Origin of the sequence: Paenibacillus wenxiniae (assembly GCF_039822605.1) — a bacterium.
Taxonomy (GTDB): domain Bacteria; phylum Bacillota; class Bacilli; order Paenibacillales; family Paenibacillaceae; genus Saccharibacillus; species Saccharibacillus wenxiniae.
Window position 1 is genome coordinate 692056 of record NZ_JBCGUH010000002.1, and the last position, 57671, is coordinate 749726.

44 protein-coding genes (2 of these 44 only partly in view) are annotated in these 57671 nt (G+C 45.5%); 6 read left to right on the plus strand and 38 right to left on the minus strand.

Going from position 1 to position 57671, the window contains the following annotated elements; genetic code table 11:
• From cydC to AAHF22_RS05865, 4 genes are all read right to left on the minus strand, one after another.
• A protein-coding gene (cydC, locus tag AAHF22_RS05850) for a thiol reductant ABC exporter subunit CydC (RefSeq protein ID WP_347324018.1) crosses the window boundary here: on the minus strand, positions 1-954 show its 5' portion. The gene continues 921 nt to the left of window position 1, outside the view; 954 of the gene's 1875 nt are visible here — the first part of the coding sequence; its start codon is at positions 952-954; the stop codon falls past the left edge of the window.
• The gene (locus AAHF22_RS05855) at positions 951-2912 is read right to left on the minus strand and encodes an ABC transporter ATP-binding protein/permease (RefSeq protein ID WP_347324019.1); all 1962 of its coding nucleotides are present in this window, start codon (positions 2910-2912) and stop codon (positions 951-953) included. Before AAHF22_RS05855 ends, cydC begins: the two co-directional genes overlap by 4 nt.
• 207 nt (positions 2913-3119) lie before the next feature.
• Complete coding sequence (gene cydB, locus AAHF22_RS05860; protein ID WP_347324020.1) at positions 3120-4136, minus strand: cytochrome d ubiquinol oxidase subunit II; 1017 nt, start codon at positions 4134-4136, stop codon at positions 3120-3122.
• Positions 4123-5538, minus strand: a complete 1416-nt coding sequence (locus AAHF22_RS05865) for a cytochrome ubiquinol oxidase subunit I (protein WP_347324021.1) — start codon at positions 5536-5538, stop codon at positions 4123-4125. Before AAHF22_RS05865 ends, cydB begins: the two co-directional genes overlap by 14 nt.
• Positions 5539-6449: 911 nt before the next feature.
• Between AAHF22_RS05865 and AAHF22_RS05870 the strand changes: the two genes are divergently transcribed.
• Positions 6450-7280: a ZIP family metal transporter gene (locus AAHF22_RS05870; protein ID WP_347324022.1), complete on the plus strand. Its 831-nt coding sequence runs from the start codon at positions 6450-6452 to the stop codon at positions 7278-7280.
• A 421-nt stretch (positions 7281-7701) separates the two neighbouring features.
• Here AAHF22_RS05870 and AAHF22_RS05875 read toward each other — a convergent pair whose 3' ends face one another.
• From AAHF22_RS05875 to AAHF22_RS05890, 4 genes are all read right to left on the minus strand, one after another.
• Entirely contained in the window at positions 7702-8391 is a 690-nt protein-coding gene (locus AAHF22_RS05875; RefSeq protein WP_347324023.1) for an LrgB family protein, read from the minus strand.
• Entirely contained in the window at positions 8388-8948 is a 561-nt protein-coding gene (locus AAHF22_RS05880; protein ID WP_347324024.1) for a CidA/LrgA family holin-like protein, read from the minus strand. The genes AAHF22_RS05875 and AAHF22_RS05880 overlap by 4 nt, the downstream gene beginning before the upstream one ends.
• Positions 8949-9229: 281 nt before the next feature.
• Positions 9230-10171, minus strand: coding sequence for a membrane protein insertase YidC (gene yidC / locus AAHF22_RS05885; RefSeq protein WP_347324025.1), 942 nt, complete (start codon positions 10169-10171; stop codon positions 9230-9232).
• Positions 10111-10461, minus strand: coding sequence for a hypothetical protein (locus tag AAHF22_RS05890; protein WP_347324026.1), 351 nt, complete (start codon positions 10459-10461; stop codon positions 10111-10113). Before AAHF22_RS05890 ends, yidC begins: the two co-directional genes overlap by 61 nt.
• Positions 10462-10790: 329 nt before the next feature.
• On the opposite strand from AAHF22_RS05890, the gene AAHF22_RS05895 reads away from it, so the two are divergent.
• On the plus strand, positions 10791-12254 hold the full coding sequence (locus AAHF22_RS05895; RefSeq protein ID WP_347324027.1) for a glycoside hydrolase family 1 protein: 1464 nt from the start codon (positions 10791-10793) through the stop codon (positions 12252-12254).
• 286 nt (positions 12255-12540) lie between these two features.
• On the opposite strand, the gene AAHF22_RS05900 is transcribed toward AAHF22_RS05895, so the two are convergent.
• The 4 genes from AAHF22_RS05900 to AAHF22_RS05915 all read right to left on the minus strand — a co-directional run bounded on the left by AAHF22_RS05900 (position 12541) and on the right by AAHF22_RS05915 (position 20140).
• Positions 12541-13635, minus strand: coding sequence for a TDT family transporter (locus tag AAHF22_RS05900; protein WP_347324028.1), 1095 nt, complete (start codon positions 13633-13635; stop codon positions 12541-12543).
• Positions 13636-13825: 190 nt separating this feature from the next.
• Entirely contained in the window at positions 13826-16246 is a 2421-nt protein-coding gene (locus AAHF22_RS05905; protein WP_347324029.1) for a molybdopterin-dependent oxidoreductase, read from the minus strand.
• Positions 16243-16710 (minus strand): hypothetical protein, encoded by a 468-nt coding sequence (locus tag AAHF22_RS05910; protein ID WP_347324030.1) that lies wholly within the window; start codon positions 16708-16710, stop codon positions 16243-16245. The genes AAHF22_RS05905 and AAHF22_RS05910 overlap by 4 nt, the downstream gene beginning before the upstream one ends.
• Before the next feature lie 727 nt (positions 16711-17437).
• Positions 17438-20140, minus strand: coding sequence for a glycosyl hydrolase family 95 catalytic domain-containing protein (locus tag AAHF22_RS05915; RefSeq protein WP_347324031.1), 2703 nt, complete (start codon positions 20138-20140; stop codon positions 17438-17440).
• Between the two features lie 129 nt (positions 20141-20269).
• Here AAHF22_RS05915 and AAHF22_RS05920 point away from each other — a divergent pair, with 129 nt between their 5' ends.
• A complete protein-coding gene (locus tag AAHF22_RS05920) occupies positions 20270-21235 on the plus strand; it encodes a helix-turn-helix transcriptional regulator (RefSeq protein WP_347324032.1) in 966 nt (321 codons plus the stop codon).
• A 392-nt stretch (positions 21236-21627) separates the two neighbouring features.
• Here AAHF22_RS05920 and AAHF22_RS05925 read toward each other — a convergent pair whose 3' ends face one another.
• The 10 genes from AAHF22_RS05925 to AAHF22_RS05970 all read right to left on the minus strand — a co-directional run bounded on the left by AAHF22_RS05925 (position 21628) and on the right by AAHF22_RS05970 (position 34136).
• Positions 21628-22758: a TDT family transporter gene (locus tag AAHF22_RS05925; RefSeq protein ID WP_347324033.1), complete on the minus strand. Its 1131-nt coding sequence runs from the start codon at positions 22756-22758 to the stop codon at positions 21628-21630.
• A gap of 678 nt (positions 22759-23436) precedes the next feature.
• Complete coding sequence (rbsB, locus tag AAHF22_RS05930) at positions 23437-24366, minus strand: ribose ABC transporter substrate-binding protein RbsB (RefSeq protein WP_347324034.1); 930 nt, start codon at positions 24364-24366, stop codon at positions 23437-23439.
• Positions 24367-24591: 225 nt separating this feature from the next.
• On the minus strand, positions 24592-25557 hold the full coding sequence (gene rbsC, locus AAHF22_RS05935) for a ribose ABC transporter permease RbsC (protein WP_347324035.1): 966 nt from the start codon (positions 25555-25557) through the stop codon (positions 24592-24594).
• Between the two features lies 1 nt (position 25558).
• A complete protein-coding gene (locus AAHF22_RS05940) occupies positions 25559-27040 on the minus strand; it encodes a sugar ABC transporter ATP-binding protein (protein WP_347324036.1) in 1482 nt (493 codons plus the stop codon).
• Positions 27041-27145: 105 nt separating this feature from the next.
• Complete coding sequence (gene rbsD / locus AAHF22_RS05945; protein ID WP_347324037.1) at positions 27146-27547, minus strand: D-ribose pyranase; 402 nt, start codon at positions 27545-27547, stop codon at positions 27146-27148.
• Positions 27544-28440, minus strand: coding sequence for a ribokinase (rbsK, locus tag AAHF22_RS05950; RefSeq protein ID WP_347324038.1), 897 nt, complete (start codon positions 28438-28440; stop codon positions 27544-27546). The genes rbsD and rbsK overlap by 4 nt, the downstream gene beginning before the upstream one ends.
• A gap of 983 nt (positions 28441-29423) precedes the next feature.
• Positions 29424-30404, minus strand: coding sequence for a LacI family DNA-binding transcriptional regulator (locus AAHF22_RS05955; protein WP_347324039.1), 981 nt, complete (start codon positions 30402-30404; stop codon positions 29424-29426).
• A 218-nt stretch (positions 30405-30622) separates the two neighbouring features.
• Positions 30623-31519, minus strand: coding sequence for an aldo/keto reductase (locus AAHF22_RS05960; RefSeq protein ID WP_347324040.1), 897 nt, complete (start codon positions 31517-31519; stop codon positions 30623-30625).
• Positions 31520-31913: 394 nt separating this feature from the next.
• Positions 31914-33254: a branched-chain amino acid transport system II carrier protein gene (gene brnQ / locus AAHF22_RS05965; RefSeq protein ID WP_347324041.1), complete on the minus strand. Its 1341-nt coding sequence runs from the start codon at positions 33252-33254 to the stop codon at positions 31914-31916.
• A 420-nt stretch (positions 33255-33674) separates the two neighbouring features.
• Complete coding sequence (locus AAHF22_RS05970; RefSeq protein ID WP_347324042.1) at positions 33675-34136, minus strand: hypothetical protein; 462 nt, start codon at positions 34134-34136, stop codon at positions 33675-33677.
• Positions 34137-34813: 677 nt separating this feature from the next.
• Here AAHF22_RS05970 and AAHF22_RS05975 point away from each other — a divergent pair.
• On the plus strand, positions 34814-35182 hold the full coding sequence (locus tag AAHF22_RS05975) for an iron-sulfur cluster biosynthesis family protein (RefSeq protein ID WP_347324043.1): 369 nt from the start codon (positions 34814-34816) through the stop codon (positions 35180-35182).
• Between the two features lie 563 nt (positions 35183-35745).
• Here AAHF22_RS05975 and AAHF22_RS05980 read toward each other — a convergent pair.
• The 5 genes from AAHF22_RS05980 to AAHF22_RS06000 all read right to left on the minus strand — a co-directional run bounded on the left by AAHF22_RS05980 (position 35746) and on the right by AAHF22_RS06000 (position 42765).
• The gene (locus AAHF22_RS05980) at positions 35746-38553 is read right to left on the minus strand and encodes a transglutaminase-like domain-containing protein (protein ID WP_347324044.1); all 2808 of its coding nucleotides are present in this window, start codon (positions 38551-38553) and stop codon (positions 35746-35748) included.
• A gap of 377 nt (positions 38554-38930) precedes the next feature.
• On the minus strand, positions 38931-39596 hold the full coding sequence (locus AAHF22_RS05985; protein ID WP_347324045.1) for a hypothetical protein: 666 nt from the start codon (positions 39594-39596) through the stop codon (positions 38931-38933).
• A 750-nt stretch (positions 39597-40346) separates the two neighbouring features.
• Complete coding sequence (locus AAHF22_RS05990) at positions 40347-40781, minus strand: MarR family winged helix-turn-helix transcriptional regulator (protein ID WP_347324046.1); 435 nt, start codon at positions 40779-40781, stop codon at positions 40347-40349.
• A 532-nt stretch (positions 40782-41313) separates the two neighbouring features.
• The gene (locus tag AAHF22_RS05995; protein ID WP_347324047.1) at positions 41314-42087 is read right to left on the minus strand and encodes an SDR family NAD(P)-dependent oxidoreductase; all 774 of its coding nucleotides are present in this window, start codon (positions 42085-42087) and stop codon (positions 41314-41316) included.
• 180 nt (positions 42088-42267) lie between these two features.
• Entirely contained in the window at positions 42268-42765 is a 498-nt protein-coding gene (locus AAHF22_RS06000) for a GNAT family N-acetyltransferase (RefSeq protein ID WP_347324048.1), read from the minus strand.
• Between the two features lie 164 nt (positions 42766-42929).
• Between AAHF22_RS06000 and xerS the strand changes: the two genes are divergently transcribed.
• Positions 42930-44015 carry a tyrosine recombinase XerS gene (gene xerS, locus AAHF22_RS06005; protein WP_347324049.1) on the plus strand — a complete coding sequence of 362 codons (1086 nt, stop codon included), beginning with the start codon at positions 42930-42932 and terminating at the stop codon, positions 44013-44015.
• A 507-nt stretch (positions 44016-44522) separates the two neighbouring features.
• Here xerS and AAHF22_RS06010 read toward each other — a convergent pair.
• The 3 genes from AAHF22_RS06010 to AAHF22_RS06020 all read right to left on the minus strand — a co-directional run bounded on the left by AAHF22_RS06010 (position 44523) and on the right by AAHF22_RS06020 (position 47022).
• Positions 44523-45062: an NADPH-dependent FMN reductase gene (locus AAHF22_RS06010; protein ID WP_347324050.1), complete on the minus strand. Its 540-nt coding sequence runs from the start codon at positions 45060-45062 to the stop codon at positions 44523-44525.
• 71 nt (positions 45063-45133) lie between these two features.
• A complete protein-coding gene (gene mobB, locus AAHF22_RS06015) occupies positions 45134-45727 on the minus strand; it encodes a molybdopterin-guanine dinucleotide biosynthesis protein B (protein ID WP_347324051.1) in 594 nt (197 codons plus the stop codon).
• On the minus strand, positions 45724-47022 hold the full coding sequence (locus AAHF22_RS06020) for a molybdopterin molybdotransferase MoeA (RefSeq protein ID WP_347324052.1): 1299 nt from the start codon (positions 47020-47022) through the stop codon (positions 45724-45726). Before AAHF22_RS06020 ends, mobB begins: the two co-directional genes overlap by 4 nt.
• 125 nt (positions 47023-47147) lie before the next feature.
• Here AAHF22_RS06020 and AAHF22_RS06025 point away from each other — a divergent pair, with 125 nt between their 5' ends.
• On the plus strand, positions 47148-47285 hold the full coding sequence (locus AAHF22_RS06025) for a hypothetical protein (protein WP_347324053.1): 138 nt from the start codon (positions 47148-47150) through the stop codon (positions 47283-47285).
• Positions 47286-47939: 654 nt separating this feature from the next.
• On the opposite strand, the gene AAHF22_RS06030 is transcribed toward AAHF22_RS06025, so the two are convergent.
• The 8 genes from AAHF22_RS06030 to AAHF22_RS06065 all read right to left on the minus strand — a co-directional run.
• Positions 47940-48380 carry a hypothetical protein gene (locus tag AAHF22_RS06030; RefSeq protein WP_347324054.1) on the minus strand — a complete coding sequence of 147 codons (441 nt, stop codon included), beginning with the start codon at positions 48378-48380 and terminating at the stop codon, positions 47940-47942.
• Positions 48381-48415: 35 nt separating this feature from the next.
• Positions 48416-51178 (minus strand): beta-mannosidase, encoded by a 2763-nt coding sequence (locus AAHF22_RS06035; protein ID WP_347324055.1) that lies wholly within the window; start codon positions 51176-51178, stop codon positions 48416-48418.
• Between the two features lie 771 nt (positions 51179-51949).
• A complete protein-coding gene (locus tag AAHF22_RS06040; protein WP_347324056.1) occupies positions 51950-52711 on the minus strand; it encodes a DUF4247 domain-containing protein in 762 nt (253 codons plus the stop codon).
• A 12-nt stretch (positions 52712-52723) separates the two neighbouring features.
• Positions 52724-53239 (minus strand): DUF4178 domain-containing protein, encoded by a 516-nt coding sequence (locus AAHF22_RS06045; RefSeq protein ID WP_347324057.1) that lies wholly within the window; start codon positions 53237-53239, stop codon positions 52724-52726.
• A 43-nt stretch (positions 53240-53282) separates the two neighbouring features.
• Positions 53283-53687, minus strand: a complete 405-nt coding sequence (locus AAHF22_RS06050; protein WP_347324058.1) for a DUF350 domain-containing protein — start codon at positions 53685-53687, stop codon at positions 53283-53285.
• A gap of 205 nt (positions 53688-53892) precedes the next feature.
• Complete coding sequence (locus tag AAHF22_RS06055; protein WP_347324059.1) at positions 53893-54564, minus strand: PspA/IM30 family protein; 672 nt, start codon at positions 54562-54564, stop codon at positions 53893-53895.
• Positions 54565-55393: 829 nt separating this feature from the next.
• Entirely contained in the window at positions 55394-55981 is a 588-nt protein-coding gene (locus AAHF22_RS06060) for a hypothetical protein (protein ID WP_347324060.1), read from the minus strand.
• A 323-nt stretch (positions 55982-56304) separates the two neighbouring features.
• On the minus strand, positions 56305-57671 hold the 3' portion of the coding sequence (locus AAHF22_RS06065) for a stalk domain-containing protein (RefSeq protein ID WP_347324061.1). It continues 316 nt past the right edge of the window; 1367 of the gene's 1683 nt are visible here — the last part of the coding sequence; the start codon falls outside the window, past its right edge; it ends in the stop codon at positions 56305-56307.

Consider the following 57671-nt stretch of genomic DNA (forward strand, 5'->3'; position numbering starts at 1 on the left):
CAATTCGTTATTCAATTTATCGAGCCTTGCTACCGATTCCTCATAGGACGGAATACGCTGAATCGCATCGGTCATTGGCAAAAAAGCTTCAGTAATAGGCAACATTACGAGCACAAATGCAGCTAGCATGGTGGCATCCATACTACGATCCGTCACTTGCCCGGTTGCCCAGACGGCAGTTTGCGCAACGACCAGACCGACCACAATTTGCAGAAGAAGGGCGACATACCGCTTGTGACGACTCAGCTTGCGTTCATACTGAGCCGCTGCACGCTCTTCCTCCGCATAACTGTCTGCAAATTCATGCTGTCGTCCGCTAATGAGCAAATCGCCAAGCCCCATCACCGTATCGGTAAGCCGACTATACAGTGCAGCTTGCTGTTGTTTAAGTTGCTGTTGCCATGTACGACTTATATATAACGAGGCAAATGGTACAATCGCTACCAGTACGAGCACATAGAGTGCGATAATCCCGGCAAAGACCGGATCAAACCAGCCCAGCAACCCAACGACTACGCCGTACACAATTAAGGCAGCTACCGCCGGGAAAATTGTACGCACATACATATTTTGCAGCGATTCCAGATCGTCTGACATCACACCAAGCAGATCGCCTGTGCGATACTGACCACGTAAGCGTAAAGCATGCGGCTCCAGTTGGTCGTATAGACGCACACGCATCGCCGATAGGACGCGCAGCACAGCACTATGCGCGAGCAGCCGCTCCACATAGCGCAGTACAGAACGAGCAATACCGAATGTACGCACGCCTACAATGGGCACATACAACATCAGTATATTTTCTGGACGCAAGGAAGCTTTTGATATTAAATAGCCCGACGTAAACGTGAGCATGGCTGCGCATAATAATGTCAGTGCTGCAAGCGCAATAATGGCGGCAAAGCGCAAACTATTTTGTTTCACATAAGGCATAATCCAGCCGTTGCTGCTCATGCGCTTCCCTCCCATTGCTCGTTAATCCAGCTACAATACAACCCGTTCTGCTCCAGCAGCCCTTGATGCGTGCCCTGCTCCACAATCTGTCCTTGCTCCATCACAATAATCCAGTCCATATCTGTCATCCAGTGCAGTCGATGGGTAGCGAGCAGAACTAATTTATTGTCAAATAACGGTAGCATCGTCTGCTTCAATTCATACTCAGTCTCAATATCCAAATGCGCAGTCGGCTCGTCTAATAAAAGCACATGCCGCTGTCCAAGCAAAGCACGTGCCAGCGCAACCCGTTGCTCCTGCCCACCGCTTAGCATCCGTCCGCCTTCACCGACATGCTCGTTTAAACCTTGCGGTAATGATTGGAGCAGCTTACCAAGACCTGCACACTGCGCGGCTTCAGCAACTTCTGACTCTGTAGCATTTGGCTCATACAGTGCAATATTGTCTCGTAATGTACCGCTAAATATATAAGGATGCTGCGGAATATAGGCTGCCGCTGTACGCCAGTGTTGACCATGAAGCTGACTACTATGACCATGAGCATCGCGCCAGATCGCCTGGCCTTCATCGGGTACAAGAAAGCCAGCCAGCAGATCGATAAGTGTGGACTTGCCGGCTCCACTTGCGCCGATAATACCGATTTTACCGTAGCCTTGCCAGTTCAATGATACATTCGTTAATGCGGTATAACGATCATGCACTATAGGTGCTTGATCTGCTTGGATCGAAGTCACTTCCGATCGATTCGTAGTTTGCCAAGTAGAATGCTGTGAATCATGTCCGTAATGAATCGATACCGCTTCAATCATGAGCGTGCTTGCTTCATTCCAGGTTCTATTGTCCGATGCAGACTCATTTCGTACAATACGAGAGCGCTTGAAGATAGCATGAGACTCGTTGATTGCAGCATATGACTCATTGAACGTAGCATATGACTCATTGAACGTAGCATATGACTCATTGAACGTAGCATGAGACTCTTTGCATGCAATAGACGAATTGCTAGACTGGCCCGGTATCGGCTGCTGCATCATACGCTGAATCTCCTCACCTGCCTCCTTGCCATCCATCGTTGCATGATAATCTGCTCCCAGCGAACGAATCGGGACGAAAAACTCTGGTGCCAGCATGAGAATGGTCAACGCTGGCTCTAGCAACATTTCGCCATGTACAAGGCGTAAACCGAGACTTACCGCTACAAACGCTACCGATAACATCGTAAAGAAATCAAGCGCGAATGACGATAAAAACGCGACTCGCATCGAGCCAATCGTCGCTTTGCGATATTGCTCACTTGTGCGCCCGATTGTAACTGCATGCGCACGGCTGCGACCGAGAAAGCGCAGCGTCTCCAGCCCTCGCAATGAATCGACAAAATGATTGGATAACACGCGATACGTTGCCCATTGGCGATCCATCTGCTTTTGCGCAGCTAATCCAAGCAAGATCATAAACGCAATGAGAATAGGAAACACTAACCCTAAGATCATCGCTGATATCCAGTCCAGGCGAAGCACATAGATACCAATGAACAGCGGTGTCAGACCGTTAGATACCATACGCGGAATGATCAGCTCCAGATACGTACGATATTTCGCAATACCTTCACGTACAAGTGTGACTAGATTGCCTGTTCCTTGCCCCATCGCATAACGTGGTCCAAGTGCAAACAGTTGATCGATCAACGCCCGGCGAAATTGTTGTCCGGTACGCTCAGCGAAGTCATAAGCGAGCTTTTGTAATAACATGGACAGGAATTGACGAGCGATCAGGGCACTGACAAAACCGCCGATATGACCGAGCTGGCTCTGGAGCGTATCACCGGAAAATAGTCCACTTACCGCCTGCGCCAGCCATACCGATTGCAGCACAATTACGATCGTTTGCAGTAATGTTAGCAGAGCGGTCAGGAGCATCACCAACCTAATTCCCTGTAGCTTCCATAAATCCTTGCCCATACAGCTCCAGCTCCCTTTACGTTATTGCTTCATCTGATCGATGCTTACTTCTTGATGGCTCTATAGTTCTAGCCCTGTATTTCGTGCACATACATCGTTTCGTAGGATGACCTTCATATCGTATAAATGTCATTCACTTTTCTAATCGCTCCGTTGCTATTGTTTCGTTCTATAGCTACCATTGTTGTACAACGTACAATCGACCGTTTAATATTCCAGATGTGTTTTCTCGTTTAACCGTTTATGGAACACAAAATAACTCCAGATCTGATAACCAAGTACGAATGGCAGCAACGTTATAGCCACAATCGTCATCACTTTAAGCGAATACGGACCGGATGCAGCATTGTACACGGTCAGATCATAGGCTGCTCCAAGCGAGCTAACCATCACGCGAGGGAATAACGCTACGAAAATACCAGAAATCGCCAGCGCAATCAGTCCTCCCGTCATGCCAAATGCCCAGCCTTCACGGCGTTTAGCAATGAAATAGCCTGCGAGTATGAACAATACGATGCCTAACGCCGCCATCGCAATCAATACAGCTCCACGCACACGGAATGCATCCGTATAGACCGCGGTCAGTATCGCAGTTAATACAAACAAAACTGCCAGTGGTATCATTAACTTATGCGCCAGTGCATGAGCACGCTCACGCAATTGTCCGGTTGTACGCAGTGCCGAGAACATCAAACCGTGCAGCAGACAAAGCATCACAGTCGTCAGACCCGCAACGAGCGAATACGGATTGATCACATCGAACAACCCAGCATACATTTGCATGTCACGATCAATCGGCAATCCTTTCAACATTGTGGAAAATGCAACACCGAACAATAGCGGCGGCAGCAGACTGCCCAGGAAGATGCACCAATCCCACACGGCCGTCCATGTCCGATGACCAACTTTACCACGAAATTCAAAAGCGACACCACGCGCAATAAGCGCCAGCAGCAGCACGACAAACGGAATATAAAATCCGCTGAACAACGTAGCATACCAGTTAGGAAAAGCGGCAAACATCGCGCCACCTGCGGTGAGCAGCCATACTTCATTTCCGTCCCAGAATGGGCCGATCGAATTGATCAGCAATCGTTTCTCCCCATCTGTACGTGCCAGCAGACGGGTGGACATACCTACGCCAAAGTCAAACCCTTCCAAAAAGAAAAATCCGACAAATAATACAGCAATCAATACAAACCACAGCTCATTAAGAGACAGCATGTTTCAACGCCTCCATTTCAAACGGATCATTACCGCCATGATCGTGTTCAGTTTGTTCATCGTGTGGACCTTTTTTGATCACTTTGACGAACAGATATACCATCACGCCACCAAGCGCCGAATAGATCAACGTAAACGTAATGATCGAAAATAGCACCGAGCCAGCCGATACGTTAGGCGATATACTGTCTGCTGTCGTCATCAAGCCAAACACCGACCACGGCTGACGCCCAATTTCGGTCATTAACCAACCTGTCGTGTTCGAGATAAACGGCAGCGCAATCGCATATGTCATCGCCCATAAATACCAGCGTGGCATGCTGTCCATTTTGCGACGTAGTAGCATCCATGCTCCGTAGAGGGATAGCAAAACTAACAATCCACCACCCGCCACCATAAAGCGGAAGCTCCAGAACGTTGTTTTTACCGGAGGAATATAATCGCCTGCTCCATATTTCTGCTCATATTGTGCCTGCAACTCATTCATCCCAGTGACAGAACCGGTGAATTTACCATAAGATAGATAGCTTAATAGTCCGTTCAGTGGAAAATTCACTTCATAGCTATTGCTACGACTGTCTGTATCGATTCCACCAAATAACATCCACGGTGCCTGTTCTGATGTCGTTTGCCAGATCCCTTCGGCTGCTGCCATTTTCATCGGCTGTGTTTGCACTAAATATTGCGCCTGATCATGACCGCTAAAAGCGACGATAAGCGAAGAAAAGAGTCCAACGATGATGCTGATTTTGAATGATTTGCGGAATAAATGGGTGTCTTTGCGGCGCAGCAGCTTGTACGCACTCACGCCTGCCATCAGGAAAGCACCCGTTACATACGCACCAAACACGGTATGCGGAAATTCCACTAACAATTGTCCATTCGTTAATAGCGCCAGAAAATCATTCATTTCCGCGCGTCCATTGTTCATCTGGAAGCCAACCGGATGCTGCATAAATGAATTGGCAGCTAAAATCCACAGCGCTGATAGCATCGTACCGAGCGCAACGAGCCAGATACAGACCAGATGTACCTTTTTCGATAGACGTTCCCAGCCAAAAATCCATAGTCCGATAAAGGTCGATTCCATAAAGAAAGCAAGCAATGCTTCTACCGCCAGCGGAGCGCCGAATACGTCTCCGACAAAGCGCGAATAATTCGACCAGTTCATGCCAAACTGGAATTCCTGTAAAATACCCGTTACGACCCCAACAGCAAAATTAATTAAAAATAGCTTCCCCCAAAACTTCGTTAATACTTTGTAGTCTTCATTTTTCGTGACCACATACATCGTTTCCAGCAGCGCTACGAGCAATACAAGCCCGATCGATACCGGAACGAAGAAAAAGTGGAACACCGTTGTGAGCGCATATTGAATACGCGACAACATAATAACGTCCATGCGAATACGTCCTTTCTCCCCTAAATTGTTAGATAAGCGATCTGATTTGCGGTTGGCATACGGTCTGTTTGTGTGAAAATACAGTCAGGCTTGTATCGATGAGTCGTCCTATTCTCCATTCATTATGTGTTGACCGTGCTACCTGTAAAATATGATGTATCACCACAAAGATAAGTTTGTGTTGTCATACCGATTCGATCTGTATCAGATCCAATACATCATACGTCAAATAGAATGCGGTCAACAGACTAATGGGTGCTGCTTCTCTCATGCTGTTCAAACATAACAGGTCGAATAGACTGTATACATTGCTCTGCTAACTTGTGAACAAGACTGACTGCGGTATGTAGGATGCCGCCCTCCAAAATCTATTCCTAGTTTCGCAAAAATGTTACTCGCCGATTGTGATTTTTATCACTAAATATATCTAAAAATCAAACAAAAAGTGACAAAAAGTGATTGAAATCACAAAATCATTGCCTGATAACGCTTACGAGTAAATTAGCATTAGTTCAGGATCGTAATGGAGTACAATTTAAGCACAAAAAGTACAATTAGAGTACAAAATGAACACTGCTATTTCTTCATCTGCTAACCGGTGATCCAGCATTGTTTTCAGAGTAGGATGAGTGGTGTAATGGTAGGAAGGTTTTATTTTACCAAACATACATAACATGCAGTAAACGTACAAAATAAAATCTTGTTGCTTGTGCACAATGTCATTACAGAGGAAGCAGAGGAGCAGGCAATACTGGATGAATACGACTCGCTTCTAAATACAGATACGTTGTAGATCATATTTTATATTTTGAAATAAGGGATCGAACTTGCCTGGCTATACTACATTTCTAAACCAATCAGTCTCGTAACAAGCAATCCATTTCAGCCAAAATAGGGGTGTGATGATCCGTATGATCGAATTTTTCACAGGCATGTCACCGATGCTGCAAGCTTTTTTCGCCACCCTGTTCACATGGGGTATGACCGCGCTTGGTGCTGCACTTGTATTCACTTCCAAAAAACTGAACCAGAAAGTGTTTGATGGGATGCTCGGCTTTGCCGGAGGGGTGATGATCGCTGCTAGCTTTTGGTCGCTCATTGCACCGGCACTGGAAATGGCAGAGCAAAACAGTTCCTTACCTGGCTGGATTCCAGCTGCCATCGGTTTTATGCTTGGTGGATTGTTTCTATGGGCAGCCGATAAAGTTATTCCCCACCTCCATCCTTCCCTGAATCCGACAACAGATGGGCATGCACCGGAAGGCATGGGTACACGTAATAAACGGCGCAGTACACTGCTCGTATTTGCAATCACGCTCCATAATATACCGGAAGGATTATCGGTCGGCGTCGCTTTTGGTGCTGTTGCCAATGGCACTTCCGGTCAATCTCTGGCCGCAGCGATTGCACTGGCGATCGGCATCGGTATTCAAAACTTCCCGGAAGGACTCGCTGTATCGATGCCACTGCGCGGCGAAGGCATGAGTCGCCGTAAAGCCTTTTTCTACGGTCAACTATCTGGCATGGTCGAACCGATCGCCGCTGTAGTCGGTGTGCTCGCCGTCACACTCGTCACTCCATTATTGCCCTACGCCCTCTGCTTCGCCGCGGGTGCTATGATTTTCGTCGTCGCTGAAGAAGTCATCCCCGGCTCTCAGGAAAATGGCAATAAAGACCTCGCTTCGATGAGTCTAATGATTGGCTTTACGGTGATGATGGTGCTGGATGTAGCGTTGGGATAGGACATGGATGCAGTATGATAAGTTAGATAGGATCACGATGCCCATGTATTCGTATTCGTATTCGTATTCGTATTCGTATTCGTATTCGTATTCGTATTCGTATTCGTATTCGTATTCGTATTCGTATTCGTATTCGTATTCGTATTCGTATCAAATTATGTATATTTCATCGTTGCTTTCAACAATAATTAATCAAATCCGATATCCCGTCAACGCTACTCCATTAGTATATCTCTTAACTACATGATGAATTTACATACATTTTGTTGAACTAGCCATTATGAATGCTATGTATTACTTCATCCCGTTAAACATCTAAAACAAATAAATAGCCTTCGATGTTGTAGATTCGTTTCACAACATCAAAGGCTATTATTACATAGTGTATAGAAATAAGTTCAAGCCTGTATTTAAACTTCTGTCAATGAAACACCAACCATACGACCAGCGGAGCAATCACCGAGGCCACAATCGCACTAATCGTCATCGCAATCGAGCTGAGCGACGAAGCGCGTTCTCCGATTTCCAGCGCCTTTGCCGTTCCTAGCGCATGACTCGCACTACCGAGTGCGATACCGCTACCAATCACATGATGAATCCGAAACCATTTCAATATTGATAATCCTACAACCGCACCTGTAAACCCTGCAATCATGACAAACACTGATGTCAGCGACGAATCGCCACCCAGATGATTCACAATTTGAATCGCTACCGGCGTCGTGACCGACTTGGGCACAACAGATAAAATAAACGCGCGGCTAAATCCAAGCATAAGCGCAAGCAACATACCACTTAACATACCGGCAAATACACCAGCTAACGAGCCGCCAACGATCGGTATCCAGTTGCGCAGGAGCTGTTCACGCTGCTTATACAGTGGATAAGCAAGCGCTACAACCGCAGGTCCGAGCAGCTCATTAATCCACTGGCCGCCGACCATATACGTCGAATACGGAATATGCAAAAGCAGCAACAGGATCACAATTGCCGCCGTACCTGTTAAAGCCGGCATCAGAAAAGGCAACCGATAGCGCTTATATACGATCGCCATCAAGGCATAAATAAGCACTGTGCCTACGACCATACTTAACGCAAGTGCTATCGTCATAGCTGTGTCCCCTTCTTTCCATAGAGCTTAGCTTGAGCCGTATCATTTGTAGGGGATGGAGCAGCATGGGGCACTTTTTTATCGCTTCGTGCGGCTCGCTCATTCTGTTCGACTTGCCCCCCAACACGGACATGTCCGTTCTCGTGCATATCTGATACTATTCCCTCCACCGTATCGTTCGACTCATTCGCCCCACGTCTACGTTCTGTTAAAATAGCCAACCACTGGCTGGCATGACCGGCTGCGATTATCGTAATGATCGTACTGGCGATAACAATCGCTACCAGCAATAGCCCTTTGCCTGCAAACAGATCCAGATGGTTGATCACCCCAACCGTCGCCGGAACAAAAAATAAAGGCAAATAAAACAAAATCGTCGTACTGCCTGCCTCAATCCATGATACCGGAATGATCCGGCAGAGCAGCAGTACAAACAGCAGTAATAGTCCGATAATGCTGCCTGGAATCGCCAGATGCAGCCATGCTTGAATCTGCCCACCGAGCCAGGCAAAGGCATATAATAGCGCGATCTGGATAATGATTTTGAGAAGTTTCATTGTCTCCTATCCTTTCCTATCCATTTCTTACTCTCTCTCTGTAACTCTGTACATATCTTCATATCCTTCTAGCTTACCAGATTTTAAAGAAGATACCTATAGATGCAAACGATTGATAACGCTTACCTTTTACAAAATGATAACTATTTTATGCAGATTTCCCTATCCTCGTTTTCGTATTATTGGTTGCTAAATGATGCGGTTACGCCTATGTATGTCGGTTTATTCATCATAAAAGCCACTTTGCTTCAGATGGAAGCAAAGTGGCTTGAAAAGGATAATTATTTAGAAGCAGCAGGGTTATTATGTTTGCGCTTTTTGGATGAATGCTTTTTGGATGATTGGCTTGACGTTTGTTTCGTAGCGTCTGCCTCTACAGCTGCAATAGCTTCCGCTTCAATTGCAGCTGCTTCTTCAATAACCGGAGCCGCATCGACCGGATACATACGCTGGAACAGCAATGTTTGCAGGATGAGGAATGTACCGCTCACCATCCAGTACAGCGGCATCGCCGCAGGTGCACTGAACGAGAAAAATGCCATCATAATCGGCGAAATATACGCCATTAATGCCATCTGCTTTTGCTGTTCAGGTGTCATCGTTTTTTGCGATAACTTCGCTTGCACAAGATACAGGGCAGCTACAATAATCGCCATGATCCAGTCGGGATGCCCCAGCTTGAACCAGAGAAAGGAATGCGTAGACAGCTCTGGTGTCAGGCGAATCGCTGTGTACATACCGGACAGAATCGGCAATTGAATAAGAATCGGCAGACAGCCGATATTGAGCGGATTGAAATTATGCTTTTTGTACAGCTCCATCATTTCCTGCTGCATTTTTTGCTGTTCTTCGCGTTCCTTTTTGTTCTCATATCGCTTTTTCAAATCATCCAGCTCAGGCTGCATGCGGCTCATGACTCGTTTCATCGCCTGCTGTGATTTGGCCTGTCGCATCATGAGCGGCAACAGGGCAAAGCGCACGATCAATGTCAGCACGATAATGGCCATACCATAACTACCGCCAAACCAACCTGCAATATGCTGCATACTGTACGACAGCGGGTACACAACATAATGATTAAAAAAGCCCGGTGTCCCTGAATCGATCTCGGTTACGTTGTTACCACAACCGGCCAGTAGCACCATCAATAACATGACTAATGTTAGACCGTAAAAGCGGCCCCTTTTACTTGAAACTCCAGTGAATCCCTTGAATACGTCCATATTGTTCCTCCTCGTTGATGTGTAAAATTAGATGCAATCAACGGGGAGCAGCAGTCCGAGCCATCATCATCGGGCGCTTCCTTCCTACGTATTGTTCGGGATAAACGGAGCGGCGCCGGATGACTCGTAATCGCTAAAATGAGTGGGAATACGATATGTTCCTTCACTCGATTGCCAATCAGCCAGAAGTGTGCCACATCACAGTACAATCGCAAAATCAATGAGCATGTGAGCACAATGATCAGCATGATCGATAAAAGATAAGGCAGCCAGTCCTGAATATCCTGCAAGAGATTCACCTCCTTTTCCGTATCGTGATTAGATTCCTATGTAGTATAACATTTTATACACATATAGGTGTAGACAATCTTCGACAGCAGTGACGGCAATCTTGTGAACAAACGACATTTTGTGCATAAAACTTGAAAACGTTTTTGCAATCGTATACAATGAACGTGAAAAGACAACAACATAACACAGGATTGTTACTGGTGATGCAGGCAAAACCTAAATTGGCAACGAAACCGGCATGAAAATGCTGCTTTTGTTCCGGTTTAGGTTTTTTTTCGTTTCATCGGTTATATCCTTAATCGATCTTACACAGAAAGAGGTTATGCAAATGGCAGCACCAAAAGGATTTCCGACAGACTTTCTATGGGGTGGCGCTACGGCAGCCAACCAGCTGGAAGGTGGCTATAACGAAGGCGGCAAAGGTTTGTCCAGTGCAGACATGATCGCTTATATTCCGAAAGATCAGCGCAGTAAAGAGCTTTCTCATGCGATGGAGATTACATCCGAGCGCATCGACGGCATTCTAAACGGCGACATTCAGGCACGCTTTCCTAAACGTGACGGTATCGATTTCTACCATCGTTACAAAGAAGATATCGCTCTGTTCGCCGAGCTTGGTTTTAAAGTATTCCGCCTGTCCATCCACTGGTCACGTATTTTCCCGAACGGTTATGATGAGCAGCCGAACGAGGAAGGTTTGCAATTTTATGACAATGTATTCGATGAGCTGCTCAAGCATGGCATTCAGCCGCTTGTAACGTTATCTCACTACGAAACACCGCTCGGTCTGACGCAAAAATACAACGGCTGGGTCGATCGCGAAGTCGTTGGACATTTTGCCCGTTATGCGGAGACGGTATTCAAGCGTTACAGGGACAAAGTGAAATACTGGCTGACGTTTAACGAGATCAATGTGATCACGATCAGTGCTTTCACAGGCGGTGGCGTTGTCGTCGATCGTCTGGACAACAAGCTGCAAGGCATGTATCAGGCGCTGCATCATCAATTCGTAGCTAGCTCGATCGCCACCAAGCTTTGCCACGAGATTATTCCCGATGCACAGATTGGCTGTATGCTAGCACGAATGGAAACGTATCCGAACAGCTGTAATCCTGAAGATATCCGTAAAGCACAGCTCGCTAACCAGATGAACCTGTTCTTCACCGATGTGCATGCACGCGGCGAATATCCGAAATTCATGGAGCGCTATTTTGAAGAAAACAATATCGTCTTGCAAAAAGAAGCTGGCGACGATGAGCTGCTGAAGCAGTACACCGTAGACTATATCTCCTTTAGCTATTATATGACTATTACAGTATCCGAAAATCCGACAGGTGAAGAAGGCGTCGGCAACCTTGTAGCTGGCAGCGTAGTGAACCCGTATCTGGAATCGTCCGACTGGGGCTGGCAGATCGATCCAATCGGCTTGCGTGTGACGCTGAATGCCATGTATGATCGTTATCAAAAACCACTATTCATTGTGGAAAATGGTCTCGGTGCGTATGACAAAGTAGAAGAAGACGGTTCGATCCACGATCCATATCGTATCGAATACCTGCGTAAGCATATCGAGCAAATGAAAGAAGCGGTTCGCGATGGCGTTGACCTGATGGGTTATACGGCATGGGGTCCTATCGACCTTGTCAGCATGTCCACTTCCGAAATGTCCAAACGTTACGGCTTCATCTATGTCGATCAAGACGACGATGGCAACGGTACACTGGCTCGTTCGAAAAAGGATTCATTCCACTGGTACAAACAGGTGATTGCTTCTAACGGTGAACAACTGTAAGTGATTAGCAACTGGTCTGCAACTGATTTGTAATTGATTTGCAAGTGATCCATACGTATCGATTGTAACAATCATGCCTACCTCTACTGGATCTATGCAATATACAAATTTACGTAACTTTAACTTTAAGTATGTTGTAATCGGTACAAACGAATTATGCTTTGGCGCTGACTGCTCTGGAATTGGGGTGAAGGAGTAGTCCAGCTTCAAATATTTCATCAACCATCCGAAACAGGCGACAGCTCCGGTTCATCCGGTTCTGTCGCCTGTTCTCGTTATAGTTTCGTCAATTATCGTCCTTACTTGCGACCGGAATCGCAAGCTGTACTACCGATTTACGAATCCAAATCATAAGCTCCACCACCAGTAATACCGTAATGACCCATGCACCTACATCTAATACAAAATGATGCATGAATCGTGCAATCGGTATAGCCGCAGCAATTTGAACCGTATGCAAGGTGAGAAAATAAAACATCCCCAGCGTAAATAATCGTGTCCACTGTGCGGTATGATAACGTCCTACTCCATGACGCCAACCGTGCTGACGAATACGTTTGATCCCATACATCGTTTCTATGCTTTCGATTATAAGGACTAAAATCGCTACTACCCACCATAATCCGTAAGCTATCCACTCATTCCATGCTCCGGTTAGGCTAATCGCTGCACCGCTAATCGCCAATCCACCATATACAATACAATTGGTTATTTTCCATGCGTCCACATTCCATGTAGAAGCATGCAGATAACGCCAGATCATAATAACAATCCCAATCATATAACATACTAATCCGAGAAAAATAAAACTACGTGTGAACCAGACTCCCAGTGAAAGTGCAAACACGTGATGACAGAGCAACAAAACCGATTGAGTAGCAACCGCAGGTAACAACACCGTACCATCGACTCGTGATGAGGATGAATCCATAATGAGTCGATACCAGCCCAGTCCTGTATAACACATATAAAATAGCCACAGTCCAATATTGAGCGTCGCCATAATATACACGCTCTCCCGTAACCAATCAGTATGAAAGCTGGCATATAAATTAATCAATAATGTAGATGTTCCAGCTACCCAGGTCCCAACAGCAAAGCGCTGAACTGGATCAGCCAAATGATCCCGATAAAAGGTAGACCGGCGAATCGATGTTACATAACTGGCTAACAAATATAACCAGACAAATACAATTCCAATGATCAACACTCTTGATATGAAGCTTTGCGGAGATTGCCCTGACCAATAAGTCCAGACACCTTGCATATAAATGCCAAGTGCCATGACCATACTGCCTGCTGCTGTGGGTGCAGCAGGCAATTTTTTGCCAAGCGCAATCAAAGCAATGATGATGCAGCTAAGCAATAAAATAATGAGCACCGTTATGATCTCCTTTTCGTTCGGTACGTATCGAGCTTTACATCATGCTTTTGTATTGCTGTCCGCTATCCCTACTATAGCTTTGCTTTAATTTGATTGAGCTTGATTGGGCTTTGCTTTAACTTTAATCCGGCGGTACTTTAGCTGTGCTCTATCTAACTCATCACCTGATTCGCTCTCCTCATATTGATCAACTCCGCTGTGGAATATAAGGTGGAATCGGAGTATTCATAACCGAGATCGGGATTTCTAGCTCCTGTCCCATTTGAATATCATACGGGGTAATCAATCGATTCGCCTCTAGCAGATGCTCTACCGATAAATGATACTGACTGGCGATATACGCTGCCGATTCCTCACCAACGACAATATGCTGTTTCCGCAGCTTTTCAATGCGACAGGCTGCCTGCTTGAAGGTAGGTTGCTTAGATAATGGGTCAGTAAAGTCTGCGGTCAGCTCATTCGCCGCTTGGTTGCCTTCCCAGCTGCCATAATGAAATGGGACAAATACCAGTCCTCGCTGTACTGCATCGCCTACTCGGGCAGGCACCTCAATCCAACCGCGCGGTGATACAATCCGTACAACTTCTCCCTGTACAATCGATAACTTTGCCGCATCCTCTGTATGAATCTCCACATAGCCATGCGGAGCTGCCATTTGCAGATGCGGGGCACGTGCCGTTTTCGTGCGCGTATGCCAGTGCCATACGAGACGCCCTGTCGTGAGCCACATCGGATAATCATCATTCGGCTGCTCAGTTGGCGCTAAATAACGAGTGGGATGAAGTAGCGCGCGTCCGTTCGCCCCCTTAGCAGCAAACTCACCATGACTCAGTGGACGACCGCTAAACTGATCCTTCGTATAGCTCTGTGCTTCGTCAACACCTGTCATAAAGCGAAGATCACTATACAATCGCGGCGTTCCATGCGGATGCTGCTCATTTACAGGCCAGCGTAATCCATTATGTTGCTCCAACCGCTCATACGTAATGCCTGTCATATCACAAGGTCGTCCACGCGAAACGGTTTTCCATTCCTCAAAGCATTGTTCTGGCGTTGAGTAACCGATCAGCGGTTGTCCATCTTTATCTTTCAGTTCCATACGATGGGCAAACTCAATTAGCACCTCCAGATCGGTTTTTACACCAGCTGGCGGCTCAATCGCTTTGCGCAACACATTGATCGTTCGATCTGCATTTTCCATCGTGCCTTCCTTTTCGCCCCATAATGCCACCGGCAAGATAACATCAGCAATCGTTGCGGTTTCAGTCAAAAAGGGATCCTGTACAACGACAAAAATCTTTTCCAATGCTTTACGTGCACGCTGGCGATTGGGCAAAGATACCATCGGATTTGTGCCGATATTCCAGAAAAACGTCACTTTGCCTTGCTCAATCAGATCGATCTGCTCCTCGATTCCTTTTTCCGGCCCAACGGGTAGATCATCCGCTTCCACATTCCACAAATCAGCCATTTCCTGAATATGTTGCGGATTCATCGGGTTACGCTGTGCTGGATACGTACCCACACCGCCGGCAGTACGATTAGCAGATGAGCTTGGCTGTCCTGCCATATGCAGCGGACCACAGCCCGGACGACCGATCAAACCACGCAGCAGGTGCAAATTGTTAATCGCTACACATGCGGTCGTGGCATCGGCACTTTGGAACGTTCCCTGTAATGTTGTCGTTACGAGCGAAGCGGTCTCGCTCAATATATCGGCTGCCTGCTCTAGCGTTTCAACTGGGATACCTGTTATCTCTGCGGTACGCTCCGGTGTCCAGTCCTGCACTGATGATTGCATCGCTTCATAACCAATCGTATATTGCTCTACAAACTTTTGATCTACCGCACCGCGCTCTATCATCATACGAATAAGTCCATTCAGCAGCGCTACATTCGTACCCGGACGAAGCGCCAGATGCAAATCCGCATGACGTGCGGTCAAAGTCTGACGCGGATCGACGACAATGATGTACGGTTTACCTTCACGCTGCTTGCGCTGCATTATGCGCTCATGTAACACGGTGCCCGTCTCCGCTATATTATGACCGAACAGCATCAATGTATCGGCAACATCCACATCGTCATACGATGCTGGTGTACCATCTACGCCAAAAGATTGCAGCAGACAAAATTCAGTTGTCGCTGTACATAACCGTGTATTGGCGTCCAGCAAATGGGTATGCAAGCCAGCGCGTCCAATTTTAGCAATCGTATAATAATCTTCCAGATAGCCCTGTCCTGTCGAATAAATTGCGATGCTATTACTGCCCTGCTCCTTTAGCGACTGTTTCGCTTTGGACACAATGAGCTGCATCGCTTCTTCCCAGCTCGCTGGTTGCAATTGACCGTGCTCATTACGAATTAATGGGGTAAGCAGACGATCCGGGCTATGGTTAGCGTACCACTGATTTTCCCCTTTTGGTCCTAAACGTCCCCGGTTGATCGGATGATCACCGTTTCCTTTAATCCCAACAATTTTGTCGTCTTTTACAGCAATATGACATCCACATCCGACAGAGCAAATATTGCAGGTGCTGTATACCCAGCGATCGACTTCACCTTGACTGTATACATTCATATCGATGCGCTCATTTTGCCAGCTCATGCTTTCACCTCCGTTTCAGTATAAGCAGCGGGGATGACAAACTTGAGCGCTTTCGCTCCAAATTGTTCAGCAAGTCCTGCACCTGCCATTTCCAACCGATGATGCATATCGTTAAAACGCCCTTGAATATCTTCGCTGGCGGCTGTCTCAAATGAAGGCATCCATTGTACTGCCCGTACCCACGCGCGTACCGTCGGCTCACTCGTTTCCTGATTTTGATACAGCAGTGAAAGGTAGGGCTTCATCTCATCAAGCGATAAAAAATGATCTGCTGCTCCATCAGATTCCTGTTCAGGCGATGAAGCTGTGGCAAGTAAAGGTAATAATCGGCTCAATGCTTCCTGTTGCTCATGCAAGCTGTACCGGATCAGTTCGATCAACGGATGCTTCATCGATTCGGTTTCCTGTAGCGTATGTTGTACGTCCTGTTCCATCTGACTAAACGTATGATGTAAATCCGTCATGATGTTCCTCCTTTGGATGATGTTCATATGCATCGCCGTAATGGATGAGTTGTTATGCGGCGATTTTTAACGATTTTAGCGATTCTAGCGATTCCAGAAATTTTTAGCGGTCTTTAATGGTAGTTAGCGATGTTTAAAGATGTTCGTTTGTTCAAAGATGTTCGTTCATGCTGACGAATACATTGCATAAACGGATATTCGTATTTGCGCAAAATAAGGTGCACTGTATTACGTATACAAGCTATTACCCGGTTTTCATGTTATGTATCCTTAAACATAAAAACCCATCCGCTTATCGTTCAAGCAGATGGGTTGAATAATGGGTGGCTGACAGATTAGATACAGTCGCTCATGTACACAGTTAGTCGTATGTTGCTAAAAAATTTTCACGATCAAAGTATGTTCAAATTATAGTTAGTTCAATTACTATTAGTTCAATTATGCTCAGTCAAAGTATTCCAGGCACGAGATTGGCACTTCAAAAATAGTTTGAATGAGAACCAACATATAAGATCATAGTTCAGCAACAAGATTCAATCTCGATTAACTATACACATACATGATCATCACAGAACAAGTTAATATACAGCAGGTGAGTATAAAAGGATTAGCTTATATACAACGAATATAGCTTTAAATAATCAAAAGTAGTTAAACTATCAGTATTACTCTATTTCTAATTCTATTTGTATTTCTATTTTTATGTCTGCTTTCACTTCTACCACACCTATTTCAAAATAACCGTCACTTCTCGCTCTGTTGGCACGTTTAAACTTACATATGGAGTCGTACCATCATACTGTACCGTTGCCTCTACACCATCAATCTGCGCTGTCGTCCACGGTATTCCCAAACTCAACTTCACATTCTGATCCGTAACGAGCGCAGACAAGCTTACCTTCACCCAACCAGCAGCCCTATCCCATAATAGTCGATCAACTCTAACCTGCGAACGTGCCATTAATCCATCCATACGCCCCGCTGCCCAGTCGGCAGGAAGTGCAGGCAATAGCTCAATCTCGCCTGTATTGGAATAAAGAAGTGCTTCGTGAATCGTAGCCACAACACCAAAGGCAGTATCGGTGCAGTAACAATGATTGCGGCGATTCGTATCATGATCGGTCATAAGTGACGTATAATAGCCATCTTCTACCATCATCGGCAGCAGGGCTTGCTGTACCCCTTCACCATTTTTCAGCCTTGCATGAACAAGCGCTTTGTGCATCCAGCCATGACCTGCTGTAGCATCTTCTGTGTTGAATTGATCCCGATTAGCCAGTGCGATACTGGAAGCCGCCGCTAGTGCAGCATTCGTCTGTGTTTCATAGCCAGGCCATGCTGGATATAGATGACTCAGATGACGGTGATTGTTGTTCTCGATATAATCTTTCATTGCCCACTCGCATAGTGCGCCATCCGTATCATAGCGATAGTCTGGGAGCTGAATAAGCAAGCTTTCCCAGCGTGCTATAGCAGCTTCATAACCAGGACGCTGGAGTGCTCGTTCCACCTGAATCGTCATATTCAACCCATCTCGCGCCGCAGCAATATCCATCGTTGCATTGGCTGTAATCGTACTGTTATAGCCGATCGGATGATTTTCAGGCGAATAGGCAGGTAAAATAATATACCGCTCACCTGGAAGCAACGCCGTCTTGCCCTGTTCATAACATGCCTGTCCAGCTTGATCTGTAAAATATTCCGGTGTACACATCTGCTCCCAGAAATTCGCCTGCTTGGTAAGCAGCGGTAACAGAATATGTTGAAGCAACTTTAGCGTACCGCGCTTTTTTAATGCTTGGAATGCTTCATCCGATAGCCCACCGTCATGTACCGACAGCAGCGATTGCAGACGATCGATATTCATCTCTGCTACAATCGGAAGCTCCATCTCACCAAAACATTGCCAGTATTCAAAAATCGGCAACAGACACCAGCTTGCTCCTGCATTCCAATATTCGAACGGATAATCATTATCGTATTCCACATGCATCGCACGATCCCCATCGGAATTCACACTAATCTGAATCGCATCACGCATACCGTAAGCCATAAACGCATTCAGCTGAAAATCAGGCGCATTACGTAGAAAAAAGGTAATATAGCCGTGCTGTGCTGCGGTTAGTGCTCCAGTATTCATGGCCGCCACCTGCAAATTCACATTGGCATCCAGCGTATAAATGCCTCGCCAGCCCGGATTCCATTCCCCTGTCCACATCCCGCATAGACGCGGTGCACTCGCTCCGCTACAACAGATCATCGCATAACGTCCTTGATTGTATACCTGCTCCAAAAAGGCAGAATCTATATGATGCGTAGCCGCTTTTTGCCGCTCGATCAAGGTGAGATTGTCTGTATGTTTGGTGCTCTCATCTCCACCTAGCGTGAATTGCACAGCGTTGAATTCAGCACGATGCCATGCAGCATGAGCAGCCAGCGCTGCTTCATAATGAAATTCATTTTCAGCTGTCGTATACTTCTGCACCACCTTATCGGTATGGTGCAATAACTGATCCAGTACATCATACTGTGAACTTTCCGCAAATAATTCTATATCTCCAAGCGTATGCGTTCGTCCGGAAACGGTAATAAGATACACGGCATCTGCATGTTCAATGCGAATAGCAGGATTCGGCTCTGCGCCTACATTCATCTCTTCATTCGTCGTGTCCAGCACAACTCTTTCCTGTGTACCATTTATAACAACGACTCTGGTCACCCCTGCATAACCGCCATCACGTAGTTCACTGTCTGCATATGCTGGATAATGCACGATCTGTGCAATATAACGGGCTTCTGTGTCGACAAGCTTCTTATATTGAAGCGCCTTCACCGCAGACATTCCATGATGTGCTCCACTCATATGAGAAATATCATCGATAGATACGATCAGATTGAGCTTACTGCCCTGGTCGGAATGCTGCAATCTCGTAATGGAAACGTCATCTGTTCGCGATGTAAACGAAGTCCTTATCCAACTTCCTGCCGCATTGCGATACCTCACCCCCGTCTCTGCTGTCTCGTAGTTCGTCCAACGCTTGTAGTCTGTAACTTCGGGCTGATCTTTCATATGAAGCCTTAGCTGATGTCCCGGGTGATAGCTGTAATAAAACGTTCTCTGACGCGTTTGACCGTTATCATGCTTGATCGTCCACTGATCATTTTGCTGAAAAACATGTTGCCGTGCTTCTTCCAATTGCCCGGTTAACTCAGCCGGAATATGCCGTGGATCGGCGGAAGGAAAGTTAAACCACATATGTTGAAAAATAAAGCTATCTCTATACGGCGAACCAGACGTAATATAGCCATTCGTTCCATTTCCACTGACCATGCCTTCTCGCCACGCATATCCCGGATCATCACTAGAGATCTCCGTGTATTGCAGCGCATAATTACCCCTTCGATATAGAGACGTTTCTGTAGGATTCATGCGGCATTCCTCCATTTGCTCAGCTTTCATTCCTAGCTATAATTATAATAACAATACACTGTAGACGTTATAGTAAGAACTGACTCGATGACGGTCAGAATGTCGCATGATGACAGAGGAGAGATAGGGATGAACTTGCCACCGATTCATATTGAAGATATGAATATTAAGCTCAAGCTAGACGAACTGATATTGAATGTATTGTATGTAAAATTCGGCTATTTCCATCACTCGATGCCAAAACACAGTCATAGTCATAGCAGCTATGAGTTGCATTACATCCCAAGTGGTAAAGGTCATTTAATTGCAGATGGACGGCATTATGCACTGACACCAGGCACATTGTTTATGACGGGTCCAGAGATTGAGCATGAGCAGGTGCCTGATATGACCGATCCGATGGCGGAATACTGTATCTTTTTTGAGATTGTATCCGGGCAAACGTCAGCTCAACGTGATCCATATTATGGCGGCAACAACACGCTGCTGTCACAATGGTTAATAGAGCGACCTTTTTGGATGGGCACCGATACGGCAAATAAGATGATGTCGTTATTTGACATGCTCGCTCACGAAGCTTCACTCCAGCAGATCGGGTTTCATCGTATGATTATTAATATTTTGGAACTCATTCTCACTCAGACGTTGCGCTACTACGATGAGGATCATTTCCAGCCACCTCATGTCCCTGTAAAAACGCTCGATGATCGCAGACTGGTGACGATTGAAAATAGCTTTTTGTATGACTACCATTCGATTACACTGAAGCAACTCGCCCATCAGCTCGGATTGAGTACGAGACAAACCGAACGAACGGTACACAGGCAATATGGGATGTCATTTGCAAATAAAAAGTTGCAGGCTCGTATGGAAGCAGCGGTACAATTACTGCTGACGACAGACCAGACGATTCGCGAAGTCGCGCGTGCGCTCGGCTTCACTACACCCGAGCGATTCAGTCATGCGTTTAAGCAATATTTTCACTGTTCTCCTTCCGCCTATCGGCTTGAACATCAGGAGGCGGATGGAGAACAGGGCGAAAGCGTAATTAACGTGAACATAACTAAACCGAACACGCATACAAACACAAACTGAACGTCGACTATACTGCGGTATTCGTATACAGACCGATTTAAATGTCAACTTTATAGGTGTACTACTATCTTTATAAATAAAAGCTTCATTCAGCTTTAAAACTCAAGTTATTCTCGGTCAAATCACCAGTACCTTAACGAAGATTAGTTTCAACTTTAAATTCGCTTCAAATTCTGAACGATACACATTCTGGAATACGATCGAAGTGAATATTGAATAGGGTCAAGGTACTAGGTTCACCCACTTCTTTAACTCTTTAACTTCCAGCGTACTTTTTATGTAGAACAATCTCTTTGTAAAATAAAAAAAGCGCCCAGAAATGAACCTGAGCGCAAGCCTATCACTTAAAACCATTACAATTAGAACCATGATAACGACCAGAACGACCGCTTTTAATGATGACGAACCCTCATTCCCGTACTGCTCGGTGTCTCACTCTCAGATAAAGGCTGTCCCGAATGACGAATAAGCGCAACCAACCAGAAGGTAAGCTCCAGCAAAAGCAGTATACTGATTAGCCATCCTCCAGCTTTTAATACCCCGCGATGAAGCAGCAGTGATAAAGAACCTTCTTGCAGGAGCGGCAACGTATACCATGTGAGTACATAAAACATACCGAGCGTGAACAGTCTTGTCCATTGTGCGGTATGATAGCGACCAATGCCTGTTCGCCAGCCGGTATGACGGATACGGCTAATCGCCTGGATTGCTTCGCGTCCTTCAATTAGTAACAGCAGCGCCAGAATGACCCACCACGCATCTGTAATATGCTCCGCACTCCATGCATGTGTCGCGCTTGCGGTTACAGCCGCGATAGCAGGAGCACCGTATACCATCACATAAGTAGCATTCCAGCGACCGTACGTCTGCTTCGTCCGTGGACGTCTGGCATACTGTCGCCATAATTGCCAGGCTCCAATGAGATACAAAACCATGCCGATCGCAATCAGAATTCGGCTTATCCACAGCCCATCTGCCAGATCGAATACTTCATGGATCATCCAGGCAATCGATTGTGTCGCTGTCGCAGGTAGCCATACACTTCCATCCAGCTGTCCGCGATACGATTGACCTGCCAGTTGACGCCAGCCATTCAATACGGACCACAGGTAAAATAACCACAGTACGACATTTAATACGGCCATAATATGAACTGTTTCATTAATCCAGCCTGCTCCAAACGCATAATACACATTGATAAGCAGCACCGATGTTCCAGTCGCCCAGCTTCCAATCGCCAGACGACGCATCGGATCAGCCAGATGATCCCGATAAAACGTAGACCGACGAATCGACGTCAAATAGCTCGCCAGTAAGTATAACCATATCAGTATCGTTCCGAGCACAAGCAGTCTGGAAGATAGACTATTTACGCTCTGACCGGACATATATGGCCATACGCCTGATACAAAAATGCTCAGTGCCATCACCATGCTTCCGGCAGCCGTTGGCGCAGCAGGCCAATTTTTGCCAAAGCTAATCAAGCCGATGATCAGACAGCAAAGCAATAAAATAATAAACATGAATCCTTCTCCTTTGATCATGCATCCGGCAGGTTTGCATATGCATCACAAGTTTGTCGTAACCCCATCTATACAATCAAGTGATATGCCATCAACCCTGTTCGTCCGGTCAGCATGTTCCACTCGCAATAAGGCGAGATGTCTGCTGTTATCTGCTTTATATTCCATTTATGATGTAGAATTTCCTGCTTTTGGACATATCTAACAAAAAACTCAACAGGCGCAGGTGTACCTGCACTATTGCAAGTATACCATTGCTGGCTGTTGAGTTTAAGTAAATCATTGGGTGAATGAGATAAATTTCGCTGAGAAGTTGGCTTGTGGGCTTTTATACTGCTAGTAAGGCTAGTGATTGCTGATAAACGGAAACTGCATGCGAACTTTGGGTAATCGCGCATCCATCACTTACGGCAAGCAATACGGGGACAGGCTCCCGTCTCGCACAGGAATCTACGGAGTAGGAGTACAATGTAGATTCCCGTGCTCGGAAGCAGTAAAATATTTTATTAAGCGAAATTCCCCTTCTCATCGCACACCGTGGTTTCTGTTCCGAATCAGTGTATATGCTTGTACGGCTGTGTACATACACTAACTCTTTTCTTTTACGCTTTAAATGATTGCTAGTGAATCATCCACACAAATTCAGCAACATTCGTCCACTCTTGCTTGAGTTCTCCCTTACTCCGCACGATCCTTCGTTACGATCTTAAGCGGCGCTGGCATCGATGATGCTACCGATTTGCCTTGCAGGACGTCGCGGGCAGCGTCTACTGCCATTTGGCCGATCAATTTCGGTTGTTGAGCAACGGTAGCGGTTAGTTGGCCTTGTTTGATAGAGTTGATGGCATCTTCGTTGCCGTCAAAGCCTACGACTGGAATGTCTTTGCCTGCACTTTCGATCGCTTCGATAGCGCCGAGTGCCATTTCATCGTTGTGAGCGAATACGCCCTGTACGTCCGGGTTCGCTTGCAGCAAATTTTCCATTACGGTCAAGCCTTTCGTGCGGTCAAAATCAGCAGCCTGGCTAGCGATCACATCGAGTTGTTTATCGGCAACTTCGTGGAAGCCTTTCCCGCGTTCACGAGTTGCAGATGCGCCGGGTACGCCTTGCAGTTCGATCACTTTGGCTCCTTTGCCAAGCTTCTTCACAAGGTATTCGGCTGCCATGCGTCCGCCTTTGGCATTGTCGGAAGCGACGAGTGTTTTCACATCGCCTTTATCGGCAGAACGATCAAGCGTAATGACCGGGATGTCGAGATTGTTCGCTGATTGTACGGCAGCAGAGATCGCTGCGGAATCGGTCGGGTTGATCAGTAGTGCGTCTACCCCTTGTTGCAGCAGATCGTCAACGTCATTGCTCTGTTTGGCAGAATCGTTTTGCGCGTCAACGACGATCACTTTCATGCCCAGCTTCTGTGCTTCAGCAGCTACGCCATCTTTTAACGATACGAAAAATGGATTGTTTAACGTGGAGATCGACAGTCCAATGGTCATTTCTCCGGTGGTGGCTGCCTTTTTCGGCTTCGCCCATTCCGGCGGTTGCATGGAGCAGCCTGCCAGCAACAGTAAGGTCAGCGCGAGCGTTAGTAGCATGTTAATTTTTTTCATCGGGTTCCCTTCTTTCTTTAAGCCATTTGTTCTATTGGATGAGTATGCTTTGTAAACGCAAAGTGCAGGAGGAGATTGGCACTGTGATTGGGCGTTATTCGTTCTATTGGCTGGACATGCTGTGTAAACGATTCAGTGATGCCATCTTTATCTCGATGTCTGGCTATATATAAATAGCGGTTTACAGCAGGACTATATACTTCACGTTACAATAAATCCTTAGTGTCACGCCGAACGCTTCCGGTCAATTAAGACAGCAATAACGATCACGACACCTTTAACGACCATCTGGTAAAAGGACGATACGCCGAGCAAGTTCAAACCGTTGTTCAACGTCGCGATGATGAGCGCGCCGATCAATGTGCCGATAATCCGACCACGTCCACCGGACAGGCTCGTACCCCCAAGTACAACCGCTGCGATCGCATCCAGCTCGTAGGATGTTCCTGCTGTAGGTTGAGCGGAGTTCAGACGAGACGTCAGAATTGCGCCTGCCAGCGCAGCCAGCATCCCTGCGAGCGAATAAATCATAATTTTGACACGGGTTACTTTAATACCGGATACGATCGATGCTTTCTCGTTACCACCAATCGCATACGTTCTACGCCCAAATGCCGTTTTATGCAAGATCACCCACAAAATCGCGAAGGCGATCATCATCGTAATCGCCGGAACTGGAATACCGAGGAAGTACCCGCGTCCGAACAATTGAAATGCCATACTGTCACCAAGTCCGGTGATCGGGTTACCGCCCGTGTACACAAGCGTCAAGCCGCGGAATACCGTCATCGTTGCCAGTGTAGCGATAAATGGAGCCATTTTCCCCTTCGTGATCATAAGGCCGTTAACCATGCCCATCACTGCACCAGCCAGACAGCCTATTATGATCGCCAGAATCGGGTCCATGCCGGATAGCATCAGATTGGCGACAAAAGCGCTCGATAACGCCAAAATCGAACCGACCGACAAATCAATACCGCCCGTCAAAATAACAAATGTCATACCGAATGCGATCAACGCATTAATCGCGACCTGACGCAGCAAGTTCAAAATATTAAGCGGTTCCAAAAAAGCTGGATTCAAAATCGATACAATAATAACGAGAATAATAAATCCGAGCAGTGGACCGAGCTTCTGTGTCACCTCAGAAATGTTGCGTCCGGCGGATTTAGGTTGTGATGCAGTTTGCATATTATTGGCCTCCTGTAGCTAAAGTCATAATCTGTTCCTGTGTCGCCTGCTCGCGTGGAAGCTCTCCACTAAGCTTGCCTTCATGTACAACGATAATGCGATCGCTCATGCCCAAAATTTCCGGCAACTCGGACGATACCATAATGATCGCCACACCACGATCAGTCAGCTCATTCATCAATTGATAAATTTCCCGCTTCGCGCCCACATCAACACCGCGTGTTGGCTCATCCAGAATGAGCAAGCTTGGACCGATACCGATCCATTTGGCAATCACGACTTTTTGCTGATTACCGCCAGACAGACTACGTGCAGGCGTTTCCGCTGATTGTGTTTTCACCTGTAAACGCTTGATCAGTGTATCGACAAATTCCAGTTCCTTTTTGCTGGAAATGAATCCGTTGGATGTGAAGCTAAACAGATTCGGCAGCGCCATATTATCGCGAATGGAAAAGTCGAGAATAAGTCCTTCATCTTTACGATCCTCGGTAATAAAGCCAATTCCGTGCCGAACTGCATCATCCGGACGGCGAATATGAACCGGCTTGCCATGAATCCGAATCTCTCCACGATCCAATGATTCCAGTCCGAATAGCGCTCGCATAATCTCGGTACGTCCCGCACCCATTAGACCGGAGAAGCCGACAATTTCGCCTGCTCTAACGCTAAAACTCACATCGCTGAATTGTCCCTGTTTCGTAGCACCTTTCACTTCCAGCACCACTTCGCCAGGCTTCGATGTACGTAACGGATAACGTTCGGTCAGCTCACGTCCAACCATTTTACGTACCACTTCATCAAAATTAGTCGCTGCAATGTCCTTCGTATCGACGGTACGTCCATCACGCATAACGGTAATCCGGTCACATAAAGCGAATATTTCCTCCATCCGGTGCGAGATGTAGACGATTGAAACACCTTCCTTTTTTAAAGCGCGAATCACATCAAACAGCTTTTGAATCTCGCGTTCGGTTAACGCTGCGGTCGGCTCATCCATAATGATCACTCTGGCATCAGTCATAAGCGCTTTGGCGATCTCAATCATCTGCTGCTGACCGACAGAGCATAGCCCTGCTTCCTGCTGTAATGGCAGATCAACAGCGAGACGGGCAAACTGCTCTTTTGCTAACGCTTTCATCTTGCGGCTATTCAACCAGCCTACCGACGAAGTGACCTCTTTGCCGATAAACAGATTTTCAAGCACCGTCATTTCAGGCCATATATTCAGCTCCTGATGGATAAAAGCAATTCCCGCTTCTTCCGCCTGCTTCGGACTAGTAAAATATAATTCCTGCCCATCGATGACAATCGTGCCTTCATCGCGCTGGTGCAGCCCGACGAGAATATTCATCATCGTCGACTTGCCCGCACCATTCTCACCCATCAGCGCATGCACTTCACCGGCTCGCAGCTCGAAATCAACGCCGCTGAGCACCTGATTCGTGCCAAAAGCTTTGTGGATATTGTTCATTTGAATGTGCATCCTCGCTCCTCCTCATTCGTTTATGTGTCAATTTTTTCATTCGCTCATCCGTTTATTCGTTTATTCGTTCATTCGTTCATTCGTTTATTCGTTGTTAGCCGATTATTATTCACCAAAATAAACACCAGCTTGCAAAATACAATTCGCATACGGCTTGGCTTCGCCTGTACGAATGACTACTTTCGCGCCGCCTGTTAGCTGCTTAAACTGTTCATGTGTACATCGCTGCTGCTCTGCCTCTGCAAAACGACTGCTCATATATTGAAAGGCTTCTGGATTGTGCTCGACCATTTCCGCAGCGATGACCACCTTTTCCACTTCCATATCGGCTGCAATCGCTTCAACGACCTGCTCGAAGCTGGGCACGCCATACGTAAGCGCCAGATCGATCTTCGCCACGCCTTCCGGCACGGGCAGACCGATATCGCCAATGACGATATAATCGGTATGCCCGAGGTCTGCCAGAACTTTACTAATGTGACTGTTCAATATCCCATGCTTTTTCATGAGAGCGCCGCCTCCACTTCTGCCCGGGTCGGCATCCCGCCCTGTGCACCAAACTTGGTCACCGATAGCGAAGCCGCACGATTAGCAAAACGAATGCTATCTGCAAGGGACTGTCCCTCAGCCAGAGCAACTGCCAATGCGGCGTTAAATGTGTCCCCTGCACCCGTGGTGTCCACCGCATCTACTTTGAATGTAGGAACAACGCATTCTTCTTCACCGTTGTAGTAGCGTACTCCATTGCTGCCCTCCGTTACGAGCAAACGATTTGGATGGTTGCGTAGCGCTTCCGACAAGCTGATGCCTTCAAAGATAACCGATGCTTCATGCTCATTAGGTGTAATATAGGCTGCATGTTGCAGCACTTCGGCATCGATCTTGCGTGCTGGAGCCGGATTGAGCAGTAAGGGCACACCTGCTTCGACACAGATGCGGCTTACAACAGCGACCGTCTCCGCTGGAATCTCCTGCTGAATGAGTACGATATCCGAACTACGGATGATTTCCGCGGCCTGCTCTACATAATCTGACGTCACTTCATTATTGGCTGCCGGTACAACGATAATGCTATTATCGCCTTCTGCCAGTGTAATATGAGCGGTGCCACTTTCCATATCTGTAACCGGTTTCACATGTGTTACAGAAACGTGATTTTCTTTAAAATTGTTTAAAATCGTTTCGCCCAGATGATCATCACCCACGCGACCGATCATAACGACTTCGGCTCCGAGTCTAGCAGCGGCTACTGCTTGATTGGCACCTTTGCCACCGGGAACCGTTTTAAAACTATCGCCCATGACCGTTTCTCCAGCGCCGGGACGACGAGGCGACGTTACGACTAGATCCATTGAGCAACTTCCAACCACGCATACTTTGGCTTGTTTTGCATTTGTCATTTTATACAGCTCCTTAATTGTGTGATGTTGATCGATGTGGTGATGTTAATCGATATGGTGATGTTAATCGATGTGTAAGTATATCTGTATGTTGGAGTTCATAGTGACTGCGTATGGTTAGCTTTATACACAAATATGATGTGTGGATAGACGTAGTATGTGCGAGATTATGATCGGGTGGGTATGCAAACCTCGTTGATGAAGCAGCAACCACTCCGGCAAGGAATAAGGGGACAGACTCCGGTTTCACACAGGAATCTACCGGATAAGGAGAGAATGGAGATTCCCGTGTTCAAAGTAGTAAGATATTTTGCTATGCAAAAATCCTTTTCTCATTGAACCCCGTGTTAGGAAATCGCTAACACTGTAAGTCGTCTTTTCCCCTTATTTCCTTGCCGCAGTGAAGTGCAGCTCACATCATACTACATACGATTTTGTATATACTTGTGGTACGTTAATCGTGAATGATTAGAGTTTTGCAACAGATCTAAATCTTTCACTATCAGGGATATTAATACCCATTAACAACTAATATTTAAAGCGATCAACTATTTAAAATCATCAACGGATTATTTGCAAACACTATTACTTACATACAGTCATAGAGCTATAGTCAGCATGTGCTGACAAATAGAAATGCCCCTAACAGCTACAGCTACAGCTACAGCTACAGCTACAGCTACAGCTACAGCTACAGCTACAGCTACAGCTACAGCTACAGCTACACAATTATAATTTAGTGCTTGATAAGTCAATACGTCTATATGAGTCAATACGCCGATTATGGTGTTAATTCTAGCTTTTTATACCGTGTATCGTAAATTCTCAAGCTAATAGTTGAATACACATTTGCGTCATTCGTTTTTTATCTATCACGATCTCATCCATTCCCACTCCTTGCTCGTCTACATTGATGTTTTCCTATAAACGAGTAAACGAGCGGCGGACAAGCGTTCGATTCATTCAAAGTTATTCAAATTCATTTAAAGCATCTTCCGCGTCGTATCTCGCTCCACAAACGCAACCGGCATTTGGATCGTGCGATTTACGACAGGGGTGCCTTCGACGAAAGCGATTAGCAGCTCAGCTGCTGCGCGTCCCATATCGTAAGCGGGCTGGCGAATCGTCGATAATGCTGGCGATAGCAAGCTGCTCAGCGGGATATCGTCAAAGCCGACAATTTGCACGTCATGCGGTACTTTTTTCCCGAGGCGCAGCGCTTCATGCAGTACAGCGGTAGCCACAATATCGTTGCTCGCTATAACGCCGTCTGTGTCTGGATGCTGCTTGAATAACTGGCGTGCCCATTTCTCTGCATCGGCAAAAGCGAATGATGCTGTATGCACAATATGATAATCGATCGCTTTTCCTTCGAGTAGTTCGGCGGCTCCGCGAAAGCGATCCTGTGCTGTCCGGATATGCTCTGGTCCTTGCAAAATGGTAATGCGTTTACTGCCGCGTTCCACCAGTGCCTCAGCAGCAAGGCGTCCGCCTTCGCGTCCATCTGCATAGACGGATGGGCGATCACTGGCAATTCGGTCTAAAAATACGACCGGCAAGTTCAAACTTGCATAGGCGGAGCTATCCGGATCATTCGTTGAACTGATCAAGCCTACGACATTGTTCTGGATAAAAGTCTGGATATAATCCTTTTCCTTCTCTTTGCTTTCATCGCTATTGCCGAAAATGAGCCGAAATCCGCTCTCCTGCATTCGATCTTCTACACCGCGTGCGAGTTGCGGAAAATATGGATTCGTAATGTCTGGCAGCAATAGTCCGATCAAACGCGATTTGCGCTTGTATAGGGAGCGTGCCACTTCATTGGGCGTATAATTCAATTCACGCACCGCATCTTCTACTTTGCGGCGTGTATCTTCATGTACATATCCTATTGCGTTAATGACGCGGGATACGGTCGCAACCGATACTCCAGCATGCTTTGCTACATCTTTTATCGTTGTCAATAGTTTTTCACCTCAATGTGTAACCGGTTACAGACATACAGTAACATATTGATTTTCATTTAGCAATACTTTTTTGCGCGTAAAACTTTACGAAAATGTTGTGATGAATAACAAATCACGACTACAAAAAACAAACCACAGACAATGATCACACCATTATCTGCGGCTTGTAAGCGATATACGCATTGGTATAGCCTATGAACTTGTATAATCAAGGATTACACCTGTCCCACCCAACCCGCTTCTGCAATCTGGAACCAGCGCTGACGAATACGATCGAACTCCTCTTTCGACAATTCTCCATCTTCCAGCAGTGCAGCATTTTCCGCCCAGCGTGTTGGACGCGTTGTACCAACGATCATCGTATCTACCCCGGGAATGCTAAGTGTAAAACGCAGCGCTTGTTGGATACTCGTCTGCACATCTTGCTCTTCCAGGAATGGATAGTTCAGATCACGTAAGCGGTTCCAATATACATATTCATAATCTTCTGGTTTCACTTCTTCCTTCGTCCATGCTGCATTGGCAAGTGGGCGTTTCGCTACAATCCCCATTCCGCGCTCAAGTGCCTTCGGTAGCGTGAGCGAGATCGCTTCCTGATCCGCAATATTAACTGACGTTTCCAAACTATCAAATACACCAGTTTCGATTGCATATAGCGCATCTGTACTATCACCGCTATAACCAATATAACGTGTTTTGCCCTGCTGCTTGGCACGTTGCAGTACTTCGATCACATCTCCGCGGCGTAGCACTTCTTCTGAGCAGCTGTGCAGGTGAATCACGTCCACATGATCGGTTTGCAAACGACGCAAGCTACGATCGATACTCTGTTCCAGCATCGTTTTATCCCAGTCTGGAGCTTCGAAACCAGCAGCATGACCGCATTTGGTAAACAAATAATAATCGTCACGTCGATCTGCTAGTGCGTTGCCAATTAGCTCCTCACTATCTCCATAACATTCTGCCGTATCAATCACATTCAAGCCTGCATCCAGTGCACTATGTAGCAACTGGTTCACTTCTTCCTGCGAAACCCCACTGCCAATCTCTGAACCGCCAAAACCAAGAATGCTAACTTTCATGTCGGTATTGCCGTATTTACGCTGTTCCATAAGGGCCTCCGTGGATAGATGGATTTGAGCCAAATCACAGACTCAGAGCTATCACGCTGTATATGTATTACCCTATTTACAGCCATTTGCGGCACATCTGTTTATGACTTGTTACTACTTTTCTATTTTACGCACAAATAACGTATCTATAAATGCATCTAACACTTGCATCGGAACGATATCCGTCGGTAAAATAAGCGAAAAGTGACGCTTCTGCTGAATGCCCTGCACCACCACTTCGACCAGCTCGCCATAGGCAAGCTCTCTTACATCTACATCTACATCTACAAATGAGCCTACATCAAAAAGACGGGTTCCCTAAAGAACCCGTTTTTTACACCCATATTCATTTAGAACATCTTACATGTTCTCAATCAATGACACACGTTCTTAATCAATGACGCTGATCAGCTGCACTTGCATGACTGCGCGCCATACTGATCACATAACCGCCCACAGCACCAATCACAGCAGGCAATACCCAGCCTAGACCGATACTATACATCGGAATATATCCCGTCATAAATGTATCCAGCCAGCTCAGATGCAGCTTCGTTTCGCGCAACCCATCCGGAATGCTAACGAGAAATACGAGTAACATGCTGCCCTGATATACGAGACGATTGCCTTTGAATAGATGATGACAAAATGTAAGGATCATCAGCACAATTGCCAGCGGATAAATAATTTTCAGTACCGGTACAGAAATCTGAATTAATTCATTCAGACCGATATTTGCGATAATCGCACTGAATATACACATGCTCACAACGAGCTTTTTGTACGACAGACGCGGCAGCAGCTTGTGGAAATAGCTGGCGCATGATGTGATCAGACCGATGCTCGTTGTTAGGCAGGCGATCGTGATCATCAGTCCGAGGAATACACCGCCGGATGTGCCAAAATAGTAACTCGACATACGCGCCAGAATCTGACCGCCATTTTCCAAATAACCAAATGCGGTTACACTGGATGCGCTAATGTATGAGAGCGATACGTAGAGCACGGACAGGATAATCGCTGCAATACCAGCCGCTTTGATCGATACGGTAACGACCTGCTTACGACTCGTTGCCCCACGCGAACGAATCGCTTGAATGACGATAATACCGAACACAAATGATGCCAGTGCATCCATCGTCAGATAGCCTTCCTGAAAACCCTGGAACAGCGCATGACTTGCATACTTCGCTGTCGGCGGCTGCAAAGCACCGATTGGATACAATAGACCCGCGATAATCAGAATGCTAATAAAGCTCAGTTTAATCGGCGTTAACACTTTGCCGACCAGATCGACAATACGTGCTGGATTAAGCGAGAAAAAGCAAGTGATCGAAAAGAACACAATCGAAAATAGAATCGATATCAACAGATGCGAACCGCCATCGAGAAATGGCTTCACGCCTATTTCAAACGATACATTGCCTGTTCTCGGAATCGCAAATAGCGGTCCAATTGCCAGATAAAGCACCGTTGTGAACACAACGCCGAATACCGGGTGCACCCGGCTGGAAAGCGACTGTAGATCTTCTTTGCCCGATACACCAAGCGCAATAACGCCAAGTGTTGGCAAGCCGACACCGGTAATAAGAAAGCCGATGTTCGCCGCCCAGAAGTTCGTGCCTGATGATTGTCCAAGCAATGTTGGGAAGATCAGATTCCCTGCTCCAAAAAAGAGCGCAAACAGCATTAATCCAATAACGATAATGAATGAAAAAGGTACTTTTTTCTCCAAAAAACAAACCTCCGATAAATCCTGCTTCTGCATGATTGATAATAAAATGTCCCTTTACCGCGAAGACGCAGCAACGTGCAAAGCTACAAAAAAGCATAGCGATTATCCTGATCTGTTTCCCTCCACTTGGATACAGACAAAATAGGTTACGCACAGTGATATATATTTTAGCTCAATTTGTCCAATGTCACAACGATTATGATCAACAATCTTTTGAACGATTATGAATAGGGATGTCAATTATGTGACAAAGCAATTGCTCATTCGGTAGTATACACCATACAATCTCCTATCCATACAATCTACTATTGGTTCAATTTCCATACAAATAGGCATACCCGCATCGTAACCGGATATGCCTGTTCCATTTCATTGTATTGTATTACATATTAAATTTTATATGCCAAAAGTCGAACCCCTCTAATCACTCCGACCAAAATGCAAAAAGTACAGCTTACCATTTGTAAAAAATAAAAAGTCGTCCCATTCCAATTCATAAAACGAATCCGGCTTACTATCGACACGAAAAGCTGTCGTCATACTGCCTTCTCGACTCAGCCATTCTTTCAATATATGTATAAACTGACGACTTGCCTGCTCCTGATCATAGCCGATCATGCTACGATCTACCTGGTGTTGACGTTCATCGTATAACTGATAAAAAAACCAGCGCGGTAGCAGCTCCAGTAATGTCTCTTCCCAGGTCGTCAAACGATCCAGACTCACCTGTGTCGGACTCAGTTGCATATACGTACATACGCTTTCCACCAGTGTCCCTGTAGCCGGAATTTCATCCAGATCATAATCAAGCGAGCAATTCGCCTGCATATTCATCTGAGCAATGCCCTGTAAATAACCTTTAATATAATCCTGTGTCAACATATCTCTTTTCCTCCTGCCGCCGCTTTTACACATCAGCAGACCTGCTGATCCATGCCCTTACCGTATTGGAAGAGCGTTTATCCATAGTCAGCTAGTTCTGTCAGTATCATGGTGCTTATGTTATCTAATGCATATTGTAGCATGCGGGCGATTGTAGCGTCTGTTTTATTTCGTTGTACTGGTCATATGATAGGCGCTTAGGTAGAGAACAGCATAAGCGCGATTACTTCTGCCACTCCAAGCAGAGAACATAAGGAGCGCGGTCGCTTCTACCACTTCAGGCAGAGAACATAGAAACGTGGTTGCTTATGCTACTCCAGACAGAGAACATAGGAACGTGGTCGCTTCTGCCACTCCAGGCATGGGAACGACTGTAAACTTGAACAGCTGAATATAGCTGTATGATTGATCACTTTATAACTGTATCAACACTGGCATGATAAACACCGGCATGTGTACATTTGTAAATGTACACAAATATAAATATACACAAACCAATCACACTGCAAACATAAATATTGTATACAACTTAATTTTGTGATATGATAAATACATAAGATGAATATAGGCGTAAGGTAGACGATATAAATTAAGGTAAATGCTACGATTCGTTTCTTACACCCACATCAATTGGTTAATAAGATTGTATACTATTTTATAAAGGACAGGTGAGATCGATGAGAATTCAAGTGACTGAGCTGGCTGACCGTAAATTGAGAGACAATCTGGCAGGTAAAGAAGGCATGTACAAGCTGCTGTATGATACCGGTGAAGGTTGTGGTTGTGATGGTATTCCGGTATTACTTATCGTCGATCGTCAGGATGCTAATGATGAAGTGATTGAAACTAACTCTGTACCGATCTTGATTGATCGTCAGCATCAGATTTATTTTGAAGATTCGATGTCACTGGATGCAGAAGTGAATTTCACCTCGTTTAAACTGCGTAGTGATTCGATGACGTACAGCAATAATGTGAAAATTCGCGATTTGCGCGGGCTTGAAGTTCCTGCCAGCCAGGCTTCCAACTCGTGTGCATTACGTTAATGGAAAGATAGGAAATCGATTAGTATTGCCTTTCTATGTGTAAAATGAGCAGCGGCGTCAGATGAATATATGATCACAGACGTAGCGTCTGTTTATTTTATGTAGACGGTTTTATTAGCGACTTGATCGAGCGCATTATCAACAAAGCCAACGTCAAACGCATACTCAGCACTAAACTGCCACAAGACGTAACCGCAACCTTATATCATTCCTTCAACTTTACTTCTTAGCCTTATACTTCCTAACCCTATATTTCAGCATCCTATATATCATAACAAAGCGAGAGTCCGTCCTACCGGCTCTCGCTTTGTTTATGTTTGACTCCTCGCTTATTTTGCATGTTGTCTGTTGTCTGTTGTCTGTTGTCTGTTGTCTGTTGTCTGTTGTCTGTTGTCTGTTGTCTCACTCATTTTAGCGCGTCCATAAGATTGACGTATACAGGCTAGACTTATCGTCTACGTTTATTGTACATTTTATCCTACTCATTTTAGTGCATGTATCGAGTAGACTTGTAAAGGATATACCTATCGCGGTTGATAAATATTGTATGGATTCCATCCATCCTATCGTTCTAGCAGCAATTGATCCAGCACCTGAAGCAGATCAGTGGCTGTTCCGGGCTTATAGCCCTGCACGGCAAAGCGAATGCGTCCCTGTGTATCGATTACGAGCACAACAGGTCGCTGGTCACCGAGCACGTGCTCCAGTGTCCCATCCAGCTCATGTAATGCGCTCAATTGATCGTCATAACTAATAACTGCCTGCGGCGGCAAAATGTTTTGCTCCAGCATCTGTTGCTCCGCTTGCTCTTGAAGCAACAATAGTATACGTTCATGACGTTCGCTAAATTGCTGCTCTAATTCGGCAAATTCCCGTAATACATGTTTCGTCGGCTCGCGTTCTGGCTCCAACCATGCGATAACGGTAGCATAGGCAGATTGTGCGGAATCGACATCATGATTCCCTTTATAATCACGCTCATTTTCCAACAATTTCGCTTGCATGGCGGCTGGCAACGTATGTGCCAGTACGGGGACATTCTCCTTCGCCTGTCGCCGTTCCAGCTTAACCGATACTTTCTGTCCCGACTCTACCTGGAAAAAAGTAAAGCGGCCCAGCACACTACCATCGCGCAATCTCGTTCCGGTGGTCAGACGATAGCTGCCTGGCAATACTTCATGCAGATGTCCAGTAATCGTCGAATCTCCATACGAAAACTGCAATGTTTCATATACTCCATTGTTCAGCAGTGCGATCGTAAAATCCTGATAATAGGCAGGCGGCGACACAGTACGTTCACTTTCCATTTGCTCTACTTGTTGATCCACTTCGATTTCGATATAACCTCTATTACTGGCTACCGCCTCATGCGCTGTGATTGTCAGTGGATGATCAGTTTTCTGCCGGGCAGCTTCGATATCAACCGGTAATTCATTGGCTGCATCTTCCCCCACACCACGGCTAGAATGTCGGGATAGCTCATCTGTAAAACAAGCATCGTGCCAGCTATCTTCCTGCCAGTACTGTGGTAATAAATGCAGCGGCTCCAATCTCGCAGCTATACCGAGCGTACGCGCCGCTGCAACAAATACAATCGCTCGGCTTAACGAGTCGGCAACACCCAGTCGATGTGCACCAGCAGGTGTCGCCATACCGCTATACCGATCCACATCATTTACTAAGTTGACTTCGCGCTGGATTTGCGCAGCTAACTGTTGTGGATCGTTACGGAATTGCTGCTGTAAGGCTTCATCCCAGCGACTGGATAAATACTGTCGATACGGTGCGATCATTTCGATATGAATACGCGGACAAAGTACATACCGCTGAAACCATGTATGCTGCTGCGCTGACTCGGCTCTCTGTTGCGATATATAAGGCAGCACACCTTGCAAATGATCCGCCAGTGTCACACGATCCGTATCCTGCCAATCCTTTTGACGCATCGATTCCAGCAATTGTAGCGCGAGTTCACGCTGCCCGGATTCGGTCTGCTCGAAAAAAGCAACGAGTTCTCGCCCATTCCCACGTGCCGTATGAAACACCGTCGATAGACGCTCGCTAGGTAACGACCAGTGTATCGCATACTGCTCTATTTCCTCGGCAGTTAGAAACGTATGCTCATACGCTGTGCGAAGCGCTGTCCCTTCATGTACACGCTGCTCCTGCAATTGACGATCGGCTTCACTCACTTCCGGACCAGGCTCAGGAACCGGTGCAGGCGGCGGCTGTACGTTCCAATCGATTGTATACGTATGATCCCCTGATTGCAGCGCTGGTGTACGTTCGTCCATTTCTACAGGTGCAGCAGCATGTATGTCCACGATCGGCTTTAATCGTAGCGTAGCTGACGTTTGCTGTGACGTAACAAAGCTCTCGCCAACGAGTTCACCATCCAGTGTACGTGCATGAATGAGTAGATCGCCATAGCCTGTAGTTAATGCCACAGTTCCATCATCGTCTGTTTGCAGTATCGCCAGCGGGTAAAACTCCGCCGCATTATATTGCTGAAATTGTACCTCTGCCACACAGGGCTGTCCTGCTTCATCGACCGTTTGAATATGAAGCGGCTTGGTAGCTGCATAATGATCCAGCACATTAATTTCGGTATACCACGGATGAATAGAACAGATTTCTTCGGAACCGATATAGTCGGCAGGTACGCGAGTATGGACAAGCATTGCTCGTTTGGCAGGCAAGCGGAACCAGCCTTCATTCAGTACAGGCTCCGGCTCACACGCACCGAGGTAATGCCATTGCCCCTCTGCCCACGCTTCGACCCAGGCATGATTGGAATCGCAATGCGCCCAGCGCGGTGTATAGCATTGACGCGCTGGAATACCGATACTGCGCAGTGCAGTCACTGTAAAGGTCGATTGCTCCCCGCAGCGACCTAATGCGGTGCGCATGATCGTCAGTGGCGATACCGTGCGAATATCAGTACCGGTATATGTAGCATGCTCATGACACCAGTAATTCGTTTCAATGATCGCTTCCACCATCGATAGTGTATGTACACGATCCACGAGCAGATCATGAATGACACGTCTGCTGTCATCGATATTTTCATTATTTACCCGATAAGGCAATACATACTGAAGAAATAATTCATTCGGAATCTTCTCTCCCCAGGGCATCTGCTTGCGGGTGGCTAACACATGACGCACATGAGCGGCAAAATATTCGCCATCATAATCGGCCAGATCATGCAGCGGCATATACGCATATAAATATTCCAGCAGTTCACGTTCCGCTACATTTGAGCTTTGATCCAGTACCGTGAACAATTGCTGTTCTCGCTGTGCCGCCTGCTTACGCTTCCATTCTAATCGCTCTATAATACGGTTCCTATCCAAACCATATGTCGTCATGTTATTCATCCCCTACGCCCCCACCTTATTATGGTTGTGCATGCTCTACACCTGCTTCCTATTGTACCCATAGTCACAAGTCCGCGTAAATATGGCATATCCAGCGCAACGAATATGTCAAATATGCAGTTTACCAGCTACAAAATACGCAATATTCCCACTAAATAACAAAAGGCCATAGCCTACAGGCTATGACCACGTACCTATTAAACAGTCTCCATTCACATTGAACAGCTACTTGAACAGCTAAATTAAACTTCCGCATCAACGTCCTACTTAAATAGTATATACCTTAGTGAGTTAGTATATTTTTTTTTATTCTGGTTATGATCCTGTATACAACGCTATCCTGCTTCCATTCATGCTACATACGACGATTAAAGATTGCCTTCCAGCGTCAACCTATACCCATGCCGAATCAGCATACGATCCGCTTCTTCCCACATCCGAAGCTGACTGAGACAGGAATTCACCGTATATTCCAGCGCTGCGACAACAGCTTCCCATTCTAGTATTTCCAGCGGTGCAGGTTCACTATCCTGTGGAATCGAGGCAATGTCATTCTTAAGCTCTTCTACCAATTGAGGCAATAAAGCAAGATCTGCTTCAGGCATGAGCATCACTTCATGTTCCAGATCCGTATATTGCAAATGGTAATACTTCATCAGCCTTCCGCCCAGTTTGCTCAGATCACGCTGGTAACGTTCCTTTGCCTCCAGACGTTCATCTTGCGGTAGGTGATGAATGGTAGGAATATAGATGCGCTTAATCCACAGATCATCCGATAACAGATGAAAATAATAACCGATATGAAATAATGAACGCTGCTCTCGTAAATAACGCGCAGCAAAGCGCTCCAAATCAAAAAAACCTTCACCTGCCGAATCGAGACGTATAAAGTGTGATTGTCGTTTGTTCTGATCACGAACTCCATATTCTGCAACATCCGGCGCGAGATTACCCAGCATAAATTCTGGACTATGCCAGCCCAGCCGACTTTCGATTAATGCAGCAATACAGTAATGCATCAGGCGCGAACCCATATGAATCCCTCCTTCGTTATGTATACGCTACTTTCGCCATATCTCTCTAAACTTGCTTGTAACTGTAAAATATCATACCACGTAATATGGATCTGTACACGTACACATCGATACCGTTTTTATGTACAAAAGCGCCTATTCCCTGGAGGAATAAGCGCTTTTCCATATAAAACATCATATAGAAAGGCAAATCTGAACGATTCACCAGAACAAAATTAAAGGTCGAATACGCCTGTGTACGTGTATATAGCATCATAGCAACAGCATAGCAATTGATGTACAGGCATCTGTCGAACGATATCAGTTCGCAATCCGACCGGACACAACCGTCAAGCAACAGCATTGCATCTATATGAAAGGCAGCATGCTTGCCAGAGCATACCTACCTGAACACACATCCAATCTAGGACAAGCAAATGCAAATATAAAATACGACTTGATAGGAGCAAAGGTACAGTCACAGTTGTAATGAACATAATGATCATTAGTATACTATGGTCACTAGCCTGCTTTTGAAAGCCGATGTATTACATATAGTATCGAAGATAGTTTTCTAAAATTTATTGCCCTCATTTAGAGATGGAATGATAAACTTGCATACAAAATTCATGAGGGGAAGTAAGGTTACAGGAACTTTTCCTGTAACCTTACTTTATACAATATATCGTTATCCTATCTACATAAAGATCATACATACTACTAGTAGGCAAATGAACCATTTTCCATGTTAAACGCATTTTGAACGTATAATTAACTTTTAATTTTGCTAATGATTTGACGAATTTGGCGATTAAGCTGTTCTAGTTCTTCATGGCTCAACCCGGTTGACTGCAATAGCGATTGCGGAATACAAGCTGATTGCTCTTGCAGAGATAGACCTTGCTCCGTAATACGGATCTTAACGACACGTTCATCCTCAAGTGAGCGCTGGCGTTTGATCAAGCCGGATTCCTCCATCCGTTTGAGCATCGAAGTCATCGTACCTGAATCCAGATAAATTTCTTTACCCAGTTCTTTAATTGTGCATTCTTTCTTATCCCATAATACAACTAGTGCCAAATATTGAGGATACGTAATCCCCATTTCCTCCAGCATCGGCCAGTACATGCGTGTAATTGCACGCGAGCCTGCATATAAAGAGAAACAGAGATGTTCTTCCAATGCCAGTGTTTTCTTTTCTTCCACTATTCTCACCCTTTGCTTGGTGCAATTCATAGTTTGCATACGTAATATTTGTTTGCATTAATCATATCATACTCAGATATATTGTCAACAATTAATTAGTAAAAAACTATTATAGTGTCTATATAATATAAATCGTAGCGATTTTGCTAATCGTACCTATCTTTACTTCTTGTTTCTACATTTTTTTTCTATATTCTCTGCATCAAATGAATTGAGCGTTACAAAAGCACTCCTTATACATAAAAACGCAACTTTGTTAAAAATAGTTCATACTTTTAGGTGGCATGTGTACGAAAACGAAAACCTTTTGCTAGACTGGGGCAGAAACTACTCCGGCTAATATGTATACGAGTTTGCCTACAAACTCTTATTCGATGCAGAAAACGTACCAAAAAAGCACAGTTCTCCTTACAAGAACTGTACTTTCGTTGATTTATATTGGGTTACGAATGTTTAGTTACAAATGTTGGGTTACGCCTATTTACTTGTTGATACGATCTTATCTAGCTTTCGTATCATTGTAATTGCTCATTTAAAATCCAAAAATCGACATGCCACCATCAACCATCAGCGTTTGCCCGGTCATATAACCTGCGGCATCAGAGGATAGGAATACGACAGGGCCAACTAATTCCTCCATCGCGCCGATCCGTTTGAGTGGGGTACGGTTTAAAATATCTTGCATATATTGTTCATCTGCAAGTACAGATTCAGTCAGCGGTGTGCGGAAATACCACGGGCCAACACCGTTCACCTGAATACCATAATCTGCCCACTCCAATGCCAAAATTTTGGTCATTTGAATCAATGCCGCTTTCGTTGCACCGTAAGCTACACCTGTACGCATCGCTAGATGTCCGGCAACCGAAGCGATGTTGATAATCCGACCGCCGCCATTATTTTTCATGCCTTCGGCGGCTAACTGAGAGGCGATCAGTGCGGAATGCAGGTTCGTTTTGACGATCATGTCCCATTCCATATCCGTCACATCCAGTGCGCGGCTGCGAATGTTCATACCTGCATTGTTGACCAGAATATCCGGTATGCCAAAAGATAGCTCAAACCGTTCAAATGCTTCTTTCATCTGCTGTCGATCGGTCACATCTGCTACGAGGCAGATCGCCTGACGACTGCTATGCTTTTCAATGAGCTGTTTGGTCAATTCCAGATCCGAGCCTGTACGCGAGATTAAGCCTACATCAGCACCTGCCTGCGCAAGCCCGATCGCCAGTGCTTGCCCGATCCCTTTGCCGGCACCTGTAATAATTGCTTTTTTATTGGATAACGAAAACGTTGGTAAGTACATAATGTGTAAGTCTCCTTTGCAGGTTATGTCCTGTTTGCGGTTTCAATCATGATGTTATTTACACAGCAAGCCCTACGTGTTAAGCAGGCGACTTTATTTTCCTCTATTCATCCATCCTATTCATACGAATATGAACTCGCGACAGCATATTTCCGTATCCATACATCACACCAATTGGCCTTATACTAGCTGCCGAAACGAATTAAAATACTGGCTTGGTCCACCATGATCTGGCTCTAGCTTTTCCACATATTGCTCTTCGGTATACTCGCCGATAATACGACGCCAGAATGTCTGTGCTGCCAGATTGTTACTCACCTGTGTTACTTTCCAGCGGCCTGGATAACGTCTGAATAGCTCGCATGCTGCCCATGTGCCAACACCCGACCGCCTGTATTTATGCAGGATAAAAAACTCGGTCATATAATAATCCGCTTCCCCATTATCCAGCCGATCGACCAGTGCAAAGCCGGCAATATGGAAACCCGAATAGATCAAGTAAGGGAATTTACGCCCTGGTCGACTCCAAAACTCGTCCAGATCCGGATATTCGGGAAAACGTCCCTTATCGGTTAACTCGATATTCAAATAATATGTAAAATCATACAAGTAAAATTGCATCATTTCGCGAATGATCCGCTTTTTACTACGCGGAACTAACTCTAACGCCAGCGCCATACCTGTCCCTCCGATGTCGAAAAATACATTACCTGTAAATGGAGCAGACGGCAGTATCCAGAATGGATGTTCTGCCTTCCTATCACTATATACCCTATTTACAGAGCGACGCAAATCATATGCGTATTTTATGATACAATCGGAGCACGAGGTGAGTTCACGACATGACGATACAGAAAATACAGGATCGACGTAAGCTGGATGACAAGCTGCCCTCCATGCCCTGGTATGTAGAGCAATTTATTAACTATAAACTACCTGATTTATCGCCGTCCACGTTGCTGGAATACATACGGGATTATGAATCATTTTTCAGCTGGATGATCGCTGAAGGTTTATCGACTGCTGATCAGATCGGGGATATTGCACTACTGGAGCTGGAAACGCTACGGATGGAAGATGTCACCGCCTATCGGCTTTATTTAACGACACGTGCGGAAGGCGCCAATACCCGTGTTACGGTATCACGCAAGCTATCCTCACTCCGTTCCTTGTTCCACTATTTAAGCCAGATTGCTGAAGACGATGATTTCTACCCACTACTCAAACGTAATATTATGGCGAAGATCGAAGTGAAACGACTGCACAAACCGAAGGATACCGCCGCCAAGCTCAAGGGCAAAATTTTGGAGGATGAGGAGCTGCTGGAGTTTGTCGGTTATATTTTGGAAGGTCATCGCGAGACGATTGCCGGCAATAAGCAAGCGTTATATTCGTATGAGCTTAACCGTGAACGCGATGCATGTATTGCCAGTCTGATTCTAAATTCAGGGCTGCGTGTATCCGAGGTCGTTAATCTGAACTTGAATGATCTGGATATCAATCAGAAAATGCTCTACGTTTCCCGGAAAGGCAATAACGATGAAACGTTCAAAACCCCCGTTTACTTCCGCGAACAGGCACGTGATGAACTGATCGTCTATTTGCAGCTACGCGACACGCGTTATCGTACACCGCGTAATGAATCAGCACTGTTCGTCGCCAAACCGAACGGACAATCATCAGGCAAACGTATGACCAAACGTGCTATTCAAGCGATGATTATCAAATATGCCAAGTCGTTCGGTAAACCGTATTTGACCGTGCACAAACTTAGACATTCTTTTGCGACCGACTATTATTTGCAAAATGATATTTATAAAACAAAAGAACAGCTTGGACACGCTTCAACGGAAACGACCGAGATTTATGCGCATCTGACGGATAAAACGATGTCTGAGGCGATTGAACGCCGTAAGGACGAACTATAAAGGGCACTGGAATAATCGAGCGTGTGGCACGAAAGCACGAAGGAGATACACATGCTTTTAGTGCTTTTAGTGCTTTTAGTGCTTTTAGTGCTTTTAGTGCTTTTAGATCAGTTATAGCAAAATAAACGTCCAGCATAAGTATGAGACAATCAATGGTAGCATACTTACCACACACACATCGAGCAAAACTATAGCAGGACACGATGTATCAACTTCTATACTATGTATGCTCGCTATATCCCAGTTGCTATCCTCCTCTAATGCAGGATGTACATGGAGGTAGATATGATACGCAATTGTATCTAACCAGTTACTCCTGTTATAAAAAGGAATTGTTGTTCCTAAGAAAAGTTAAAAACCGCCGCTTTCGGAATCAAAGCGGCGGTTTTTTTATCGTTGCTATTCTATTCAACCCTGTTCAAGACCAATCCTATTCCTATTCCCAATTCATCTTGTTCCAGAAGTGTGACTAACACATCTACACTTGTTCAAGCATCATGCAATTTTTTAAAATACTTTGTTCAGCTTTTCCGCCAGATCAGCGAAGGAAGCGACTGCTGTACGAATGCGCAGTTCTGCGCCTTCATCCACCGGAGCGCCCTCTGCATCAAATTCACGCTGAGTGCCACCGATCGAAATCCATTCCGGGCAATTGATACCGTGCAAGTTGCGCACAATCGTTTGCAAATGCAGTAAGGAAGCTGTACCTACTACACCGCCAGCCGAGTTGGCAGACAGTACTGCTTTATTGTTGAAGTAGTCGCTGTTCAGGAAATCGAGTGCATTTTTCAGTACGCCAGATAGTGAGCCATGATATTCAGGAGTCGCCAGTACAAGTGCATCTGCACTTTTGGCAGCTGCGGATAGCTTTTGTACTTCTTCATGACCATACGCTTCCCCTGGACCATATAGTGGCAAAATATGCTCCTGCAAGTTGAACACTTCGGTTTCGTGTCCTTTTTCATTCAGCAGGCGGGCAATATATTGGCATAGCTTCGTTGTCGATGCATCAGGACGTGTACTTCCAGCAATTAAGGTTACCTTCATTCGTTCTCTCTCCTTTTTCTATAAGTGGAATGGACATTGCTGCTTGTAAACCGCATTGGAATACGGCTTATTCATGACGTAGAGGACTGTATGTAAGCATGTAATGCAATGAACATATCCATAATACCATCTTTTCCGGCTGGAATAATAGGTATGTCTTTCAAATTTAAATGATCTTTCTGTTCAACATATTTTGTAACGTGTGCTGAAGCAAGACGCGTGTACATCCAGTGAATAGAAGTTAGTTCACTTAAAAGCTCCAGTCCCTTTTCATCTGCTATCAGCGCTACCTTAGGATAGTTCTCACGTTTAAATCCTTCGACAAGAATCAGATCATAACGATCCAGTGTGCTCTCCACCAGCTCATCGATCAGCTGTTCCAATGAAGCAGACTGTTCGCGAATAATCGCTGTTCGACGAGGTGATGTGATCGCGATTGCAGCCGCACCCGCTTCCGTATGAGCATACGTGTCTGTACCCGGATGATCCATTTGAAATTGATGCGCATCATGCTTGATCACTGCTACTCGCAGCCCATGCTGTACAAGTAAACGCAGCAAAGATGTAACGAGCGTCGTTTTGCCGGAATTTTTGTAACCTACGATCTGTATGATGGGAGGTCTGTGATCGTTTGGCATCGGAGTCTGTCCCGTATGATCATTCATCGATCCATCAACCTCAGTATCTGCACGATCGTTCCGGCTGCAAGCGGCTCACTTGTTGGCGGAATAACGATCAAGCAATCGCTATCTTTAATCGTTACCATCACATTCGATTCGTCCAATAAGGCAGGATAAGCTATCAGGCGACCATTTTCCATCTCCAAACGACCACGTACATAGCGAGTAAAGCTATTGATTTTTACATATTCGCGTCCAAGCTCTGCCTGCCACTGTGGTAAATAATCATGCTGCGAACCCATCATCTGCCGAATCGTTGGACGCACAAGCAATTCACAGCCAACAAAGCAGGCACCCGGATTACCGGATAACGCAAATAGCAGCTTACCATCCTTTACCGCTCCCGTCGTTACACTGCCTGGACGCATCGAAATTTTGTTAAACAGCATCTCCACTTCACCACTGCGTACAAGATCACCCATAATATCATAGTCGCCAACCGATACACCGCCGCTGGATACGACCAGATCATAATGCTCCAGCGCATTCATCATCATCGTTCGTGCTAGCTCCAGCTTGTCTTCAATCGCTCCAAGCAGTATCGGCTCGCCACCGGCTGCTGCAATCTGCTGGGCGAGCATCAGCGAGTTGCTATTGCGAATTTTACCCGGTGCAATCGGCTCTTCGACACCAAGCAGCTCCGTCCCTGTTGAAAATATTGCCACACGCGGTTTGCGATACACTGGCACCGTATGTACACCAAATGTAGCCAGCACACTGATTTCGCCCGCTCCAATCTGTGCTCCCTGTTGCAATAGCAGATCGCCTTCCTGTACCTCAAGTCCGATCGGTGTAATATTTTTCCCCTGCTCTACCTGACGCTTGATACCGACCCATGTGCGCCCATGTTCTGTACGCAGCTCCGTCATTTCCAGCATCACGACAACATCCGCACCATCGGGCACCATCGCGCCCGTCATAATTCGAGCCGCATAGCCTGATGTAATTTCATGTGATGGTGTATAGCCACAGGGAATATTATCGATCACTTCCAGCCAGACGATATGGTCACTGGACGCTTGCGCCAGATCAGCCGCTTGCAGCGCATACCCATCCATACCTGACCGCCGAAAATGCGGATACGGATGTGGCGCGGTAACCGACTGTGCTAGAAATCGCCCTCCTGCCTCATGTAGCTTCACTTCTTCTAGTGTAGCAGGCTGTACATAAGCAGCAATTTTCTGCTGCGCAGCCGCTGGTGTGATTGGTCTACGATTGAATTTCCCGTTATCGTGCTGTGATGATGCCGCTGAGGATTCTGAACCCTGTTGTGATGTCATGAATCTATACTCCCTTCCATGTAAATCAATTGTTCTTTTGTCATTGTACATGATTGGCGTGAGGTTTGCAGGTATGGAGGGATTTTGCTTTTGGAGTGGACGCTAGAACGTTGGGGTTAAGGGGAATGGTGGTTTTGGTGGTTTTGGTGGTTTTGGTGGTTTTGGTGGTTTTGGTGGTTTTGGTGGTTTTGGTGGTTTTGGTGGTTTTGGTGGTTTTGGTGGTTTTGGTGGTTTTGGTGGTTTTACGTTACTACGGGGTATAGTTGGATCGATGGACTATTCTCAATCAATTGCAGATAGGTAGGAAGCGAGTGCTATTTTTTTATTATGAATTTTTCATATAATGAAATTATAAGTTAGATTTTAAACTACATGAAATTATCGGATATCTTTATTGCCACTTCGTATTAAAAAATCCCAGCTATTTCAGCGTTCAAATTCAGCATTCAAAAAACAGCCTGCAATCATAACTCTAACTTCTTTTTGAATAAAATATGTAAGTAACCCCCGCTGAATATAAATTTCATAACACGCAGGCAAGCAAATAGGGGAACGAACCATTTATCAGGTTAGTCGTTTTCTAACAAGAAGTTCGATGAAAAGTAATGTTTACAACAGCAAAATATCTTTTCTATTGTTAGCGATCTCCTAACCGAGGTTTAGTAAAAAGTGATTTTTGTAGAGCACAATATCTTCCCTTTTCCAGTGTTAGCATTCTCCCAACATGAAGTTTAATAAGACGCAATTTTGTAAAACAAATAACTCGCTGCCTCCAAGCACAGGAATCTACATGATGATGCTACTCCGTAGATTCCTATGTGAGACTTAAGCCCCTCCCCTTATTCCTTTCCAATAAGGTAAATGTTGTGATTTCCAATTCTTATTGCACAGCATCATACACCATTCACTGTGTACCCCTACCTATTTTCAGGTGCAAAAACGCCTGCTGTAGCAAAATAAAGTGATCTCATTGTATCCTCTTGATTTTCTACAGGCATTTCCTGAAACCACGGCTGCTCCATGTCCTCTTCTGTCAAATTCAAATCTCTCCACAGCACCAGACCCAATTGAGGAAAACGATACATACACCCATCTGACTGTAAACGATCATAGGGCGAGATGACATCCAATTGTTCTACCAGTTGCGCCGCTTTTATTTGAAATACATCGATATCTTCATATTTACAGCTCAATCCTGCTTCAGCATTGATTTCGACAAAGCTCACCTTATCTTGTTCGTACTCTACTTGAAAGCGATACACGGCATGTGAAAGATAGCGCTCTGCATCCTTTCGCAACATGCCAATATGGATATCGCCTACGGAATGGCCAGGTTGTACTTGCATAACAGCAGCCATTTGCTAATCAACCTCCTGCTGCATTTTATTTATTGCTATACCGATTGCTGTTCATCCCCACTACTATCGTTCAACGCACCCATACGCAACGTATCCCAGCGAACCGCCTCGCCTCCAGCATGACGAATATGAATCGTCCGCTGCTCACCAGGCAATAGATCAAAATAATTATCATCCATTCGCAACCGCCCTTGAGCGATATCTATACGCACCATACGTGCCAGCACATCGCCATTGACGATCGTCACCGTCTGCTGCTGTTCATCCACGGTGCTCGTCCACGTCGCTACCGGCAGTTGAAGCTCCAAAGGCGAACGTAAATAATACAGATTACGCTGAATGTCTGCGTGATCGCAGCTTAGCACGACAACAACTTGATTCGGCTCGGCTTTGCCCTGTAGCAGCTCTGCTTCACTCCATGTTGCAACCAGGCCTGCTTGATTGGCTCCCATTTCTATTCCTATCTGATGACTGCTAATTACGCTACCTTGCCAGTCGATGACTTCTACATGGATCTCCGTATGCAGCTCCTCTAACCGATCGTTCACCATCCATACATGGAACGGCTGACCCGGATCATGATCGGCACATAACAATAATGGATGATAGAAACGACGCGCGTAGAAATACGCTGCTTTGGGCAAAAGCTCATAATCGATCATCGACCAGCTTGTACCCGGCCAACTATCATTTAACTGCCAGATCAGACTACCGCCATTACGATGCTTATGGCGACGATAGTGCTCAATGCCGTATTTTAAACCCTCTGCCTGCGTTAACATCGAATAGTTGATATACTGGTCTACATTTTGCGGAATCCCTGTATATCCTTCCATCAGTAAAATACCTTTACGATGATTTGTATCTTTATTGCGATACGCCATTTCCGGACTGCCCCAGTAAAAGGACTCCGCTGGAATGTATTTGGATAATGTATGGTAATTCGCCGCTGCATGCATACCAAATTCACTGCTAAACAGCGCCAGATCCGACTTGTAATGCTGGAAACTAACGCCCTCTATACTGTAATCAAGCAACGGCGCATCACCATAATTGCGCGGATATACGGAACCGTGCCAGACTTGCCAGTTATGGCGATCTCCAACATCTGGATCATTGGCGTCATTGCCTCCATAAGGTGAAGACGGCCAGTACGGACGCTGCGAATCAAGCTGCTCTAACACATCTGGAATCAGCTCATGATAGATCACTTCTCCATAAAATGGACTGCGGATATCCCCTGATGCTGTTTTCATATCATACAGCCAATCAATCTCATTGTTGCCGCACCAGAGCGCAAGGGACGCATGATTACGCAGTCGACGCACTTGATCTTCTATTTCATGACGCACATTGCTCATATAATCATGATTAAAATCAGGAAATAGCGCATTCGCAAATGCAAAATCCTGCCAGACGAGAATACCCAGCTCATCACATAGCTCATAAAATAAATCTTTTTCATAAATGCCACCTGCCCACACACGCAGCATATTCATATGTGCTTCAGCAGACAATTCAATCAGCTCCCGATAACGTTCATTCGGAATCGCGCCGATGCGATTATCAGCAGGAATCCAGTTCGCGCCACGAGCATACAAACGAACCCCATTCAGCACAAAAACAAAGCTTCTTTCCCCCTGTTCATTTTGCTGCTGCAACTCGATCGTTCGCAATCCGACCGACTGCTCCGAGCGATCGACAATGTCATCGCCAGCATAGAGCGTTACAACCAGTGTATACAAATAAGGCTCACCCAGATCATGTGTCCACCACAGCTGTGGCTTCATAATCGGTAATTCAATATGTACGTGATCAGCAAGCGTTCCACCAAGCCCATGTAGTAAAGCGGATTGTGTAATCGTTGTACGCTGACTGGCTACTTCTTGTCCTTGCCGATCATATAACACCACAGCGATTTCTAACGGCATAGAATGACGGCGTGTTTGATTCGGATCATGCGTACCGCTCGCCGATAAAGCTGGTGTTTCTGCTGAAAGCGCACCGGGCACATCCGCTAATGAATGAGTGGCTGACGCATCGCGTGATGCAGAGCGATACGTATTAAAATCCGTGTAGCGAAGCGGCGCTACACGCTGGCAAGCTACGTTGACATGCAGCATCGCCTGCTCTGCATTTGCCGCATCGGTATACGCATATATATCACTTAGCTGCGCCACACGGCGGCGACGAATCTCTACACTTTCCCAGATCCCAACCGTAATCAACCTCGGTCCCCAATCCCAGCCAAAATTCATAGCCGCCTTACGGAGCCACGGACGTTCTTTCGTATAAGAGGACCAATCAAACTTTTCTTTATTTTGGTGGTGCATAGATAACGGATCAAAACGAATGGCAATACTATTCCAGCCATTGCGTAATAGACGTGTCACCTCAAGCACATATTGACGATGCATATTTGCAGTACGTGCCAATTCATGCCCATTGATATATACAGTTGCAAACGTATCCAGTCCGTGCAGCACCAGTTCATGGCGTTCATACCGATCATCGGTCAGCTCATAATCAAACGTTGTGCGATACCACCATTCCTCCTGCTCTACCCAGCGGCATAGCTGATCCTGATGTCCATAATATGGGTCAGGAATGAGACGATGTGTAATTAGCGCTTCATGCACATCTCCTGGCACCTCAGCCGTAATCCAGTACCGATCATCCAATCCCGCGGCTGCTACTTCAAGCGGATTCACTTCCCCCGGATGATAATGTTGTATCCGCCATGTCCCATCCAGACGAAGCACTTCTGGTAAATGGGAGCGTCCTTGCCCTGCTGACATGTGCAATCCCTCCACGCTATTCGTAATAGAAAACGCATACATGTACACCTTAGCATAAACGCCTTCTACATCCAAACAGTGATTAGCAAGCAACCATTCCGGTGCGTTAACCAGCTTGAATTGAAAGTCTGATCTACTCCAGCAAACATAGTTTGCGGATACACCCTAGTACGATTTATATAGACGTTAACGCTGTACATAAAAGAGATGGAAGAGACTTCGTACACTTGCGTATATCGAAAGTGTGGAAAGGGAATTCATTTCAATTTTGATATCATAACTGCACTGGATTCCGGTTGGAGAAATCATACGAAGTATACAGATACGATTTGTATAGCATATACACACTTATACGCTGGCACACCTGCCTTCCTACATATTCGTTTGCTTATACTATCCTATTGGAAGCACGACTATTCTAAAATCTAAATAAAAAAGTCTCCCTCATCTGTGCAAACGCAAGTTCGTTTGCCAGATCAGAGAGACTATGACTGTTAACTACTATTTCGTACTAACATTTCGTACTAACCTGCTATTGGGTACTAATTTTGCTTATATGTTAATTCGTAAAGCAATCACTCAGAACGTGTCTGACTACCAGACTTATTCAAAGCGCCATCCCATCCATATTGAAACTCCAGCACATTCAGATCGCAGCCTGGTCATACCTGTACCGCAGCTGCCAGCTTTTATCTGCCATCCATCTTCCTATCATAGTTAACCTTCTCATCATGGTCAGCCTTCATATCATTACAGCCATGATCACAAATATCATCGTCGCCCACGCTTGCGGATTTTACCGGAACCGAAGCTGGACTTGGGTGCACTGTTGCCGGGTGAAAAGAAACCGCCGGAGTTGTTGGATGAACTTCCTCCACGATTAATCGAGCCGCTGGATGGCGAGCCGCGATTGGACACGTCACTGCCGTAGCCAGAACGCTTCGATGAAGAAGAGCTACCACGTTTGAAAATCGAACCAGACTTATCGACCGTTAAAGGCGGTGCCTGCTTCATATCCTGCGCTGACGGCTTATTATATTGTGTTTTGGGTGGATACGTATTTTGCGATGCATAACCGCGATATGTACCTCCGCCGTAGCTACCATATCCACCATAACTTCCGCCTGATCCGAACAAACTTTGTAAAATCGAAGCGGTCAAATATCCTTGCAAAAAGCTAGAGCTATAATTTTGCCGTACATATTGTTGCGAATCGACTTCAATCAGTGCATCCTGAGGCTTCGCAGGATCGCGCTGCACCTGAATCAGTTCATCATTATACACGAGAAACATACGATCAGGATCTTGCACCGATGTTTGCTCTGGTCTGCGCTGATCGGCTAATTGCTCCGCAACAGCCGGAACCGTCTGATTTGCCGCACGATATACATACGAAGTGGAATTGCCATTACGACTGACCGATTCCAGCGGATACGTAATTTTGTTGCTGCCAAAGCCGCAGCCAGACAACAAGGAAACGACCAGACTGAGTGCCAGTATAATCTTTGTCCATCTGGACATCCGCTCTTTCATCCGCCATCGCTCCTAACTGGCACGAATCACGCGTACATCTGCGTTCAGTACCCATTCGCCTTCATATAGTGTAAAGCGTCCACCCTGCCATTCAATGCGCAGCAGTTTACGATCATCTGACTGATGCTGCCATACATACTGCTCGCCATTCGCAGCACCCGGTAATACCGGTGTACGTCCCGTCGATAAAACCGTGCCGCTATATTGCTCATCCAAATAATAATCGGTACCGTCCATCTCGATATGAGTCGGTACTTCATTCGGATTGTCCAGACCGCCATCAATCGGCTGATACAGCGCATACCGTAGCTTTTCCTGCATCTCTACATGCAGATAGCTAATGCTTGCTCCATCCTGCAATGTAAGCATCACCGTATTGCGTGCACGATTGCGCGCTGTACCTACAATTTCATACGTCACGAGCGATACTTCGCAAATATCACCTACTTGCAGATCAAGCGGACTTTTCTCCGGCTTCGGTGGTTCCGGCTTGGACATCAAATTCGTAATCCGTTTCCATAATCCCATAGCAAGTCTTCCTTTCACTTCATCTGTTTCTATGTCTGTTTATTTACAACGATGCCGAAATAATAAATGCACCGACCAATTGCAAACCGCCGCCCAGCATACCATGACCGATCAGTCCCTGGCGTGTGCCTTCATCCAGATCAAGTCCAGCAATCCCTTTGAATAGCAGACGTGCAACCTGTTCCAAAATAAGCAAGATGACAAAGGCGACGATCGATACGAGTACCGCCTCCCATAAGCTCCATGACGTATTGATCGATACCGATAAAATATATCCTTGTGCAAATAGCTTCATCACTAATCGAATCGCTACCGCTGTATTGCCTGCCTTAATCTCAGCGATATCTTTATACTTTGTAAACAACGAATCCAGATACATGAGCACCGCTAACAGCACAGCACCCACACCAGTCCAGACTAAAATTTGCAGCAAAATATCCCAGCTCATCCGTCTCAGCCTCCACATCATTCATCAAATGCATTATGTTGTATGGCAAAAGCCACAAAAAGACGAAGGAAGAACCGAATGCGCGTGACTGCTAATGCTCATGACATGCTCATTCCGCTTCCTTCGTCCGTTATGTTACACGGGTATTCCCATTCGGTATGTGTAAAATCCTATCACATCATCGGTACGTTTACCTGTCGTATCGTTAGGATTTCTTCTCATATTGTTTCATTAGTGCGGATAGCTCGTCTTCTACTTCTTTGTTTGTGCCAAGCGCTTGAATTTCATCGTCCAGCGACTTGCCGTTTGTATTCATCTCATTGCTTGCTTCAGCATGAGCTTCCATTTGCAGCATTTTGTCTTCCATACGCTTCATACCGGCTGTTGCGGAATCTGCGCTGAAACCGTTCATCGCTTTGTTGATCTCGGTTTGCGCTTTAGCCGCGTTATAACGTGCGACCAGTGTTTCACGTTTATTTTTCAGTTCATTGAGCTGCTTGCGCATCTCGTCCAGTTTGGAACGAAGATTATCCGCTGCGGCTTTGTTTTGATCAAAGTTTGCTTTGTATTCATCGCGTTTCGCTTCTGCATTTTTCTTTTCTTCCAATGCGCGGCGAGCCAGATCGATATTTTGTGCCTGTGCAGCGATATGCGCCTGTTCTTCACGCTTTTTCACCAATGCATCTTGCTCTTCATACAGCTGCTTAAAGCGCTTCTCAATCGCAATTTGCGATGCTACTGCTTTTTCTGCATCTTCCAGATCAGCCGCCATATCGCGGATGTACTGATCCGTCATTTTAATTGGGTCCTCTGCCTTTTCGATCAGAGCGTAGACATTGGACAGAGTAAGATCACGCAAACGTTTGAAAATAGACATAGATTTGTTCCCTCCACTTGAATAATAAGATGCAAAACATAAAGCAACCTACGGATAGATGTAAAAGCAGTATTGCTTACTTATAGAGGTAATACGGACAAATATACATAAGGTTCCATGTAAGCTAGTATACTACGTACATGTCCACCAATCTACATTCGGTCCGCTAGTCGTACAAACAGGAAAAAAACTGATTATGTCCTACGGAGATTTTTCCGAATAGAACGAGTACAACAGGCTTTTCTAACTTTTCTAAATCCAACAAGGACTACAAATAACCTAATCAAAATAACCTAATCAAAATATCCTAAGTAAAACAAGCTTAAGAGGTAACTGATTTTACTGCGCAAAATTGTTTTGGATTAATTTTTAAAATAATTTTTGGATTGAGCATCTTCATCAGAACATAGATACCACAGCAAAACATCGCTCGTACCATAAATAGTATTCAAAGTACTATACATTTACCCAATATCTTATCTATTTAATTCTGGTTACATTCATTTTAAGCGATATTAGGACTTTAGTCTATATATAACGATGTAAATCAGCACTTTTTTCGTGTATGCGAAAAATAAAGCTCTTATTTTCAGTTTAGTTTATCTTTTGTTTGCTTTTTTGCTTTATTCTACTTACTTTTTTGCATTATGCTGCATAGCCTCCCTCTCTTATATGGTTTGTACTAATCGCTTTTTCTAAATCATTTTTGCTAATCTGTCGCGTAATATAATCCTTTGATACTTGACTCTGGATGTATAAAGTTCACTTATGTACATATAAGTCTCATGTTTACTATAATTGCAGCTAGTTGCGTATATGGATGTCATGCTTACCATAATGCAGCTAGCTGCTTATATTGAAAATCTGGAATCTGTTTTAAAGTATTCCTATTCATTCCACTATAATCTGCGCTGTCGTCTGTCACATTCCATATGTTCATGATCCGTTGCTCATAGACGCTGCCATCTTCCATCGTATGCCGTCCATTGATGATGATCTGCCCATACTGAAGTGGCAATAGTTCAAAAGCCTGCTCATCCAGCAACTCACTTTGACCATTCGTTCGTACTGGTTTGCCAAATGAGCGATCATACCGCGCATGCACAAGCAACTTATTTTCGATTCGCCTCCACCTCATTCCAGGCAGTTCGCCTTTCATCTCTATATGATTTCCCGATACAGGTAGCCATTTGTACTGCTCCTGTAGCCATTCGATGCCCTGCTTTGTTTGCTCAAATGACAGTTGATGCCATAAAAACGGCTTACCTGGCTCATTAATCACACTATTTTCACGCGGCGGTATAGGTATAATGTTAGTCGATAATGGAAAACAAGTAGGATGCCGGCTGCGCAGCGATGCATAGGGTTCACCACGCGTTTCTTTTGTCCAGCGTATGAGAATAGATTGTACGATCATAACACTTACCTCCTTTCTTCTTTATCATATATCGAAATCGGTACCAATATCCATTTTGCCAACTCTATACACAAAAAAAGGGAAACGGCTGGGGGACCGTTTCCCTAATGGTTGGCTTCATGGGAAAGCCATATATTTGGATAGTTGGATGGTCGTTACTCACTGCCTGCTCTGGACATGGAGCAGGCAGAGATCATGCATCGTACAATCTGCAATCGATCTTGGGGAATGGAGTTGCAGAATCAAACTGGACGGCCAGAATTCGATTGATTGGTTAAACGTTAGTCGTTTTACTTTAATTTATGCGATCGCTAAAGCTAGACTTACATCGATTTGGTCAGTGTGATGGAACCGTCAGCTGTATTCCATTTTACATCCCAGCCCAGCAGTTCAGTGATCGAGCGCAGAGGTACGACCGTTCTGCCATCTTTGTTGATCATTGCTTTTGCGGACAGTTTCATGTTTTTGCCATTTACAACTACAGTGTCTTTGCCGATCCAGAATTTCATTGTATCGGAACCAGCCATAACAGTAACTTCGTTAGATGCTTTGTTCCATGCTACTTTCGCGCCGATACCTTCACCCAGATAACGCAGTGGGATATACGTTGTTTTACCAACGACCATTGGCATCGTATCCATCATCGTTGTTTTACCATCAATTTTCAGCGTTTTGCTGTTCAGCTTCATCCATACCATCATCATATTATCATTCATTGGTTTGGATGGTGCTGGTGTAGATGTTGTTGGCTGTTTTGCTGGTGTTGTTGGTTGTGGTGCTGGCGTAGCGGTAGCCATTTTGAATTTGTCAGGATATTGCTTTACGATAGCTCCGCCCAGCGCTTCACCGATACCGAACATTGTTTTGTAACCTTCACGGTCAGCTGTGTAAGCTGCTGCATAGTTTTTCGCTGCATAGTCGTTAATGACGGCTTGTACTTGACCTTCGTGAGTCATAAGCGCTTGCTCAGCAGCAGATGCTGGCAGGTTGTTCGCTGTTGCTGTACCTAGGAATGTTGCGAATTCTTTCGTGAACTGCTCGATACGGTTTTTCACAGCAGTCAGAGCAGATTGATCGCCTTTTTTCAGTGCATCCACATAATCGCTTTGTGCTTTAATGTGGTTGGTTACCCAGATTTGTTCAAACTGGTTCGCGCCTGCTTGACCATAGATCGAAGCAATTGCTGCTTTAAAGTCAGCTGTGTTGCCTGCTTCGGCATTGATCCATGCATCAGACGCTTGTGTTTTACCATCATATTGCTGCTGCATTTGCATGACAGACAGTGCAAAATGCTCAGCTGCCAGATGGTTCAGTGCAGAACGTAAGTCTGCTGCCGGTGTATCTACTGTACCGTTATCAAATTTAGAAGGATTTTGTGCAACGATCGCGCCGGAGAGCGCTTTACTTACGGTAAACATCGTATTCAAACCTTCACGATATTCTTTTGCTGCGCCAGCATAATCGCCAGCGATATATTTTTCAAATACATCTTGTACTTCATCTTCATGTAAACGCAGTGCTTTTTCCGCGGCTGCTTCTGGCAATTTGTTGCCTGTTGCTTTTGCCAGGAAAGCGGCGAATTCATCGACGAAACCTTGTACTTTCGCTTCAGCTTGTTTGACAGCTGCTTGGTTGTTCATTTTAGTCGCTTTTACAAGTTCATCTGTGTATTGGTTGTGTGCACGGAAGA

What these genes read in the sequence shown, in the direction of transcription:
- AAHF22_RS05855 (WP_347324019.1), bottom strand. Translation starts at nt 2,912, where the DNA reads ATGGGCAAGGATTTATGGAAGCTACAGGGAATTAGGTTGGTGATGCTC.
- cydB (WP_347324020.1), bottom strand. Translation starts at nt 4,136, where the DNA reads ATGCTGTCTCTTAATGAGCTGTGGTTTGTATTGATTGCTGTATTATTT.
- AAHF22_RS05865 (WP_347324021.1), bottom strand. Translation starts at nt 5,538, where the DNA reads ATGGACGTTATTATGTTGTCGCGTATTCAATATGCGCTCACAACGGTG.
- AAHF22_RS05870 (WP_347324022.1), top strand. Translation starts at nt 6,450, where the DNA reads ATGATCGAATTTTTCACAGGCATGTCACCGATGCTGCAAGCTTTTTTC.
- AAHF22_RS05875 (WP_347324023.1), bottom strand. Translation starts at nt 8,391, where the DNA reads ATGACGATAGCACTTGCGTTAAGTATGGTCGTAGGCACAGTGCTTATT.
- AAHF22_RS05880 (WP_347324024.1), bottom strand. Translation starts at nt 8,948, where the DNA reads ATGAAACTTCTCAAAATCATTATCCAGATCGCGCTATTATATGCCTTT.
- yidC (WP_347324025.1), bottom strand. Translation starts at nt 10,171, where the DNA reads ATGGACGTATTCAAGGGATTCACTGGAGTTTCAAGTAAAAGGGGCCGC.
- AAHF22_RS05895 (WP_347324027.1), top strand. Translation starts at nt 10,791, where the DNA reads ATGGCAGCACCAAAAGGATTTCCGACAGACTTTCTATGGGGTGGCGCT.
- AAHF22_RS05905 (WP_347324029.1), bottom strand. Translation starts at nt 16,246, where the DNA reads ATGAGCTGGCAAAATGAGCGCATCGATATGAATGTATACAGTCAAGGT.
- AAHF22_RS05910 (WP_347324030.1), bottom strand. Translation starts at nt 16,710, where the DNA reads ATGACGGATTTACATCATACGTTTAGTCAGATGGAACAGGACGTACAA.
- AAHF22_RS05915 (WP_347324031.1), bottom strand. Translation starts at nt 20,140, where the DNA reads ATGAATCCTACAGAAACGTCTCTATATCGAAGGGGTAATTATGCGCTG.
- AAHF22_RS05920 (WP_347324032.1), top strand. Translation starts at nt 20,270, where the DNA reads ATGAACTTGCCACCGATTCATATTGAAGATATGAATATTAAGCTCAAG.
- AAHF22_RS05925 (WP_347324033.1), bottom strand. Translation starts at nt 22,758, where the DNA reads ATGTTTATTATTTTATTGCTTTGCTGTCTGATCATCGGCTTGATTAGC.
- rbsB (WP_347324034.1), bottom strand. Translation starts at nt 24,366, where the DNA reads ATGAAAAAAATTAACATGCTACTAACGCTCGCGCTGACCTTACTGTTG.
- rbsC (WP_347324035.1), bottom strand. Translation starts at nt 25,557, where the DNA reads ATGCAAACTGCATCACAACCTAAATCCGCCGGACGCAACATTTCTGAG.
- AAHF22_RS05940 (WP_347324036.1), bottom strand. Translation starts at nt 27,040, where the DNA reads ATGCACATTCAAATGAACAATATCCACAAAGCTTTTGGCACGAATCAG.
- rbsD (WP_347324037.1), bottom strand. Translation starts at nt 27,547, where the DNA reads ATGAAAAAGCATGGGATATTGAACAGTCACATTAGTAAAGTTCTGGCA.
- rbsK (WP_347324038.1), bottom strand. Translation starts at nt 28,440, where the DNA reads ATGACAAATGCAAAACAAGCCAAAGTATGCGTGGTTGGAAGTTGCTCA.
- AAHF22_RS05960 (WP_347324040.1), bottom strand. Translation starts at nt 31,519, where the DNA reads ATGGAACAGCGTAAATACGGCAATACCGACATGAAAGTTAGCATTCTT.
- AAHF22_RS05970 (WP_347324042.1), bottom strand. Translation starts at nt 34,136, where the DNA reads ATGTTGACACAGGATTATATTAAAGGTTATTTACAGGGCATTGCTCAG.
- AAHF22_RS05975 (WP_347324043.1), top strand. Translation starts at nt 34,814, where the DNA reads ATGAGAATTCAAGTGACTGAGCTGGCTGACCGTAAATTGAGAGACAAT.
- AAHF22_RS05980 (WP_347324044.1), bottom strand. Translation starts at nt 38,553, where the DNA reads ATGACGACATATGGTTTGGATAGGAACCGTATTATAGAGCGATTAGAA.
- AAHF22_RS05985 (WP_347324045.1), bottom strand. Translation starts at nt 39,596, where the DNA reads ATGGGTTCGCGCCTGATGCATTACTGTATTGCTGCATTAATCGAAAGT.
- AAHF22_RS05995 (WP_347324047.1), bottom strand. Translation starts at nt 42,087, where the DNA reads ATGTACTTACCAACGTTTTCGTTATCCAATAAAAAAGCAATTATTACA.
- AAHF22_RS06000 (WP_347324048.1), bottom strand. Translation starts at nt 42,765, where the DNA reads ATGGCGCTGGCGTTAGAGTTAGTTCCGCGTAGTAAAAAGCGGATCATT.
- xerS (WP_347324049.1), top strand. Translation starts at nt 42,930, where the DNA reads ATGACGATACAGAAAATACAGGATCGACGTAAGCTGGATGACAAGCTG.
- AAHF22_RS06010 (WP_347324050.1), bottom strand. Translation starts at nt 45,062, where the DNA reads ATGAAGGTAACCTTAATTGCTGGAAGTACACGTCCTGATGCATCGACA.
- mobB (WP_347324051.1), bottom strand. Translation starts at nt 45,727, where the DNA reads ATGAATGATCATACGGGACAGACTCCGATGCCAAACGATCACAGACCT.
- AAHF22_RS06020 (WP_347324052.1), bottom strand. Translation starts at nt 47,022, where the DNA reads ATGACATCACAACAGGGTTCAGAATCCTCAGCGGCATCATCACAGCAC.
- AAHF22_RS06025 (WP_347324053.1), top strand. Translation starts at nt 47,148, where the DNA reads ATGGTGGTTTTGGTGGTTTTGGTGGTTTTGGTGGTTTTGGTGGTTTTG.
- AAHF22_RS06030 (WP_347324054.1), bottom strand. Translation starts at nt 48,380, where the DNA reads ATGGCTGCTGTTATGCAAGTACAACCTGGCCATTCCGTAGGCGATATC.
- AAHF22_RS06035 (WP_347324055.1), bottom strand. Translation starts at nt 51,178, where the DNA reads ATGTCAGCAGGGCAAGGACGCTCCCATTTACCAGAAGTGCTTCGTCTG.
- AAHF22_RS06040 (WP_347324056.1), bottom strand. Translation starts at nt 52,711, where the DNA reads ATGAAAGAGCGGATGTCCAGATGGACAAAGATTATACTGGCACTCAGT.
- AAHF22_RS06045 (WP_347324057.1), bottom strand. Translation starts at nt 53,239, where the DNA reads ATGGGATTATGGAAACGGATTACGAATTTGATGTCCAAGCCGGAACCA.
- AAHF22_RS06050 (WP_347324058.1), bottom strand. Translation starts at nt 53,687, where the DNA reads ATGAGCTGGGATATTTTGCTGCAAATTTTAGTCTGGACTGGTGTGGGT.
- AAHF22_RS06055 (WP_347324059.1), bottom strand. Translation starts at nt 54,564, where the DNA reads ATGTCTATTTTCAAACGTTTGCGTGATCTTACTCTGTCCAATGTCTAC.
- AAHF22_RS06060 (WP_347324060.1), bottom strand. Translation starts at nt 55,981, where the DNA reads ATGATCGTACAATCTATTCTCATACGCTGGACAAAAGAAACGCGTGGT.